62 protein-coding genes, 2 pseudogenes and 2 riboswitches (2 of these 66 cut by a window edge) are annotated in these 57,003 nt (G+C 44.0%); of the genes and pseudogenes, 49 read left to right on the top strand and 15 right to left on the bottom strand.

Features of this window, described 5'->3' with window-relative positions; translation table 11 throughout:
• From QP775_RS21350 to QP775_RS21320, 7 genes are all read left to right on the top strand, one after another.
• Window positions 1-345 carry the 3' portion of a hypothetical protein gene (locus tag QP775_RS21350; RefSeq protein ID WP_285108876.1) on the top strand. It extends 6 nt beyond the left edge of the window, so the window shows 345 of its 351 coding nt (coding positions 7-351); its start codon lies off the left edge, out of view; the stop codon is at window positions 343-345.
• Window positions 346-842: 497 nt separating this feature from the next.
• Window positions 843-1,115 carry a DUF1294 domain-containing protein gene (locus tag QP775_RS21345; protein ID WP_275444747.1) on the top strand — a complete coding sequence of 91 codons (273 nt, stop codon included), beginning with the start codon at window positions 843-845 and terminating at the stop codon, window positions 1,113-1,115.
• 72 nt (window positions 1,116-1,187) lie between these two features.
• The gene (locus QP775_RS21340; protein ID WP_239331386.1) at window positions 1,188-1,625 is read left to right on the top strand and encodes a universal stress protein; all 438 of its coding nucleotides are present in this window, start codon (window positions 1,188-1,190) and stop codon (window positions 1,623-1,625) included.
• Between the two features lie 235 nt (window positions 1,626-1,860).
• A riboswitch (purine riboswitch) is annotated at window positions 1,861-1,961 on the top strand.
• Window positions 1,962-2,252: 291 nt separating this feature from the next.
• Entirely contained in the window at window positions 2,253-2,771 is a 519-nt protein-coding gene (purE, locus tag QP775_RS21335) for a 5-(carboxyamino)imidazole ribonucleotide mutase (RefSeq protein WP_285108875.1), read from the top strand.
• The gene (purK, locus tag QP775_RS21330; RefSeq protein WP_239331392.1) at window positions 2,771-3,994 is read left to right on the top strand and encodes a 5-(carboxyamino)imidazole ribonucleotide synthase; all 1,224 of its coding nucleotides are present in this window, start codon (window positions 2,771-2,773) and stop codon (window positions 3,992-3,994) included. Before purE ends, purK begins: the two co-directional genes overlap by 1 nt.
• A gap of 2 nt (window positions 3,995-3,996) precedes the next feature.
• Complete coding sequence (gene purB / locus QP775_RS21325; RefSeq protein WP_239331394.1) at window positions 3,997-5,292, top strand: adenylosuccinate lyase; 1,296 nt, start codon at window positions 3,997-3,999, stop codon at window positions 5,290-5,292.
• Between the two features lie 204 nt (window positions 5,293-5,496).
• Window positions 5,497-6,378 (top strand): phosphoribosylaminoimidazolesuccinocarboxamide synthase, encoded by an 882-nt coding sequence (locus QP775_RS21320; RefSeq protein ID WP_285108873.1) that lies wholly within the window; start codon window positions 5,497-5,499, stop codon window positions 6,376-6,378.
• A 100-nt stretch (window positions 6,379-6,478) separates the two neighbouring features.
• Here QP775_RS21320 and QP775_RS21315 read toward each other — a convergent pair whose 3' ends face one another.
• From QP775_RS21315 to QP775_RS21305, 3 genes are all read right to left on the bottom strand, one after another.
• On the bottom strand, window positions 6,479-6,673 hold the full coding sequence (locus QP775_RS21315; RefSeq protein ID WP_285108872.1) for a hypothetical protein: 195 nt from the start codon (window positions 6,671-6,673) through the stop codon (window positions 6,479-6,481).
• A gap of 97 nt (window positions 6,674-6,770) precedes the next feature.
• Entirely contained in the window at window positions 6,771-6,941 is a 171-nt protein-coding gene (locus QP775_RS21310; RefSeq protein ID WP_285108871.1) for a hypothetical protein, read from the bottom strand.
• A gap of 26 nt (window positions 6,942-6,967) precedes the next feature.
• On the bottom strand, window positions 6,968-7,951 hold the full coding sequence (locus QP775_RS21305; protein ID WP_285108870.1) for a hypothetical protein: 984 nt from the start codon (window positions 7,949-7,951) through the stop codon (window positions 6,968-6,970).
• Window positions 7,952-8,264: 313 nt separating this feature from the next.
• Here QP775_RS21305 and QP775_RS21300 point away from each other — a divergent pair, with 313 nt between their 5' ends.
• The 16 genes from QP775_RS21300 (at window position 8,265) to QP775_RS21225 (ending at window position 25,486) form a co-directional block, all read left to right on the top strand.
• On the top strand, window positions 8,265-8,639 hold the full coding sequence (locus tag QP775_RS21300; RefSeq protein ID WP_239331402.1) for a GntR family transcriptional regulator: 375 nt from the start codon (window positions 8,265-8,267) through the stop codon (window positions 8,637-8,639).
• Entirely contained in the window at window positions 8,632-9,525 is an 894-nt protein-coding gene (locus QP775_RS21295; RefSeq protein ID WP_285108869.1) for an ABC transporter ATP-binding protein, read from the top strand. The genes QP775_RS21300 and QP775_RS21295 overlap by 8 nt, the downstream gene beginning before the upstream one ends.
• The gene (locus QP775_RS21290; RefSeq protein WP_285108868.1) at window positions 9,525-10,211 is read left to right on the top strand and encodes a hypothetical protein; all 687 of its coding nucleotides are present in this window, start codon (window positions 9,525-9,527) and stop codon (window positions 10,209-10,211) included. The genes QP775_RS21295 and QP775_RS21290 overlap by 1 nt, the downstream gene beginning before the upstream one ends.
• A gap of 259 nt (window positions 10,212-10,470) precedes the next feature.
• A riboswitch (purine riboswitch) is annotated at window positions 10,471-10,571 on the top strand.
• Between the two features lie 241 nt (window positions 10,572-10,812).
• On the top strand, window positions 10,813-11,058 hold the full coding sequence (gene purS / locus QP775_RS21285) for a phosphoribosylformylglycinamidine synthase subunit PurS (RefSeq protein ID WP_028544362.1): 246 nt from the start codon (window positions 10,813-10,815) through the stop codon (window positions 11,056-11,058).
• A gap of 4 nt (window positions 11,059-11,062) precedes the next feature.
• Complete coding sequence (gene purQ / locus QP775_RS21280) at window positions 11,063-11,752, top strand: phosphoribosylformylglycinamidine synthase subunit PurQ (RefSeq protein WP_239331406.1); 690 nt, start codon at window positions 11,063-11,065, stop codon at window positions 11,750-11,752.
• Window positions 11,753-11,792: 40 nt separating this feature from the next.
• Window positions 11,793-14,024, top strand: coding sequence for a phosphoribosylformylglycinamidine synthase subunit PurL (gene purL / locus QP775_RS21275; RefSeq protein ID WP_285108891.1), 2,232 nt, complete (start codon window positions 11,793-11,795; stop codon window positions 14,022-14,024).
• A 14-nt stretch (window positions 14,025-14,038) separates the two neighbouring features.
• A complete protein-coding gene (purF, locus tag QP775_RS21270) occupies window positions 14,039-15,535 on the top strand; it encodes an amidophosphoribosyltransferase (protein ID WP_483312040.1) in 1,497 nt (498 codons plus the stop codon).
• Between the two features lie 91 nt (window positions 15,536-15,626).
• Window positions 15,627-16,673 carry a phosphoribosylformylglycinamidine cyclo-ligase gene (purM, locus tag QP775_RS21265; RefSeq protein ID WP_285108867.1) on the top strand — a complete coding sequence of 349 codons (1,047 nt, stop codon included), beginning with the start codon at window positions 15,627-15,629 and terminating at the stop codon, window positions 16,671-16,673.
• On the top strand, window positions 16,670-17,347 hold the full coding sequence (gene purN, locus QP775_RS21260; protein ID WP_285108866.1) for a phosphoribosylglycinamide formyltransferase: 678 nt from the start codon (window positions 16,670-16,672) through the stop codon (window positions 17,345-17,347). Before purM ends, purN begins: the two co-directional genes overlap by 4 nt.
• 126 nt (window positions 17,348-17,473) lie before the next feature.
• On the top strand, window positions 17,474-19,021 hold the full coding sequence (purH, locus tag QP775_RS21255; protein ID WP_285108865.1) for a bifunctional phosphoribosylaminoimidazolecarboxamide formyltransferase/IMP cyclohydrolase: 1,548 nt from the start codon (window positions 17,474-17,476) through the stop codon (window positions 19,019-19,021).
• 72 nt (window positions 19,022-19,093) lie between these two features.
• Complete coding sequence (gene purD / locus QP775_RS21250) at window positions 19,094-20,374, top strand: phosphoribosylamine--glycine ligase (RefSeq protein ID WP_239331414.1); 1,281 nt, start codon at window positions 19,094-19,096, stop codon at window positions 20,372-20,374.
• A 157-nt stretch (window positions 20,375-20,531) separates the two neighbouring features.
• Window positions 20,532-20,927, top strand: a complete 396-nt coding sequence (locus QP775_RS21245; protein WP_285108864.1) for a hypothetical protein — start codon at window positions 20,532-20,534, stop codon at window positions 20,925-20,927.
• A 464-nt stretch (window positions 20,928-21,391) separates the two neighbouring features.
• A complete protein-coding gene (locus QP775_RS21240; protein ID WP_239331418.1) occupies window positions 21,392-22,234 on the top strand; it encodes an alpha/beta hydrolase family protein in 843 nt (280 codons plus the stop codon).
• Window positions 22,235-22,488: 254 nt separating this feature from the next.
• Complete coding sequence (locus tag QP775_RS21235) at window positions 22,489-23,589, top strand: DUF3048 domain-containing protein (RefSeq protein WP_285108863.1); 1,101 nt, start codon at window positions 22,489-22,491, stop codon at window positions 23,587-23,589.
• Window positions 23,590-23,781: 192 nt separating this feature from the next.
• Window positions 23,782-24,393, top strand: coding sequence for a DUF47 domain-containing protein (locus QP775_RS21230; RefSeq protein ID WP_239331422.1), 612 nt, complete (start codon window positions 23,782-23,784; stop codon window positions 24,391-24,393).
• A gap of 91 nt (window positions 24,394-24,484) precedes the next feature.
• Window positions 24,485-25,486, top strand: a complete 1,002-nt coding sequence (locus QP775_RS21225; protein ID WP_239331898.1) for an inorganic phosphate transporter — start codon at window positions 24,485-24,487, stop codon at window positions 25,484-25,486.
• Between the two features lie 108 nt (window positions 25,487-25,594).
• Here the strand turns inward: QP775_RS21225 and QP775_RS21220 are convergent, their stop codons facing one another.
• A complete protein-coding gene (locus QP775_RS21220) occupies window positions 25,595-26,236 on the bottom strand; it encodes a hypothetical protein (protein WP_285108862.1) in 642 nt (213 codons plus the stop codon).
• Between the two features lie 232 nt (window positions 26,237-26,468).
• Here QP775_RS21220 and QP775_RS21215 point away from each other — a divergent pair, with 232 nt between their 5' ends.
• The 4 genes from QP775_RS21215 to rlmD all read left to right on the top strand — a co-directional run bounded on the left by QP775_RS21215 (window position 26,469) and on the right by rlmD (window position 31,028).
• Window positions 26,469-26,759 carry a YerC/YecD family TrpR-related protein gene (locus QP775_RS21215; protein ID WP_028544376.1) on the top strand — a complete coding sequence of 97 codons (291 nt, stop codon included), beginning with the start codon at window positions 26,469-26,471 and terminating at the stop codon, window positions 26,757-26,759.
• 1 nt (window position 26,760) lies between these two features.
• Window positions 26,761-27,639, top strand: coding sequence for a sirohydrochlorin chelatase (locus QP775_RS21210; protein WP_285108861.1), 879 nt, complete (start codon window positions 26,761-26,763; stop codon window positions 27,637-27,639).
• A 281-nt stretch (window positions 27,640-27,920) separates the two neighbouring features.
• On the top strand, window positions 27,921-28,832 hold the full coding sequence (locus tag QP775_RS21205; protein WP_239331900.1) for a diacylglycerol kinase: 912 nt from the start codon (window positions 27,921-27,923) through the stop codon (window positions 28,830-28,832).
• Between the two features lie 687 nt (window positions 28,833-29,519).
• Window positions 29,520-31,028: a 23S rRNA (uracil(1939)-C(5))-methyltransferase RlmD gene (gene rlmD, locus QP775_RS21200; RefSeq protein ID WP_285108860.1), complete on the top strand. Its 1,509-nt coding sequence runs from the start codon at window positions 29,520-29,522 to the stop codon at window positions 31,026-31,028.
• A gap of 239 nt (window positions 31,029-31,267) precedes the next feature.
• On the opposite strand, the gene QP775_RS21195 is transcribed toward rlmD, so the two are convergent.
• Window positions 31,268-32,014 (bottom strand): MerR family transcriptional regulator, encoded by a 747-nt coding sequence (locus tag QP775_RS21195; protein WP_239331430.1) that lies wholly within the window; start codon window positions 32,012-32,014, stop codon window positions 31,268-31,270.
• A gap of 86 nt (window positions 32,015-32,100) precedes the next feature.
• On the opposite strand from QP775_RS21195, the gene QP775_RS21190 reads away from it, so the two are divergent.
• Window positions 32,101-32,805: a CPBP family intramembrane glutamic endopeptidase gene (locus QP775_RS21190; RefSeq protein WP_285108859.1), complete on the top strand. Its 705-nt coding sequence runs from the start codon at window positions 32,101-32,103 to the stop codon at window positions 32,803-32,805.
• Window positions 32,806-33,227: 422 nt separating this feature from the next.
• On the opposite strand, the gene QP775_RS21185 is transcribed toward QP775_RS21190, so the two are convergent.
• The 4 genes from QP775_RS21185 to QP775_RS25900 form a co-directional block, all read right to left on the bottom strand.
• Window positions 33,228-33,356 (bottom strand): hypothetical protein, encoded by a 129-nt coding sequence (locus tag QP775_RS21185; RefSeq protein ID WP_285108858.1) that lies wholly within the window; start codon window positions 33,354-33,356, stop codon window positions 33,228-33,230.
• A complete protein-coding gene (locus tag QP775_RS21180) occupies window positions 33,357-33,506 on the bottom strand; it encodes a hypothetical protein (protein ID WP_285108857.1) in 150 nt (49 codons plus the stop codon).
• 406 nt (window positions 33,507-33,912) lie between these two features.
• Window positions 33,913-34,662, bottom strand: coding sequence for a WecB/TagA/CpsF family glycosyltransferase (locus QP775_RS21175; RefSeq protein WP_285108856.1), 750 nt, complete (start codon window positions 34,660-34,662; stop codon window positions 33,913-33,915).
• A 382-nt stretch (window positions 34,663-35,044) separates the two neighbouring features.
• A complete protein-coding gene (locus QP775_RS25900; protein ID WP_483312038.1) occupies window positions 35,045-35,251 on the bottom strand; it encodes a hypothetical protein in 207 nt (68 codons plus the stop codon).
• Between the two features lie 536 nt (window positions 35,252-35,787).
• Between QP775_RS25900 and QP775_RS21165 the strand changes: the two genes are divergently transcribed.
• Window positions 35,788-36,777: a PDDEXK family nuclease gene (locus QP775_RS21165; RefSeq protein WP_285108855.1), complete on the top strand. Its 990-nt coding sequence runs from the start codon at window positions 35,788-35,790 to the stop codon at window positions 36,775-36,777.
• A 543-nt stretch (window positions 36,778-37,320) separates the two neighbouring features.
• Window positions 37,321-37,755, top strand: a complete 435-nt coding sequence (locus QP775_RS21160; protein ID WP_285108854.1) for a hypothetical protein — start codon at window positions 37,321-37,323, stop codon at window positions 37,753-37,755.
• Window positions 37,756-37,841: 86 nt separating this feature from the next.
• Here the strand turns inward: QP775_RS21160 and QP775_RS21155 are convergent, their stop codons facing one another.
• Window positions 37,842-37,967: a hypothetical protein gene (locus tag QP775_RS21155; RefSeq protein WP_285108853.1), complete on the bottom strand. Its 126-nt coding sequence runs from the start codon at window positions 37,965-37,967 to the stop codon at window positions 37,842-37,844.
• A gap of 213 nt (window positions 37,968-38,180) precedes the next feature.
• Between QP775_RS21155 and QP775_RS21150 the strand changes: the two genes are divergently transcribed.
• A complete protein-coding gene (locus QP775_RS21150) occupies window positions 38,181-38,327 on the top strand; it encodes a hypothetical protein (protein WP_285108852.1) in 147 nt (48 codons plus the stop codon).
• Between the two features lie 174 nt (window positions 38,328-38,501).
• On the opposite strand, the pseudogene QP775_RS21145 reads toward QP775_RS21150, so the two are convergent.
• Both QP775_RS21145 and QP775_RS21140 read right to left on the bottom strand, forming a co-directional pair.
• Window positions 38,502-38,588 (bottom strand): annotated as a pseudogene (locus QP775_RS21145) (thiol-activated cytolysin family protein); the annotation flags it as partial.
• A 236-nt stretch (window positions 38,589-38,824) separates the two neighbouring features.
• Window positions 38,825-39,298, bottom strand: coding sequence for an NTF2 fold immunity protein (locus tag QP775_RS21140; protein WP_285108851.1), 474 nt, complete (start codon window positions 39,296-39,298; stop codon window positions 38,825-38,827).
• A 678-nt stretch (window positions 39,299-39,976) separates the two neighbouring features.
• Between QP775_RS21140 and QP775_RS21135 the strand changes: the two genes are divergently transcribed.
• From QP775_RS21135 to QP775_RS21085, 11 genes and pseudogenes are all read left to right on the top strand, one after another.
• Window positions 39,977-40,546, top strand: a complete 570-nt coding sequence (locus QP775_RS21135; RefSeq protein ID WP_285108850.1) for an SF0329 family protein — start codon at window positions 39,977-39,979, stop codon at window positions 40,544-40,546.
• A 446-nt stretch (window positions 40,547-40,992) separates the two neighbouring features.
• Window positions 40,993-42,993, top strand: coding sequence for a CAP domain-containing protein (locus tag QP775_RS21130; protein ID WP_285108849.1), 2,001 nt, complete (start codon window positions 40,993-40,995; stop codon window positions 42,991-42,993).
• A 243-nt stretch (window positions 42,994-43,236) separates the two neighbouring features.
• On the top strand, window positions 43,237-43,923 hold the full coding sequence (locus QP775_RS21125) for a hypothetical protein (RefSeq protein ID WP_285108848.1): 687 nt from the start codon (window positions 43,237-43,239) through the stop codon (window positions 43,921-43,923).
• 28 nt (window positions 43,924-43,951) lie between these two features.
• Window positions 43,952-44,179, top strand: a complete 228-nt coding sequence (locus QP775_RS25795; protein ID WP_350338992.1) for a recombinase zinc beta ribbon domain-containing protein — start codon at window positions 43,952-43,954, stop codon at window positions 44,177-44,179.
• Between the two features lie 188 nt (window positions 44,180-44,367).
• Window positions 44,368-45,156, top strand: a complete 789-nt coding sequence (locus tag QP775_RS21120; RefSeq protein WP_285108847.1) for a sensor domain-containing protein — start codon at window positions 44,368-44,370, stop codon at window positions 45,154-45,156.
• A 397-nt stretch (window positions 45,157-45,553) separates the two neighbouring features.
• Entirely contained in the window at window positions 45,554-46,072 is a 519-nt protein-coding gene (locus QP775_RS21115; protein ID WP_285108846.1) for an HNH endonuclease, read from the top strand.
• 78 nt (window positions 46,073-46,150) lie between these two features.
• Window positions 46,151-47,215 carry a hypothetical protein gene (locus QP775_RS21110; RefSeq protein ID WP_285108845.1) on the top strand — a complete coding sequence of 355 codons (1,065 nt, stop codon included), beginning with the start codon at window positions 46,151-46,153 and terminating at the stop codon, window positions 47,213-47,215.
• A 4-nt stretch (window positions 47,216-47,219) separates the two neighbouring features.
• Window positions 47,220-47,502: pseudogene (locus tag QP775_RS21105) on the top strand (SF0329 family protein); the annotation flags it as partial.
• A gap of 108 nt (window positions 47,503-47,610) precedes the next feature.
• A complete protein-coding gene (locus QP775_RS21100; RefSeq protein WP_285108844.1) occupies window positions 47,611-48,312 on the top strand; it encodes a CPCC family cysteine-rich protein in 702 nt (233 codons plus the stop codon).
• 284 nt (window positions 48,313-48,596) lie between these two features.
• Complete coding sequence (locus QP775_RS21090) at window positions 48,597-49,925, top strand: DUF4261 domain-containing protein (protein ID WP_350338991.1); 1,329 nt, start codon at window positions 48,597-48,599, stop codon at window positions 49,923-49,925.
• Window positions 49,926-49,982: 57 nt separating this feature from the next.
• Window positions 49,983-50,129, top strand: coding sequence for a hypothetical protein (locus QP775_RS21085; protein WP_285108843.1), 147 nt, complete (start codon window positions 49,983-49,985; stop codon window positions 50,127-50,129).
• Between the two features lie 311 nt (window positions 50,130-50,440).
• Here the strand turns inward: QP775_RS21085 and QP775_RS21080 are convergent, their stop codons facing one another.
• Window positions 50,441-50,749, bottom strand: coding sequence for a DUF4180 domain-containing protein (locus QP775_RS21080; RefSeq protein ID WP_285108842.1), 309 nt, complete (start codon window positions 50,747-50,749; stop codon window positions 50,441-50,443).
• A 304-nt stretch (window positions 50,750-51,053) separates the two neighbouring features.
• Between QP775_RS21080 and QP775_RS21075 the strand changes: the two genes are divergently transcribed.
• On the top strand, window positions 51,054-51,851 hold the full coding sequence (locus QP775_RS21075; RefSeq protein WP_285108841.1) for a sugar phosphate isomerase/epimerase family protein: 798 nt from the start codon (window positions 51,054-51,056) through the stop codon (window positions 51,849-51,851).
• A 51-nt stretch (window positions 51,852-51,902) separates the two neighbouring features.
• On the opposite strand, the gene QP775_RS21070 is transcribed toward QP775_RS21075, so the two are convergent.
• On the bottom strand, window positions 51,903-52,841 hold the full coding sequence (locus QP775_RS21070; RefSeq protein WP_285108840.1) for a helix-turn-helix transcriptional regulator: 939 nt from the start codon (window positions 52,839-52,841) through the stop codon (window positions 51,903-51,905).
• Window positions 52,842-52,929: 88 nt separating this feature from the next.
• Here QP775_RS21070 and QP775_RS21065 point away from each other — a divergent pair, with 88 nt between their 5' ends.
• The 6 genes from QP775_RS21065 to QP775_RS21040 all read left to right on the top strand — a co-directional run bounded on the left by QP775_RS21065 (window position 52,930) and on the right by QP775_RS21040 (window position 56,662).
• Window positions 52,930-53,379: a VOC family protein gene (locus QP775_RS21065; RefSeq protein WP_285108839.1), complete on the top strand. Its 450-nt coding sequence runs from the start codon at window positions 52,930-52,932 to the stop codon at window positions 53,377-53,379.
• A gap of 198 nt (window positions 53,380-53,577) precedes the next feature.
• Window positions 53,578-53,784, top strand: coding sequence for a hypothetical protein (locus QP775_RS21060; RefSeq protein ID WP_285108838.1), 207 nt, complete (start codon window positions 53,578-53,580; stop codon window positions 53,782-53,784).
• A 289-nt stretch (window positions 53,785-54,073) separates the two neighbouring features.
• Complete coding sequence (locus QP775_RS21055; protein ID WP_285108837.1) at window positions 54,074-54,655, top strand: DUF4256 domain-containing protein; 582 nt, start codon at window positions 54,074-54,076, stop codon at window positions 54,653-54,655.
• Window positions 54,655-55,419, top strand: coding sequence for a helix-turn-helix domain-containing protein (locus QP775_RS21050; RefSeq protein WP_285108836.1), 765 nt, complete (start codon window positions 54,655-54,657; stop codon window positions 55,417-55,419). The genes QP775_RS21055 and QP775_RS21050 overlap by 1 nt, the downstream gene beginning before the upstream one ends.
• A 29-nt stretch (window positions 55,420-55,448) precedes the next feature.
• Entirely contained in the window at window positions 55,449-56,147 is a 699-nt protein-coding gene (locus tag QP775_RS21045) for a transglutaminase-like domain-containing protein (protein WP_285108835.1), read from the top strand.
• Window positions 56,148-56,482: 335 nt separating this feature from the next.
• Window positions 56,483-56,662, top strand: coding sequence for a hypothetical protein (locus QP775_RS21040; RefSeq protein WP_285108834.1), 180 nt, complete (start codon window positions 56,483-56,485; stop codon window positions 56,660-56,662).
• Window positions 56,663-56,887: 225 nt separating this feature from the next.
• On the opposite strand, the gene QP775_RS21035 is transcribed toward QP775_RS21040, so the two are convergent.
• A protein-coding gene (locus QP775_RS21035; protein ID WP_285108833.1) for an alpha/beta fold hydrolase crosses the window boundary here: on the bottom strand, window positions 56,888-57,003 show its 3' portion. The gene runs 748 nt beyond the window's last position; the window shows 116 of its 864 coding nt (coding positions 749-864); its start codon lies off the right edge, out of view; its stop codon occupies window positions 56,888-56,890.

The following is a 57,003-nucleotide window of genomic DNA, read 5'->3' as shown; positions in this document are numbered from 1 at the left end:
AAGGTAAAATTAATTGTTTTAATTATTCCGACATTAATAATAATATCAATAATTTTATTAATGATATTAAATAAAGATGACTTCAATTCGATAAGGGGAATTATCAATTTGCACTTTTCAAAGGATAATATTGTGGAATTTACAGGTCCCCCAAACTCAATTTATTATATCAGCAGATCCAAAGAAAACGATGAACCTATTATTCAATTAATGAAGCAAAAGGGATTTTTACAAACGGATCATCAAGGAGCATCATATTTTTTTGAGGATGGAAAAGTTAAAAAAATTATTACAAAAAAAATCTATGCAAAGAATTATTTAATTTGGAAAATAGATTCCAATTAGCTAAAATTGATCTGTGACCTGCAAGAGGGCACTTTTTTCGGGGTGTCCATCTTACGGGTCACAGTTCAACTCCTTATCTCACCAATTATTCACACAATCAAGAAGTGCATTTAATGATAAAATAAAATCACATATTTTCACCGTCTTGGACTTTGTTGGTACACGAATTCTTCCTGAAGAGATTACTCTAATTGTTGTACTCCAAACAAGAAGTTCATCTTCTTAGATGGAACGAGTTTTTGTCGAAGAACGATTCAGTTTCCAGGCACTGCTTGATAAAGTGATCCAAGCAAGACATGCTTAGTTCTAAACAAGATCTACAATCGTAGATCTTGTTTTCTTTTGAACTTAGTTGTAAAAGAACCTCTTTGTCTTGGTAGTAGAGCCACTCTTTATCCTTGTCACTTGATCTTTCAACCAACCCTTATTTTTCTGTCGAATTAAGTGTAAGTAATCCAGTATAATAGAAGTAGGTCAGGAGAGGGGGAGGAAGGTTGTTGATCCTTATCATATTCGTATATGCGTTTGTGTTAAATGTTATTGGCTATCAATTGATGGTCATAGACAAGCAAAAGGCGGTCAAGCATCGTAGACGCATCCCCGAGCGTAAGCTATTCCTGACAGGGTGGCTAGGTGGAGCGCTCGGTATTTTGTTGGCAATGTATAAGAAGCGTCATAAGACGCAGCATGTGTCGTTTACGGCGGGAGTACCGTTTATCCTTTTCGTTAACGTGATCGTGTACAGTTTCATCATTATCAAATTCGGGTAAGTACAAGTAAATCGCATGTACAATATTTATTCAGTTAAGATGTAATTATAGACGGAGAAGCGAGGGATTATTATGGCATTTACTAATGTATTGGTAGCTTATGATGGATCGGAACCTTCCCGCAGTGCACTAAAGCATGCACTTAGCATGGCAGAGGCTAGTGGAGAGGTACGTGTGCATGTTGTTCACATTTTCCAGTTGCCGCAATATTTCCTTGGAGATGCATTCTCAACAGCTTCCCCCCAAGTGAATCAAGAAGTATATGAGTATGCGCAGCAGATTGAACAGCATGCAAGAGAGCAGGTTAGCTTCTTAGGTGACCGCGCTGCGGTGGAACTGCTGCAAGGCCCTCCTGGTCAGGCCGTGATTAAGTATGCGGAACAACACAAATGCGACTTGATTATTTTAGGCAGCAGGGGCTTGAGTGGTTTACGCGAGTTTGTGCTCGGCAGTGTCAGCCATTATGTCGTCCAGACTGCTAAGATACCTGTATTGGTGATGAAGTCGTAGCGTGTACGTGCAGGAAGTGATTTCTACACTATAACTGATTGGCGTATTACGTAATTTAAAAGATGAACCAGTTCGTTGATCTGCCCATTAGGCAATGCGAACTGGTTTTTTTGTGGGAATAGACACGAATGCTGAGTCTAATATACGAACAATATTTTATATTATATATTTATCGTTCGCCTATTGGGTTGACACTCCATATATGACCTTGTTAAACTGAATGTATATAAGACGATAATCGAATGATATATCATTTCGTATATTTCCGTGAATATGGGCGGAAGTCTCTACCCGAGGACCGTAAATCTTTGGACTACGCAAATGACGATACTCCCTGCTTCCATTCCTATAGGATGGCTGTCTTGAAGTCGAGCATATGTGCTGCTGTTGCGGCGTATCGACTGGATGAATGGCCGAGCCATGGCAGGCAGTCGTATTGTGCTGTTCAATTGTCCCGGAAGGCCGAGTAGAGATGAGCTCATTTCACTCAGCTTTTTTTATTTGTCCATACTATGTAGTAGAGCTTGGTCAGCGTTTGTATTTGAAACGGTTAAAGTCGTTAATTAATTTTGAAAATAAAGATGTGTACTATAACATGGATCATGTCGAAAGTGGGTTGAGGACGAAATGGGAAGCATGGAGAATAGCGGCACTGAACAGGTTGTACTAAAAGTTGGCGTCATCATGGGCAGCACATCGGATTGGGATACGATGAAGCGTGCGTGTGATATTCTGGATGAATTGGGCATCCATTATGAAGCGCGTGTTGTATCTGCGCATCGAACACCAGATGAGATGTTCCGTTATGCGGAGACAGCAGAGGCTCGAGGCATTCGAGTTATTATTGCTGGCGCAGGCGGTGCTGCACACTTGCCCGGGATGGTGGCTGCGAAGACCATACTGCCAGTTATCGGTGTCCCTGTGAAGTCTTCAAACTTGAACGGCATGGATTCCTTATTATCTATCGTACAGATGCCTGCAGGAGTTCCGGTAGCTACTGTTGCCATTGGCCATGCTGGAGCGACGAATGCTGGACTCTTAGCAGCACAGATGCTGGGCATGCATGATGAGGCCTTACGGACCCGCTTGGCAGCTCGTCGGGAGCAGATTCGCGAACAGGTCGCAGAGACGGGGGCGCTACAATGATGGCCCCGCCGAGAATTACAGAAAGTTCAAATGCAAAGGAAGCTCTAGCTGTAAATCAAGGTGGAGGAACATCAGCACGCATACTGCCAGGCGCAACAATAGGGGTACTGGGTGGAGGTCAGCTAGGCCGAATGTTGGCGCTGGACGGTCTGCGTATGGGGTATCGTTTTGTTACTTTAGACCCGTCGCCAGATGCGCCTTGCGCTGAAGCAGCACGTCACATTCAAGCAGACTACGGGGATATAGAGGCAGCTGGACGTTTGGCATCCATGTCGGATGTGATCACCTATGAATTTGAGAATGTCTCGCTTGAAGTCGTGGAGAAGCTTGAACAAGGAGCTTACCTGCCACAGGGCGGGCATCTATTGCATATGACGCAGCATCGCTTGCGTGAGAAAGATGCGTTGTCTAAGGCTGGAATTCCGGTAGCGCCCTATGCAAAGATTGAATCACTCGCAGAACTGGAGCAGCAAGTAGCGGCTTTTGGCGGTCAAGGCGTACTCAAGACGGCAACTGGAGGTTATGATGGCAAAGGCCAGCGTATGATTCGGCGGCAAGGGGATGCGGCACAAGCATTTAAGGAGCTTTCCATCCTCGGTGCTGAATTGGTGCTTGAGGCGTTTATTCCGTTTAAGCTGGAGTTGTCTGTAATTGCAGCCCGTAATCCGGATGGAGACATTGCTACATTCCCAGTAGCGGAAAATAGACATGCAGATCATATTCTGCATCTGTCCATCGTACCGGCTCGTGTACCTGAAGCTGTACAGCAGGAAGCAGAACGTCTAGCGCGTCAGATCGCACAAGCGCTTGATGTGGTGGGATTGATCGCAGTCGAGATGTTTATGACGGCTGATCATCAGCTGATCGTCAATGAACTTGCACCTCGTCCACATAATTCGGGGCATTATACGATGGATGCCTGTATGACTTCACAATTTGAGCAGCACCTCCGGGCGATATGCAATTTACCGCTTGGGGATACAACACTTCGTACGCCCGTTGTTATGGCAAATCTGCTCGGTGAACATCGTAAAGACATGTTACAATGGCTAGTGGAGGATGATGCAGTGTCAGAGAAGCTTCAAGTAACACCGAAGCTGCACTGGTACGGCAAGTCCGAGGCTTTGCCCAAGCGTAAGATGGGGCATATCAACCTGTTGGCGTCTGATGTGGAATCTGCGCTGCAATGGGTAAAGCAGACGAATATTTGGAGGAATCAATAACGATGATTGAACGTTACTCACGCCCGGAAATGCGGGCCATATGGACGGAAGAGAACAAATTCAAAGCTTGGCTTGAAGTAGAACTGTGTGCTTGTGAAGCATGGGTAGAACTGGGCGTTATTCCGAAGGAAGACGTGCAGCAGCTCCGCGCAAATGCGACATTTGACATGGATCGTATCTATGAGATAGAGGCGGAAACTCGTCATGACGTTATCGCTTTTACACGTGCAGTATCTGAATCTGTGGGACCTGAACGCAAATGGGTGCACTATGGCCTCACGTCTACTGATGTCGTAGATACGGCGCTTGGTTATCAGCTGAAGCAGGCGAATGAAATTCTAGAAAGCGACATCTTGAACTTTATCGAAATCTTGAAGAACAAGGCGCTTGAATATAAAGATACGCCGATGATGGGACGGACACATGGTGTGCATGCAGAACCTACTACATTCGGTCTCAAAATGGCACTCTGGTACGCCGAAATGCAGCGTAACCTGGAACGCTTCCGCCATGCGGCGGATGGTGTGCAGTACGGCAAAATATCTGGGGCGGTTGGTACGTATGCCAACATTGATCCGTTTGTGGAGAAGTTTGTGTGCGAAAAGCTTGGCACTAAAGCTGCTCCTATTTCGACGCAGACTTTGCAGCGTGACCGCCATGCCGAATATATGGCGACGCTCGGCTTGATCGCGACTTCGCTCGACAAGTTCGCCACGGAGATCCGTGGCCTGCAGAAGAGCGAATTCCGCGAGGTAGAGGAGGCCTTTGCGAAAGGCCAAAAGGGTTCTTCCGCAATGCCTCACAAGCGTAATCCAATCGGCTGTGAGAATATCTCTGGTCTTGCTCGTGTCATTCGTGGACATGTCATTTCGGCCTACGAGAACGTAACGCTTTGGCATGAGCGCGACATCTCGCACAGTTCTGTGGAGCGTGTTATTTTGCCGGATGCAACGATGCTCTTGAACTACATGCTGAACCGTTTCATGAACATTGTGAAGAATTTGACGGTGTTCCCTGAGAACATGAAACGCAACATGCAGCGTACCTATGGCGTGCCGTTCTCCGGTCGTGTGATGACCAAACTGATCGACAAGGGCTGGGCTCGTGAGCAAGCATACGACACAGTGCAGCCTCGTGCGATGCAAGCATGGGAAGAGCAGCGCAGCTTCCGCAGCATCATTGAGGAGACACCTGAGATTACAGCGGTACTGACAGCCGAGGAGATTGAAGATGCCTTTAATCCGCAATGGCATTTAAAACATGTGGACACGATCTTTGCACAGGTAGGTTTGCTGTAATAGTACAACGCAGTGAACTAACATAGCTAAATTTGATGTAACTCAACTATATAGATGAACAGCAATTCGCTTAGTCGTGCTTAACGACGTAGATAGCTCAACTTAGTGAGATTAGTACAGCTAACTATAATGTGCTGGGACTTGATTCGAACGTATGCAAGAATAAGGATGCAGGCTAACATCATGCTTGGGGAGGCAGTTATCGTGACAACCGCAGCTATACCGACCGCAGTGAATCTAGTGAACGCTCCGCTGGTGTACAAGGGCAAAGTACGCGAGCTTTATGACTTGGGGCAGCATTTTCTAATCGTGGTTACGGACCGAATTTCGGCATTTGACTATGTGCTGGACCCGGCTGTTCCGGAGAAAGGAAATGTGTTAAACCAATTAAGTGCGTATTGGTTTGATCAGACCAAGGAACTGATTGGCAGCCATGTTGTGCATACAGATGTGGACAAGCTGGGCGATGTTATTATAGACAAAGAGGCACTCCGTAATCGGATAATGGTCACTAAGAAAGCGGAACGCATCGATATTGAATGTGTGGTGCGGGGTTATATTACAGGCGGTGGCTGGCGTCAATATACGAAGACTCAAGCTGTTAATGGCATTGAGCTGCCTGCTGGGCTGCGCAAGAATCAACGCTTTCCAGAGCCTTTGTTTACACCTGCAGCCAAAAATGATGTGGGACACGACGAGGATATTCCATTTGATCGTATGCAAGAGATCGTGGGAGCAGAGCTCGCGGCGACGCTGCGCGATAAAAGTCTGATGCTGTACGAGTACGCCAGAGCATATTGTGAGCAGCGCGGCATTATTCTTGCGGATTGCAAATTCGAGTTCGGCATTGTTGATGGTGAGGTTATCCTGATCGATGAGATTTTTACGCCAGACTGCTCTCGGTTCTGGGCCAAGGAAAATTATGTGCTCGACACAGAGATCGACAGCATGGACAAGGAACCTGTGCGGACGTATCTGGCTCATTCGGACTGGGACCAGAACAGCATGCCTGCTCCATTGCCTCAAGAGGTAGTCGAGGAGACGACACGACGCTACGTCGATATTTGGACGAGACTAACCCAATAAATTCAAAGAACTCCCGGACCGCTAGTTGGCCGGGAGTTCTGCTATGAGGCGGGGAATTGGCCTGCCACTGAACGATTTTGGTGTGGCAGGAGGGGCTCCGCTATGACGAATCGCTGCTGGCATCTGTATTGACAGTGCAGGGGCAGTTATCCTTCTCAATCGGATAGAACTGCAGGGGTGCCTGTCTTCGCCCTACGATGCCAGAATAAGCGCGTGGGTGCTCTTGCTTGCGGGGGAATCCAGCTGCCATCAGCAGCCTTTCTAACTCGGGTCGCTTATCAGCATTATTGTCCATAATAATCACCTGTTACTCTTTATTAAACAAAGTATTCAAGTCTAAACCTGGATGGAACTAAAAAAGGAGCGGCCTTCTAACAGGCTGCTCCTTCTGCTTAATATCGTATCACAAAGGGCTTTCTACGAGTTCCCACTATTGACGAATACATGCCGTACGCGGGTTTCTTGCTGCCTTTCTGCACATGAATGCCTGCTTGCTCCAGTCTGGCGATCGCATCTTTCTTCGCTTGCTCGAAGTCAGAATCGTTGGTGTCACCTATCTTCATGCACATTCCCTCGCTTTGCATTGATCTCAATTCCCATTATATACAGAGTCCAGACACTTTTGAAGTTTATTTTCAAAATCTTCCGTGATTTGATCCAGCAAACGGTTGCGGTTAGCGTCATGGAGAATCTCCGCATCGAGCGCAATGACATAAAGATAAGGCTTGTCTTGTATACGTAGTCTGGCAGCTATATATTGGCGGTTGGATTTCTCATTTCTACCGGTATGGGTGAAGGAATAAGAGTAGTTCTCCAGCAGAATGGCACGGAGCAGACCAGTCCTCTTCATGGACTCCAGCTTTTTGACTTTGTCTGGATCAAGAAATAAGGTGAAGCTGGCTTCAAACAACTTCTCAAGCAGGTCAAAACTGATTAACAAAAATGCATAAATAATAGCGTCTTTCTCATTCAGGTCCTGTTCCCGCTTTAAAGATAAGCTCCGGTTATGGGTGGTAACAAAGTCGACGAACGGCATAAAATCTCCGCGTTCAGCTGCACTCCGTGCGGTAACGAAGTCACGATAGAGCTGAATACTGAACCGATAATAAGATTGATGAACCGCATTAAGGTCCACATTTTCCATAATAGCTCCATCCATCAGATTCAGCTTGATCACACTATCGCCTTTCTGATGCTGCAGCGTAAATTCATAAAGTTGAACGGCAAGGACATAGGGGTTATTTTGCACGAAACTGCGGAACAGAAGGAGCAGGATATCTCGCATCCGGTATGCGCCTAGCTGTTGGTTCGCCATCACGAGCATCTGCATTTCGCTGTGCAGTGTCGCTTCCAGTTCCTTCTTTTCTTCATTCTTCCTGGCTAATATGTCGAGGACATACGAGGCTACACCAGCGAGGATCAATATCGTCCAAATAATCGGAAATTCTGCTTTATCGGTGTAGGGTTCAATATAAGTATGAAAGAAAGAGGAGGCGAGGTCCGAATTCTCAACCCATAAATCGAACATAAAAACAAATGCCATGACGACCAAAAACCAATAAAACTTTTTCAAGGGCAAACACCTCATATTCGGGCAGCGTATGTAAGGCTGGATTGGGCAAACAAAGGGTATGCACGAGGTTATAAAGAGCATATGCAAGAGTTGTCTAATACAACGAGTCATTTAGGAATGCATATAGTTCCATCATACTCCATGTGAAAAAGTTTAGGAACATGTAATTATGAAACGGAAGCAATGATGTTGTTTCGTTAGCACTGCTGAACGGATGTTGGCACGCAGAAAAGGGCGCAATAAGTGTTGACAATAAATTGAAACACAAGTATAGTTAGTTACACGAGTAATTAACTAGTTTGGTGGTGGTGAAATGGGATATCTGATCGATGACAGTCGCCCGATTTTTATGCAGATTGCAGAACGGATTGAGGATGACGTCATTGAAGGAAGATTGCCCGAAGAAAGTCAAGTGCCTTCAAAGATTCAGATTGCTGCTTTTTATCAAATTAATCCGGCGACAGCCGCGAAAGGGGTATCCCTGTTGGTGGATGAAGGGATTTTGTACAAAAAGCGCGGAATTGGCATATTTGTAGTCACAGGAGCTCAGGCTCTATTGATGGAGAAGCGAAGAGAACAATTTTTTGAGCAATATGTGGTTGCGATGATTCAGGAGGCAGAAAAGCTTGGTATTACAGCGGAACATTTGACGGAAATGATCAAGAGGGGGGCGAAGCGTGTTGAGTAAAACAATCGAAGTGAATGGATTAACAAAGACCTACGGCAGCGTGAACGCCGTAGATCATGTCAGCTTTACGATTGAGGAGGATAAGATTTATGGCCTTCTTGGGAGGAATGGCGCAGGTAAGACCACGATTATGCATATGATCACAGCGCAGCTTTTTCCGACCAGCGGCGAGTTAAAAGTGTTCGGTGGAAATCCTTATGAGAATGAGTCTATTCTCCGGCAGATCTGCTTTATTAAAGAGAGCCAGAGATACCCTGATATTTTCCGCGTTGAAGATGTGCTTGAGATAGCGGCTTCCATCTTTCCGAATTGGGACCGTGAATATGCACATGCATTGATTGCTGATTTTAAATTGCCTTTGAAGCGTATGGTCAAGAAGTTGTCCAGAGGGATGACATCAGCTGTAGGAATCGTAGTAGGTCTGGCAAGCCGAGCGCCCCTTACGATATTTGATGAGCCTTATTTGGGACTAGATGCAGTATCACGCAGTTTGTTCTATGACAGACTGATTGAGGATTACAGTGAACACCCGCGGACAATCATCCTTTCTACTCATTTAATAGATGAAGTAAGTCAATTGTTAGAGCATGTGCTGGTTATCGATGAAGGACGCCTGATCATGGACGAAGATGCTGATGATTTGAGAGGAAGGGCATTTACGGCAATGGGAACAACGGCTAAGGTTGAGGCTTTTGTAGCAGGTAAGGAAGTGATTAGCCGGACTCCTTTTGGTGGCATGACTTCAGCTACTGTAATTGGAAGTTTATCTACTGGCGATAGAAAGCAAGCAGAAGCACAGGGGCTAGAGTTAACCGCAGTATCTCTGCAGCAATTAATCGTTCACCTGACGAAGAGCGGTTCAGACCGCAAGGGGGTAGAGGCATAATGAATCGTATTGCAGCTGTAGTGAAGATGCACAGCAGGGATAAGTGGTCTTGGTTCGTGCTCCCTTGGCTTATTCTGTTTTTAAGCTTTTTCGTTAATTTTATTATCGCTTTTTCCATCAATAATGATGAGGGCTTCACGAGTGGCGGTTTGGCTTCGATCTTTATTTATTTGTTTGTAATAGGAGTTGTAACTATAGCACAGACGTTTGTGTTTGCAGTCAGTTTAAGTATCAGGCGCAAGGATTATTTTCTAGGGACGGCCATATCGATAGCTATTGTAAGCGCCGTCTCTACTGTCATTCTGCTTCTGCTTGGTGCGTTGGAACATGGAACAGCAGGCTGGGGATTCAACCTTCACTTTTTTCATTTAGCCTATCTAAACGATGGTACATTCATGCAGCAATTATGGATCTATTTTAGTTTCTTCCTGCATTTGTTTTATTGCGGTTTTGTCATTTCAAGTCTGCATCGACGTTACGGTCGTAATGGGTTGTATGTATTTTTTATAGCTTCATTTCTTGTTGGAGCTGCGGGATCCTATCTCTTGACCTACTATAGACTTTGGTTAGACATATTCAGCTGGATTGGACAGTATACCGTCTTCCAGCATTCCTTGTGGATATTTGTCTTGACTGTTTTGTATGCGGGAATATCGTATTTGCTGCTGCGTAGAGCAACTGTATAAATAGTGTTATCACATACCGTCCGATGACTTCGGGCGGTATTTATGTATTCAGAATGGTTTGCGGCTTATGTGGTTGGTTGACGAGAGACGATGAATTGCGGGCACAGTAAAGGAAATAGCGAAGCTGCTTCGTTTTTGAATGTTAATAATGAGTTTCTATAAATAAAAACGAACTATAATATTTAATTAACAATTAATGTTCGTGTTTTACGGTTGACATGGGCGTTTGAACACTGATACACTATACTCAAATCTAAATATAACGTATGATGATAACTCTCGTATAATTCCGGGGATATGGCCCGAAGTTTCTACCCAAAGACCTTAAATTTTTGGACTACGAGAGAAAGCGTCCAGCAAACGTATGTATATCAGACCAGTCGCTTATGTGCGATCAGGTGCAGTTTTTCTGCGTTGCTCGCGTTTTCTTTCCGGTCTAGACGGTCCTAGGGCAGTGCTCCAAGCGCTTTCTCTCGGACCGTTTCTATGTCTCTAGGTTTTGTTTTAAGAAATGCCTCATAACACAATGTCAGCAAGCACGCCCTGCGAATAGATCGCAAGGCACCTACCTTATCACTCATTCTTGGGAGGAAACGATTCCATGTTCAAAGCAAAAGTTTATGTCACGACGAAGGCAAATGTACTCGATCCGCAAGGAGCTGCTGTTCAACAGGCACTGCACACGATGGGATACGGAGCAGTGGAAGAAGTGCGTATCGGTAAATATATGGAACTGACGCTGAACACGAATGATCGCGCGGAAGCAGAGGCGGAGCTCGAGAAGATGTGCAAACAGCTGCTCGCCAACACGGTCGTTGAAGACTATCGTTATGAGTTGGAGGACTAAGCCCATGAAGGTAGCGGTACTCGTATTTCCGGGTTCCAATTGTGATTGGGACTGTGTACATGCGGCAGAAGAGACATTAGAAGGTGCAACCGTAGAGCGTGTCTGGCATACGACAGAAGACTTGACGGGGTATGATTTGATCATGGTTCCAGGCGGTTTCTCTTATGGGGATTATTTGAGAAGCGGGGCGATTGCTCGCTTCGCGCCTGTTATGAGCGCGGTCGCTAAGGCGGCGGAAGATGGCGTGTTCGTACTGGGTATATGCAATGGCTTCCAGATTCTTACCGAGGCGGGCTTGCTGCCAGGGGCGCTGCGCCGCAATACGGGCTTAAAGTTCAGATGCCACTATTCGAACTTGCATGTGACGAACAACAGCACAGCATTTACGAGCAACTATGAAGCGAATGAAGTGATCCATATTCCAATCGCGCATGGTGAAGGCAATTATTACTGTGACGACGAGACGCTGGCGCAATTGAAACGCAATAATCAGATCGTGTTTACGTATGAAACGAACCCTAACGGTTCGATTGAAGATATAGCAGGTATTGTGAATACACGCGGCAACGTGCTTGGCATGATGCCGCATCCAGAGCGTGCGGTTAGCGATCTGCTCGGCTCGAAAGACGGCGTGCGTATGTTTGCATCAATTATGAAAGCCTGGAGGGAACGTCATGCAACCAACGTTAACTAAGAGCGAGACGACATCATCACTGGAGCAAGGTAAAGCCAACATGCTGAAGGAACCAACACCGCAGCAAATAGCTGATGGTCGTATCTATGCAACCATGGGCGTGACTGATGCAGAGTATGCGCATATTTGTGAATTGTTGGGCCGCAAGCCGAATTATACAGAAATCGGTGTGTTCAGTGTCATGTGGTCTGAGCACTGTGCCTATAAGAATTCCAAGCCTCTTTTAAAACGTTTTCCGGTAACAGGTGATCGTGTATTGGTTGGACCAGGCGAAGGCGCGGGTATTGTGGACATCGGTGATGGTCAAGCGGTCTGCTTTAAGATCGAGAGCCATAACCATCCATCCGCAATTGAGCCCTTTCAGGGTGCAGCAACGGGCGTAGGCGGCATTATTCGCGATATTTTCTCCATGGGCGCACGTCCGGTAGCACTATTAAACTCACTTCGCTTTGGTCAATTGACTGATGAGCGCGTGCGATATTTGTTCGAGCATGTTGTATCAGGGATTGCTGGTTATGGCAACTGCATCGGGATCCCGACGGTTGGCGGCGAAGTCATGTTTGATTCAAGCTATGAGGGAAATCCACTAGTTAACGCCATGTGCGTTGGACTGATTGACCATAAAGATATTCAGCGCGGGGTAGCAAGCGGTATTGGCAATCCTGTCTATTATGTAGGGCCGCCAACTGGACGCGACGGCATTCATGGAGCGACGTTTGCCTCCGAGGAACTTACGGAAGAGTCGGAAGCCAAGCGTCCAGCGGTTCAAGTCGGTGATCCGTTTATGGAGAAGTTGGTCATGGAGTCTTGCCTGGAGCTTATCCAGTCCGGAATTGTGATTGGTATTCAGGATATGGGAGCGGCAGGTTTAACCTGCTCCAGTGCGGAGATGGCAAGCAAGGCCGGCAACGGACTTGAACTGCATCTGGATGAAGTGCCGCAGCGCGAGCGCGGCATGACACCGTACGAGATGATGCTGTCTGAATCACAGGAGCGGATGCTGTTCGTCATTGAAGAGCATAATGAAGCGATTGCAATGGAGATCTTTGATCGGTGGGGCGTCATTTGCCGCAAGGTAGGGCGTGTGACAGATGACGGAAGGCTCCGCCTGACGTATGGTGGTGAAGAAGTAGCTGACATGCCAGTACGTGGTCTGGTCGATGAATGTCCGGTGTATGAGAAGCCGTCCCAAGTACCTGCGTATTATACCGCTAACGAGGGGATAGATACGAGTTCTTATCCGGAAGTTGCCGATGTAAACGAAGCATTGCTGAAGGTGCTCGGCTCACCAACGGTTGCGAGCAAAGAATGGGTATACCGTCAGTATGACAGCATGGTACGTGCAAGTACGGCAGTAGCACCAGGCTCTGACGCTGCAGTCGTGATGGTACGTGGCACACGCAAAGCACTTGCTATGACGACGGATTGCAACGGGCGTTATGCTTATCTGGATCCGTTCATGGGCGGTCGTATTGCCGTTGCGGAGGCAGCACGCAATATTGTGTGTTCAGGTGCTGAACCACTTGCGATTACAGACAACTTGAACTTCGGCAATCCGGAAAAGCCGGAGAACTTCTGGCAGATGGAGCAGGCCGTAGATGGTATGGCAGAAGCGTGCCGTCATTTATCAACTCCGGTTATCGGAGGCAACGTCAGTTTATATAATGAAAATGCAAAGGGAGCTATCTACCCGACGCCTGTTGTCGGCATGGTTGGTCTCGTTCACGATGTGGACCATATTACGCAGCAAGGCTTCAAGCAGGAAGGCGACATCGTCTTGCTGCTGGGTACGACCCAAGCAGAGCTTGGTGGCAGCGAGTTCCAAACGGTTATTCATGGGGTGACGGAGGGCCGTCCTCCAGTCGTGAATTTAGATACAGAATTAAAGCTGCAGCACGCAGTGCTTCGTGTCATACAAGCGGGTCAAGTACAATCGGCTCATGACCTTGCAGAAGGCGGCATAGCTGTAGCATTGACGGAGTCTGCTATTAGCGGCAGCATTGGTGTAACGGCGGATTGGCAGATCGAAGGATTGCGTAAAGATGTGGCCTTGTTTAGTGAATCTCAATCCCGCATACTGCTGTCAGTACGTCCACAGCATGTGGAGGCGGTTCTTGAGAGTTGTGCCCAATATGATGTGCCTGTTCAGCGCTTAGGCGTCGTTGGCGGAGACCGAATTCAACTGCGGGTGAACGGTGAGGCTGCCATCGATGTGGCACGGATCGAAGCGGAACGGGTGTGGAAGGATGCGATTCCATGTCTGATGCAATAAAGCAGCATAAGCATATGAAGGAACGTGAAGAGGCGGCTCTAGTATACGACTTTACGCGTATGGACGAGAATGGAACCTACTTTAACGAGGGTATTGGCAAGGATGGTCCTTTTGATCGTCTGCGCGAGGAGTGTGGGGTATTCGGCGTATTTGGTTACGCCGATGCCGCTTCTCTTACTTATTATGGCCTCCATACGTTACAGCACCGTGGCGAGGAGAGTGCAGGAATCTGTACCTCAGACGCCAGTGAGTTCAGCTATCACCGCGGCATGGGACTGGTAAAGGAAGTATTCGACAAAGACCGTCTCGCGAGCCTGAAGGGTGATCGTGCTATCGGTCATGTACGATATTCCACATCCGGTGACAGTCGCTTGACGAATGCGCAGCCGCTCGTCTTTAAGACGCGTGATGGTGATTTGTCCGTCGCTACGAACGGAAACATCGTAAATGCACCTGTCATTCGCCGCGAACTGGAGAAAAAGGGCTCGATCTTCCAGACGACGAGTGATACGGAAGTCATCGCGCATCTAATTGCTCGTTCTGAGGCTGACCTGGTTACCGCTGCTAAAGATGCGCTGCGTCAACTCGAAGGTGGCTTCGCGTTCCTAATTATGACGAATGATCGGCTGCTAGTTGCATCAGATCCACATGGCTTGCGTCCGCTTGCAATGGGCCGAATCGGAGATGCATATGTCTTCTCATCTGAATCGTGCGCACTTGATGCGGTTGGTGCGGAATTTATTCGTGCAGTCGAGCCGGGAGAATTGCTCGTATTCGACGCGATGGGCTACCGTTCAGAGCGCTTCGCTCCTGTGGAGCGTCGTGCCCTTTGCGCGATGGAGTTCATTTACTTTGCACGTCCCGACAGCCAAATGCATGACGTGAATCTTCATACTGCACGCAAGCGTATGGGGATGGAGCTTTCCAAAGAAACATTCGTAGAAGCGGACATTGTATCCGGCGTGCCTGATTCCAGCATTTCCGCAGCGATCGGCTATGCGGAGCAGTCCGGCATCCCTTATGAGATGGGGATGATTAAGAGCAAATACTCGGGTCGGACCTTTATTCAGCCGAGCCAGGAGCTGCGTGAGCAAGGTGTTAAGATGAAGCTCAGCGCAGTTCGCAGCGTAGTGGAAGGAAAGCGAGTCGTTCTGATTGACGACTCAATCGTACGCGGCACGACGTCACGCCGCATCGTAAAGATGCTGCGTGATGCTGGGGCACTGGAGGTTCATCTTCGTATTGCGTCGCCGCCATTCAAGCATCCTTGCTTCTATGGAATTGATACGCCAGACAGCAGCGATCTGATCGCTTCGAACCATTCAGTAGAAGAGATATGCAGCATCATAGGCGCTGATTCACTTGCATTTTTGTCGCACGAGGGCACGGTGAACGCTATAGGCGGCGCATTTGCTAAAGAGAAGAACGGCGGGCTGTGCATGGCTTGCTTTGACCATGATTATCCGACGGAGCTAGCCACTACAGCAAAAGCTTCGAGCTGCAGCTGCTAGGAATAGGAAGCTAGGATTTGGAATACAGAGTTCTACTATAGGAAGTACACAATGGATATTACTATTATTTATGCACAAGGGAGAGGAACCCATGTCTGAAGCTTACAAACAAGCGGGTGTCGATATCGCTGCTGGCAATGAAGCTGTTGAACGTATGAAAAAGCACGTACGACGCACTTTTCGTCCTGAGGTTATGACCGATCTGGGAGGATTCGGTGCCCTGTTCCAAATGAATCACAAGAAATACGAGGAGCCTGTACTCGTATCGGGAACAGATGGTGTCGGCACGAAGCTGATGCTTGCCTTTGCGATGGATAAGCACGATACAATTGGTATTGATGCGGTGGCGATGTGCGTAAATGATATCGTTGTCCAAGGGGCTGAGCCCTTGTTCTTCCTCGATTACCTGGCATGTGGAAAAGTAAATCCAGAGCGTATTGAGCACATTGTCAGCGGCATCGCAGAAGGCTGTACACAAGCAGGATGTTCGCTTATTGGCGGCGAGACAGCAGAGATGCCGGGCATGTATCAAACGGAGGAGTACGATATTGCGGGCTTCAGCGTTGGGGTAGTTGATAAGAGTAAGCTCATTAGCGGGGCGGATATTCAAGCGGGTGATGTAGTGCTCGGCTTGCCGTCAAGCGGTGTGCACAGCAATGGCTTCTCGCTTGTACGCAAGCTGCTGTTGGATAAAGCAGGCTACAGCCTGCAGACATCAGTACCGGAGTTGGGGACGGACCTGACGCTTGGTGAAGTTTTATTGACGCCTACCCGCATTTATGTCAAGCCGATGCTCAGCTTGATGGAGCAAGTACGAGTAAAGGGTGCTGCACATATTACGGGCGGTGGCTTCCTGGAGAATATTCCTCGTGTTCTGCCGGAAGGTACAGCGGTTCAAATTGATTACGGCTCCTGGCCGATACTGCCTATTTTTAGTCACATGGAGCAAATTGGCGGATTAACAGCGGAAGAGCTGTTTACAACATTTAATATGGGAATCGGCATGGTCATTGTTGTTGCTGAAGCAGATGCAGAGGCCGCAATAGCTTCCCTAAACGCAAGTGGCGAGACGGTATATCGGATTGGCACCGTACAGGAAGGCGAGCGGCGCGTGCTTATTCCGGGAGCGGGGCTATGATGCAGCGCTCCTTAAGCGCCTCGACGAGCGCTGAACAGGAAGCTCCTTCAATTGAAGGAGCTTCAACTTCGGATAAGCGGCTTCCCCGGATTGCGATCTTTGCCTCAGGTTCCGGTTCGAACTTTCAAGCGATTGTGGATGCGGCTCAAACCGATCCGGAACACTTCGGAGCGGTAGTTGCTTTACTTGTCTGTGATAAGCCGGGAGCTTATGTCTTGGAACGGGCTAAGGCGGCAGGAATTCAGTCAGCTGTCTATACGCCAAAGCAATATGAAAATCGAGAATTATACGAACAGGACTTACTTCAGCGGCTTCAAGCGGAAGGGATCGAATGGATCGTGCTGGCAGGTTATATGCGAATCATTACGCATGTACTGCTGGAAGCCTATCCGGGAAAAATGATGAACATCCATCCGTCGCTGCTGCCTTCGTTCCCGGGACTTCATGCTGTTAAGCAAGCACTTGACTATGGGGTGCGTGTAACAGGGGTTACGGTACATTTGGTAGACGCAGGAATGGATACAGGGCCAATTTTAGCGCAGCATGTTGTACAGGTAGAAGCAGGCGACACGGAAGAATCATTGTCTGATCGTATCCATGCGATTGAGCATGGGCTGTATCCGGCGGTTATCTGCGATGTGCTGGCAGGAAGATTAGCGCCAATTCGAGTCTAGTAGCAGAAAGAGCAGTATAAGCAGCATGACAAATAAATGATAAAACCTATAGATCTTGAATAATAGAGTACAGAACAACGATGTGCAGCATAGCTGATCCTAATTACACTCAAGGGAGAGAACATGATGTCGATGAAGAGAGCATTAATCAGCGTATCGGACAAGACTGGAATTGTAGAGTTAGCAGAGGCATTGGCAAAAGCAGGCGTTGAACTGATTTCAACAGGGGGAACAAAGACGCTGCTGGAGCAAGCCGGCGTGCCTGTAATCGGGATTTCAGACGTGACTGGCTTCCCCGAAATTATGGACGGCCGTGTCAAGACGCTGCACCCTGCGGTTCATAGCGGATTGCTGGCGGTACGTGACAATGCGGAACATCAAGCGCAAATGCAAGAACTGGGCTTGTCTTACATTGACCTCGTCGTTGTTAATTTGTATCCGTTTAAGCAAACGATTATTAAACCAGACGTTACGTATGAGGATGCGATTGAAAATATCGATATCGGCGGGCCTACGATGCTGCGTTCGGCTGCGAAGAATCATGCTTTTGTGACAGTAGTAGTTGATGCTGCTGACTATGGTCGTATCATTGAGGAAGTACAGGCAACAGGAGATACAACACTGGAGACACGCAGACAGCTGGCTGCAAAGGTATTCCGTCATACAGCAGCTTATGATGCAGTCATTGCTGGTTATCTCAATGAACAGGTAGGCGAGACATTCCCTGAACAATTAACGGTCACTTATGAAAAGGTTCAATCGCTGCGCTATGGTGAGAATCCGCACCAGCAGGCAGCATTCTACCGTGCACCGCTTGCTTCTCAAGGCAGCTTGCCAACGGCTGAACAACTCCACGGCAAAGAGTTATCCTATAATAATATTAACGATGCTAATGCGGCGCTGGCGATTGTGAGCGAGTTTGAAGGACCGGCGGTTGCGGCGGTAAAGCATATGAATCCATGCGGTGTTGGGATCGGGGAAAGCATATATGAAGCCTACCGCAAAGCGTATGCGTCTGATCCGACGTCGATCTTCGGCGGCATCGTAGCTGCAAATCGACCTATTGATGCGGACACGGCACGGTTATTAAGCGAGATTTTCCTGGAGATCGTGATAGCTCCTGAATTTACGACAGAGGCACTTGAGATTCTGTCACAAAAGAAAAACATTCGTTTACTGCGTACAGGTATCGAACCTTCTTCTTCGAAAAAGAATGCCGCTTGGCAGCTAACTTCAATTGATGGCGGATTGCTTATTCAGGAGACGGATTTGCATCGTCTAGAGGCTGATCAACTGCAAACGGTGACAAAGCGTGAGCCTTCGGCAGAAGAGTTGGAGCAGCTGCGTCTGGGTTGGAACGTTGTGAAACATGTGAAATCCAACGCGATTGTACTCGTTAAGGACGGCATGACGGTAGGTGTTGGGGCAGGCCAAATGAATCGTGTTGGAGCTGCACGGATCGCGATTGAACAAGCAGGTGAGCATGCACATGGAGCCGTGCTGGCGTCGGATGCTTTCTTCCCGATGGGAGATACGTTGAAGATTGCGGCAGAAGCGGGGATCGTTGCAGTTATTCAGCCTGGCGGTTCCATCCGAGACGAAGAGTCCGTGCAAGTGGCAAACGAACACGATATGGCGATGGTGCTCACAGGCATTCGTCATTTTAAACATTAATATACGTTAGTTACGCTCGCTGCTCGATTACAATGGCAAGGGATAATTAACTTCAAGGTGGAGGCGACAAAAATGAAAGTAATGGTCATTGGCGGCGGAGGCCGTGAACATGCTCTAGTATGGTCACTTCGCCAAAGCAGCAAAGTGTCGGAGGTTGTGTGCGCTCCGGGAAATGCGGGTATCGCCGAACTGGCGACGTGCGTGCCGCTTGCGGTGAATGAATTTGAAGCTATTGCAAACTATGCGAAAGAGCATGAAATAGATCTCATCGTGGTGGGGCCGGATGATCCGCTTGCGGATGGGATTGTAGATGTGCTGCAAAGTTACGGATTAAAAGTATTTGGTCCAAACAAGGCTGCAGCGGAGATTGAAGGCAGTAAAGTGTTTATGAAGCATCTCTTGCGAAAATACAATATCCCAACAGCGGCCTACGAGACTTTTGATGATGTTGAGCTTGCTCTTCGTTATGTACGCAGCCAGCCGCTGCCAACGGTTATTAAAGCCGATGGGCTTGCAGCAGGCAAAGGCGTCATCATCGCTCATACGTTGGCGGAAGCAGAAGCTGCGCTGCAAGAGACGATGGTGGATAAGAAATTTGGCAAGTCTGGCAACCGAATCGTCATTGAAGAGTTTATGCGAGGACAAGAGATATCGATTCTGGCATTTGTTGATGGAGAGACAGTACGTGCTTGTGTGCCAGCACAGGATCATAAGCCGATTTTCGATGGGGATCAAGGTCCGAACACTGGCGGCATGGGAACCTATAGCCCAGTTCCGCATATCGATGCGTCTGTCGTAGAAGAGGCGCTGAAGACAATTATCGAGCCTACAGCCAAGGCGATGGTGGAAGAAGGCAGGACATTTAAAGGTTTGTTGTTTGCAGGCCTTATGATTACGCCTGAAGGACAGCCGAAGGTCGTGGAGTTTAATGCACGTTTTGGCGATCCAGAGACGCAGGTTGTATTGCCTCGCTTGAAGACAGACATTGTTGAGGTATTTGAAGCGGTAGTGAATGGAACGCTGCATGAGATTCAACTGGAGTGGAGCGATGATGCGGCCGTATGTGTAATCGTTGCGTCTGGAGGCTACCCAGGCACTTACCGTAAAGGTGATGTAATTACGGGACTAGCGAATGCGGAACAGAAGGCTTTAGTGTTCCATGCAGGCACGGCGAGTAACGAAGCGGGCGACATTGTCACAAGTGGAGGCCGTGTGCTAGGTATTGTAGGGCGCGGCAGTGATGTGAAAGCTGCACAAGCTGCCGCTTATGAAGCGGTGAAGCTGATCTCGTTTGACGGCATGTATTACCGGACGGATATTGCCGGCAAAGCCTTAACTGGCGCGTTGGTTTAAATAGTTAAGAACGATATTAAAGACTTGCTTCATCTCCTAAGGGAGAAGAGGCAAGTCTTTTTTTATGGAAGTCAGCTTAGCTTGCCCCATTTAGAACAATTATTTATCAAACTTCTCAACCTAAGGAATAACCAGACGACAACTCTCTCATACTATGTTGAAACTACATCAGGACGGCATAACCGCAGCAGGAAAGACACCTGATGAACAGAGGGTGAGACAAATGATGCTGTGGCGCCGTGCAGGATTGGAGGGCCTGTTAATGTACGAACAACAATCATCTTATCCGTCGGATGAGTTGACTAAGCAATACTTGAATCAGGAACATGCACGAGGGGTGGATGAAGTGAATGCATGGGAGAGTATAAATGGTACTGACCATAACAGCCCGGCAGCAGAAATTGATGCGGTGTCTGGCTCGCTTCAAGACTCCGATGACAATGAGTGTGTAGGCGATGCTTGTCCAGTTGAACGTGGCGCCAAGGCGACGAATCAGATGATCAATGAATCCTATGGATTTCATGCGGACGATTTGGATTATGAGTTGAAATAGCCACGCAACCTCGTTACAATGACCAGCAACAGAGCAACAGGAATACCATGGATATATTACAGGCAAAGGCCGCGGCATCTGATGCTGTGGCCCTTTTCTTGTCGGTGGGGAAAGCAGAGACTTGATAATAGATTAGGTTATTTTACGATCAGCGAACGAACTTAACAGAAGAACGCAGAGAAGCACAGAGAAGCACAGAGGAGCATAGAAGAAAGCAAAAGAGCAATTTACATGTACGGCATGAAATAGGTTGAACATCATTAAAGCCAACATTCTTAGTAGAAAATACATGGCGCAGCGTTGGATGATATGAACAATTTGATTAATGAGAATGGGCTAAAGAATGGTTGACATTACAGGAATACGATGATAAAATCCAAATTAATATAAATACAAGTAAATTAATCGGAATTATAAGATATATAACATATAAGGAAATACTGAACGGAAGTGGGGGAATAATGATGGAACGATTTGTAGAAATAAAGTGGCAGCAGGAACGTATCGCAGCTTCGATACATTATCCTGTAGAGCGTACACCTTTTGAATCCCGATCTGAGGAGAAATCATGCAAAAGGGTACCGCTGACAGTTATATGCCATGGCTTCGTGGGAAGCCGAATCGGAGTTGACCGTTTATTCGTAAACGCCGCGAGGCGTCTGACAGCAGAAGGTCATATTGTGCTGCGATTTGACTATGCGGGCTGTGGCGAGAGCTCTGGCGAGTACGGGCAACTTGGCATCGACGCTATGATCGAGCAGACTCAGGCCGTTCTAGATTATGCCCTCTCTTGTGGAGATGTAGATCCTCAACGGGTAACGCTGATCGGACACAGCTTGGGTGGAGCAGTTGCATTGTTAACGGCAGTAAGAGATCAACGCATTAAACGGCTGGTGTTGTGGTCGCCAGTGGCTTATCCATTTAACGACATCATCAACATTGTTGGACGCAATCGTTATGACGAATCTGTAAAAAGCGGTAAGACCGAGTATTTGGGTTATCATTTTACACCTGATTACTTCGATTCCCTCGGCAAACACCAACCTTTCCAGGAGGCCGTAAAGTTCCAAGGCGATGTATTACTGATTCACGGTACGTCAGACGATGTCATTCCAGCAGATTATTCGTTCTTGTACCAGAAGTTGTTCTGGATGCGCAGTGATGGCCAATGTGACAAAGAGATCGTGTTCCAAGCGGATCACACATACTCTCATGGCAGCCATCGTGAAGCGGTATATGATCGCACGATTGAATGGCTTCAACATTGGGAACGCCGCCAGCAGCAATGGGCACATTGGAGCATTTAACTAGATCCAGGCAGACACATAAGAGGCTAATATTTCTATATAGTTCATACGAAGCGAAGCACATGCGGACCTGAAAAGGGCGGTAATGGCTTCGTTTTTTGTTATTTTCTCAAAGTACTTTCGACGGGCAAGTTATTTACAGATCAGAAGAAGTATATCTTATCAATAGAGGTATCCGGATGATTGGACATTTGATAAATAATAATGGATAATAATGTTAAAATAACTGAATCGAGCAGGAGGTAATCCCATCGATGCATGAACCATCCTTCCATCGTGGTCAATGTTGTCTACTTGTGTTATTGCTGTCCCTTAGCCTCATAACCGCCGCCTGCACGCAAGCTACTACTGTCAATTATCAAGAAAAGTCAGACAAGCCCACTCAAGAGGAAATGATCATACCCGAGCAGGAAACCAGTGACCCGTTACAGGTGCTGGCTCCGTTTACAGGATTAGCGGCTCAAGAACAAGCGATTCAACAACGCCCGATTGCCGTAATGGTGAATAATTACAAGGCTGCGCGCCCACAGTCAGGCTTATCTTACGCGGATGTGCTAATCGAAGTGTTGGCTGAGGGTGGTATTTCACGTTTAGTTGCGATCTATCAGAGTCAGAATCAATATGCAGGCAGCATTGGCCCTGTCAGGAGCATTCGTCCTTATTTGATTGAACTTGGGGAGAGCTACAAAGCAGTGCTTGTTCATGCGGGGGGCAGCCCTGATGGTTATCGTATACTCCAACAGCAGCACAAGCCCTACTTGGACGAAATTTCAAATGCAGGTTCCTATTTTTGGCGGGACAAGAGCAGGAGAGCACCTCATAATTTATACACGAGCCTCACTAGATTGGAGCAGGGGATTGCGAAGAAGAAGTACAAGCTGACAGAAGCTATTCCTGTGATGTCCTTTTCTGTAGAGGGAATGTCTGAACATACTGCTCTAGCGTACACAACCGAAGCGGCAAGTAAGATTACGATTGCTTTGTTAAAAAATTCAGAGCTGGTGGAGTATCAATATGACGCTAATCGTGGAAACTATATCCGATATGTGGCAGGCAAGCAGCACGTCGATAAAGAGAACCAAGAGGCATTGCGTGCAGTAAATGTCCTTGCGGTTGAAGCAAAGCATCAGGTATTGGACAAAGCAGGCAGACTGAGCGTTGATGTGGTCACTGGAGGCAAAGCGATCTGGTTTCGTAATGGACGGGCGGCATTTGGAAATTGGGTGCGTCAAGCGGGTGGACCTATCCAGTTTCAGGTGGAGGGGAAAGTTATCCCTCTGCATCCAGGCATAACCCATATTATGATTGTGCCAAGTTTAGAAGCGAAGGAATCACATGTAAAATGGAGCGAATAGGATAATATTGTTATAAAAAATCGAAATTTGTCGAAAAAATAAGAAAATGTCAGATATGTTTATGAGAATTGCCGCGAAATGTTACATTTTACGTTTACGATTTATTTACAAACGACGTCTTTTTTATGATAAGATATGTAAGGCTTGAAAAGTTTACAGCACACGCAATTAGGTTGCAAAGGAGATTTCAGAATGTTCAAGAAGAAGGACGTGTTTTTTGAAACGCTGCAAAACATGGCGGATACGCTCGTCACGGCGGCTGAAACGTTTGCAAAAGGTGTCGAAGATCTGAGTAATGTTTCCGAGTTCGTGAAGGAAATGAAAGATTTGGAACACAAATGTGACGGCTTCACGCACACCATCATTACAGAATTGAACAAGACCTTTATTACGCCGATTGAACGAGAAGACATCATGTCGCTTACGACGGCGTTGGACGATGTATTGGACGGTATGGAAGCAAGTGCCTCCCGTTTTGAAATGTACCAAATGTTTGAACGTGATGAAATTGTAGTCCAATTTGCGGATGTGCTGAAACGAAGCACGTACGAGATTCAAAAGGCGATTCGTCTGCTGTCGCAGAAGAAACTGCTTGCTATTCGTGAATACAGCATCAAGTTAAATGATCTGGAGAACGAAGGGGACGCACTGCTCCGTTCTGGAGTGAAAGCGTTGTTTGCGAACATTAAAGACCCGATTGATCTCATTAAACGTAAGGAAATCTATGAACGTCTAGAGCAGACTACGGATAGCTGCGAAGATGTTGCTGATATGCTTGAAACGATCGTGATGCGTAATTCCTAAAGTTGTCATCGGCTGAAGACAGCTCAAGGATTGAAGGGGGTTAAGGGAATTGCGCAGACGTTCCTAGCAAGCTTCTGTGCAAGATATTCGTATGGATACGTCATTATTAGTTATCGGGATCGTTATTTTCCTGGCACTTGCGTTTGACTTTATTAATGGATTCCATGATACGGCAAATGCAATCGCTACATCAGTGTCGACAAGAGCTTTAAAGCCGCGAACAGCTATTATTATGGCTTCCGTGATGAACTTTGTTGGTGCACTTACATTTACGGGAGTTGCGAAGACGATCGGGGGCAGCGTAGCGGACCCTACGACGTTAACTAACGGCCTGGAAATTGTAGCGGCGACTTTGATTGCGGCGATTATTTGGAACCTCGCTACATGGTGGTTCGGCATTCCTTCTTCCTCTTCACATGCGCTAATTGGCGCATTGGCAGGTGGTGTATTTGCTGGAGCCGGGATGGAAGGACTTAATGTAGGCGGCTTCAAAAGCATCGTATTAGCGCTTATCTTTTCGCCTATTATTGCTTTTGTAGGCGGTTATATTTTGATGACCATCCTCAAATGGATATTTGCAAACAAGAGCCCGCACTCTGTCAACAAGGGCTTCCGTACTTGTCAGGTTATTACAGCTGCTTTCCAGTCGTTCTCCCACGGGACAAACGACGCGCAGAAAGCCATGGGTATCATTACTTTTGCGCTTGTTACAGCTGGGTTCCAGACAGAAATGGAAGTGCAGACATGGGTTAAGATCGCAGCGGCAACAGCGATGGCACTGGGTACATCTATTGGCGGTTGGAAAATCATTAAAACAATGGGCACGAAGATCTTTAAGATCGAGCCAATCAATGGATTTGCTGCAGACTTGACGTCGGCTACCGTTATTTTGTCGGCTACGTTAACTCATTTGCCTACAAGTACAACGCATGCCATTACGTCAGCTATCCTCGGTGTTGGATCAGCAAAGCGTTTCTCTGCTGTAAAATGGGGAGTAGCAGGACGTATCGTGATTGCTTGGTTTATTACGATTCCAATCTGTGCGGTATTGGCTGCTGTAATATTTAAGATTATCGATTTTATTTTCTATTAAGATACACTCATACTTGCCCGTTGTGCGAGTAATGAGAAAGAGCCGTTCCTCGGAGGATCGGCTCTTTTTGGTGTTTGGGGCTTGGAGTTTGGAGTTGAGATTAAGTGCTTAACGGGTTGGGCGTAAAGGACGCGAGGGTCGGTTCTTGGTTCTACCGGTTCGTCTTGGAGCTTGCTTGCGACGTCTAGGAGAGCGCCCAGTGCTGGACGGACGTCTCCGTCTGCGGCGGCGTGACGGCTTATAGAAGTATTCGTCGTCTTCGTTGTCTTTGTTCTTGGACTTGCCGAAGACACCGACAAGCATTTTGGCCATTGGCGCAAACTGCTGCACACTTTGCATCACTTTTTGCACTTTGCCCATGGTGGAAACAATGCCTTCAACACCACCCATACGGTCAAAGATGCCTTTTAAGTCGCCGATGTTAAATCCGCTTTTGGACGTCGCGGCGGCAGCGGATGCGACGGGAGTTACAGGCGCTTGATACGGTACGACTGCATTGGAACCAGGGTTCTGAGGGGTTAACCCAGAGGTGGTAACCGCTTGTTCCTCACTGCTGCGGTAGGAAACTTTGTATCCGGCCCCCTTGACGGGGGAGGCAGGAGGATATGCCGTGGAGCTATGTGGATGCGGCAGCGGAGACCCGGGGCGGGAGGAATGAATCTGGGCAGAGCTCCCGCTATGATGGTTCTGCTGCTGCGCATTCGGTATGTGTAAGCTCGGCACGGACATGAGCTCTTTAGGTGTGTTCATCGAATCACCCTTCATATATGCAAATTAGGGGTTGGCAAATGCCCCTGTTTGCTATACTGTATGTCGTAGGCGAACAACTCGTGTGGACTTTCGCCCGTGGGCGAACGCCTAATCGAATTGTAAGCGCTATCGGGTACGGCAGTTCGTTAACGCGAAACTACTGTACTGCTTGAAAAGGTTGGATAAAGGAAGTACAATGAGTGTACATGAGAACCTGTAGGAGTGGATCAGTTTGCAACTGAAAAAGTTAAACGATAAATCGATTGATCAATTATTTGAATCTATTTTAACGTTGGAATCATTGGAAGAAGCTTATATATTCTTTGATGATCTTTGTACGGTTAATGAGATACAGTCTTTATCTCAGCGTCTGGAAGTAGCACGGATGCTTGGTAAGGGCTGTACATATAACCAAATCGAAGCAGAGACGGGAGCAAGCACGGCGACAATCTCCCGTGTAAAGCGCTGCCTGAATTACGGCAACGATGGATACAAGATGGCGCTGGAGCGTCTTGGACGTTAGGATGAAGGGGCTATTGATTATTAGCCATGGCTCAAGGGACGAAGCTTGGGTAACATTAGTGGATGAAGCGATTGATAAGGCAGTATGGCCGGAGGGCCTGCCGGTCGCTTCTTCTTTTTTGGAATGCGTTCCGAACAGGAGCATACAGGATGGGATTGATGAGCTGGAGTCACAAGGCGTCGAGCAGATTGGAGTCGTCCCTTTATTTGTGTCATCGGGAAGTACCCACGTGGATGAGATCGCGTGGGCACTTGGCGTGAAGGAAGAGCCTTTGTGCGATTCTGACCTGGAGCGGTTCAGGGTGCACGCAGACATTGTATATGGTGCGCCCCTTGACGAGGATGATTCCGTATATGCAATGGTAGCTGCGCGGCTGCGTGCATTGGATGTGGACGGGAAGCGTGACGCTGTTATGCTGATTGCACACGGCAGTCCACATGAGCCGTTTCAGACGCGCTGGCGGGATGGGCTAACACGGATGGCTCATGAATTGAAGGCGCGTAACTGGTGTGTAGTCGCTGGACATGCTTTGCTCTGCTGCGATGATGTTGGTGGTCGCGTTCAGGAGATGCAATCACTGCTGTCTGCGGGCAGAGAGCACACTGCTGGTGGTCGAGTGGCGGTTGTTCCCATTTTTTTAAGCCAAGGATACTTTACTACGAAAGTTATTCCTGAGCGGCTATCGGCTGTTATGCCTAAGTCTGCGCCTGTGCGACAGGACTTTTTGTCCTCCGCGTTAGAAATCGAATCTCAGAATGGGAACGCTGAATTGGAAGCAGATGAGTGTGCGCTGTTGTATGACGGGCAGACGCTGCTCCCTCATCCTGCACTGACGGCTTGGTTGGAGCAGGAGGCTAGGCGAGTACTATCAAGCTCATAAATTAGCCCATTTTGTCCTGTTTGTAAGCAGTTAAATTGTAATAAGTGGATATCGATAGCTCGAGAGAAGTGAGCAAGGCGGATCCTTTTTTAATATGAGGGTTTGAAATTGCGGCCTGAACGGTTAAACTTAATAAGATGGACTAGCCATACATCGAGAGAGATTGACGAAATGCTTGATGGATGGCTTTTATTACGGAACCGTCTCTGCTTTATTGACGATTCCGCAGGTTGTGGGATGGCGTACTTATGAATAGATTGTAAATGGGTGAAGGATACATGATAAAAAGAGCGAGGCTGATTTATAATCCGACCTCCGGACGTGAGGAAGGCAAGAAGAAGCTGGCAGATATTTTGCAAAGGCTGGATGCCGCTGGTATCGAGACGACGACGCATGCAACCGAGGGCGAAGGTGATGCCAGTCGGAGCGCGGCAGATGCGATTGATCGGGAATATGATCTTATTATCGCAGCTGGAGGCGATGGTACAATAAATGAGGTCATTAACGGTATGGCCATTAAGGAACATCGGCCGCCGCTTGGCATCATCCCACTGGGGACGACCAATGACTTTGCGCGTGCGCTTGGTATCCCGCGGAATTGGGAGGACGCATGTGACCTTATCATTCGTCAGGAGACCCGTGCTGTTGATGTTGGGCGTGCTAACGATACGCACTTCATTAATATTGCTGGCGGTGGCTCTTTAACGGAACTGACCTATGAGGTGCCGAGCAGGCTTAAGACGATGATCGGGCAGTTGGCTTATTATATGAAGGGGCTGGAGAAGATGATCTTTCAGCTTCGCCCGACCGAACTGAAGCTGAAGATTGACGGCCATGGAGAGTTTCATGACGAATTTATGCTGTTCTTGATTACCAATACGAACTCGGTTGGCGGCTTCGAGAAGCTGGCACCAGGAGCGTCGATAGACGACGGTTTGTTTGACGTTATTATGCTGAAGAAATGTAATATTGCAGAGCTGATTCGTCTCGCGAGCATGGCTCTGCGCGGTGAGCACGTGAATGATCCGCACGTCATTCATATTCAGTCGAAGCGTATTGAAGTGACGTCTTCTGACTATGTCCAGTTGAACCTGGACGGCGAGTACGGCGGCACGCTGCCGGCTGTGTTTGAGATGCTGCCGCGTCATTTGCATATTTATGCCGATCTATCAGGGGAGTCGACGTATCGCTAAGTTCATTTTCTCAGATATGACGTCGTGTATTTAACGATGTGATGAATTCGATGTGCTAGTGAGCTGTTAGAGTTGAGGACATGGCAAGCAGCTATATCGTACAGGCGCGTGAGCGGGGGCTACGCGTCTTCTTTTATGCATCGGACGAGAGTGTTATGGGTAGTGCTGCTGTATTTCGATAGAGATAGCTGAATAAGGCGGTCGGTTTCGCTGTGAAATAGGGTCTTGTTATATAGGCAGGCCAACAGGACGAAACGGGCCGTTTTCTTGATGTTAAAGGGCGAGGATTACATTTTACCTGAATGAATCTGTGGATAGAAATGATGGATACAGCGTTAAAATGCAGTTATGCACAGTATAAATCCAGATTTGTCGTCTATTAATGTAAACGGACGGATACTGCACTACGATTGCGCACAGGTTATAAACATCATACACAGGGCAATACATGACAGTGAGGATTACGGCTTTTGAATAGATAGGATTCAAGGGTGCGTGGATAGGATACAAGAGTGAAAACACGATTGAAATCTAAACAGAACATAGGCACGTATGCAAGTAATTCAGATAAAGTACAGCTGGATTTGTAGGTAAAGTGGCAAGGTTTAAAAGATATAGCTGTACGGGCTGATACCAACTATTGATGTATGCCGGATTATTAGGAAGATATACAGATGGAGGAAAAAAATGAGTAAACAGGATAACAAACGAAGCAAGAACAGTAATCGCAGAGGGTCGGGAAAAGGACGCACGAATGCAGTGGCTGCTGTATCAACCGCACCTGTACAGAAAAACGATGAGGTTGTACTGGATATTATCGGCTTGACCCATGAGGCAGAAGGCGTAGGTCGGGTAGAAGGATTTACATTGTTTGTGCAAAATGCGCTTCCAGGCGAAAAAGTACGCGCTCTGGTGCTGAAGGTGAAGAAGCAATACGGCTTCGCCAAGGTGTTGGAACGTGTGGTGGATAGTCCTTATCGTGTGGAGACGGAACACCCTGCTCATTATTATGGCGGCTGCCAGCTTCAGCATCTGGCATATGACGAGCAATTGCGCTGGAAGCGTCAGCACGTTGTAGATGTGCTGGAGCGCATCGGTAAATTTGGAGTGGAGCAGGCTGATGGCGGGGCAGTTGGAGCAACAAATTCAGTAGCTGGTGAAACACAAGTCAAAGTGCTGCCGACTATTGGGATGGACAACCCTTGGCGTTACCGCAATAAGAGTCAAATGCCAATCGGCCAGAACGAACGGACTGGCGGTCTGATTGGCGGGTACTACGCGAAGGCTAGTCATCGGATTATGGATACGGATGTAAGCTTGATCCAGCACGAAGTGCACGATGAAGCGATGCGTGTTGTCAAGGAGCTTGCGCGTAAACATGGCATTCAGCCTTATAACGAGGAGTCACATACTGGCTTACTGCGCCACGTAGTAATGCGGATCGGCTTCCGGACGAATGAACTGATGATCACACTGGTGACCAACGGGAAGCGTATTCCGCAGCAAGAAGAATTCGTAGAAGATCTGGTTAAAGCTTTGCCGCAATTGAAAAGTGTATGCCAGAATATTAACAACAAGCAAACGAATGTTATTTTGGGCGATAAGACCCGTTTGTTATGGGGATCTGAATATATTACCGATTATATCGGAGATATCAAGTTTGAAATATCGGCGCGCTCGTTCTATCAAGTCAATCCAGTGCAGACGGAAGTATTGTACGAGAAAGCGGTCGAGTACGCTGCCCTGACGGGCGAAGAGACGGTAATCGATGCGTATTGCGGCATCGGCACGATTTCGTTGTTCCTCGCGCAGCGCGCGAAGCGAGTACTTGGCGTAGAGATCGTCGCGGAGGCGATCGACGATGCTCGCCGCAATGCCGAGATTAACGGCATCCAGAACGCGGAGTTCGCCGTAGGTGCGGCGGAGGAAGTCATGCCGCGCTGGCAGGAGCAGGGCGAGACGGCTGACGTTATCGTCGTCGACCCGCCGCGCAAGGGCTGCGACCAGGCGCTGCTGGATACGATGCTGGAGATGCGCCCAGAGCGCATCGTCTACGTGTCGTGCAATCCGTCGACGCTGGCGCGGGACTTGCGTATCCTTGCGGATGGCGGGTACCAGGTGGTTGAGGCGCAGCCGGTGGATATGTTCCCACATACGGCGCATGTGGAATGCTGTGTGTCGCTCGTGAGAACATAGTGATTTAGAGCCACATTAACCTAATGTTTTTCTGTAAAGCTCAAGCAGTCACTTGCTTGGGCTTTTTTTATAAGTACCCGAGTTCATCGAAGATACTTGATACTGTAGGCACTAGAAATGCCATTGTTGTTTGCTCTTTCATTCCAGGATTTCGCAGAAGCCGGTTTGCTGAGGATATATGCAACAATGATCATTGGTGGATGAAGGAATCACTCAGATCTATAGTGTTAAGAAACCAATCATTCATTTTCTTTATTCAGCAATTGCTCTGCATAGATAATACAACGTTCTGCAAATTCCAGTGATTGATCTGTTATAGGATACAGTCCAGTTGTCTCTGACGGCATTTTTCTTACTTCCCAAAACTTATTCATTAACTCTTCATTTCCATCAAATGTATCATTGGAAACTGCAATCAACTCACAACCAATCTGATAGCCAGCTTCAGATTCAGGTAATATGCTATGCTGCTGACACCATTCAATTCTCCGTAATAGTGAAATATATTGTTGGGTGATTCGGTCGCTTTTACTAAGACTAGGAAGCACTTGTTCTAAAAAATCCTTCTCGTCATCTTGAAAATATTCAGTCCATTTTTTCGAATTATGTTTGGCTGTCTGTACTAAATGTGAAATTCGTTTCCACGATATTTCTCCCTCAAGATCAAACATGTTGATGAGCGAGGTCGTATTGGAGATGCTAGTTTGGAGCGAAGAAAGTTGTTCTTGAAGATGATTATAGTGAGCTTTTAGTATTTCTCGGTAGGATAGCTTATCCAATAAATTCTGAATCTCTTCGAGTGGAAGCATGAGAGATTTTAGAAGTGTGATCTTTTCCAAAGTAAACAAGTTTTCTTCGGAATAGCAACGGCGTCCGCTTTCGTCCTTAAAGCTAGGTGTAAGGAGCCCAATTTGATCATAATAGCGAAGTGTTCTTACAGAAACATTGCTTTGTTTGGATACTTGTCCTGTTGTCCAATGACTCATGATATTCCTCCAAAAAAAATGCTTGCAGGTGACGTAGCGTCACCCAATATATTTGAATTATATCACAGAGACAAAGGGGTAAGGGAATGACTGATCACTTAACGCATTGGAAACAAAGGGATAATTGGACATGGAAAGAGTTTGTAGCTTTACTGTTGCTAGAGTTTGTATTTGTTATCGGATTTATTAAATTTGTAGTAAAACCCGTATATACGCAATGGCTTGGAGATGAGCTGTATTCAGGAACATTGACAGGGCTTACAATAGCAATAGTATTAATGCTGGGCGTGTATTTCATAGGGCTACGTCCTAAAAAGCTTTCTTGGAGTGAAGTGGGTTTAAGATCCTTTCCTGCGAAGGATTGGTGGCGAATTCTGTTATGGACGTTCTTGATGATTATAGGCAGCACCGTCGTAATGATCCTTACCAGCTATATCGGCAATACATTTGAAAATTCTAAGACGGAATCAATTCAGCAGAATGTTACGGTCTTCAGTGTATTCATTGCGTTTGCATCAGCAGTGATCATCTCGCCTATATACGAAGAGATATTCTATCGCGGTTTTATCTATCGCTGGCTGCGAACCCGATTAGGCATTGGTTGGGCAATGTTTTTGAGTGCGAGTATCTTTACGATAGTCCATATTCCTACCTATAACGCGATGCCTGCGAATTTTCTTGGGGGGATCATATTTGCATGGGCGTATGAACGAACAAATTCTGTTTGGCCTGCAGTATGGGTACATAGCTTAACAAATGGACTTTTTTTATTATTGACTCTGGTAATGTAACGGGAGAAAGAAAAAGAGTTACCTAATTCGTAAACAAGCACTTCGAGGCAATGACGACAAATGAGACGGGACTCATCACATGGCTAGTAGAGCTTAGGATTAGAAGAGATGAATGATAAGTGGGGCTGCCATTTGGTAGCCCTATTTGCTCGGTTTTGTATTTACCATTTACTATATCTATATGATTGAAAGGCATTAGAAGAAAATTTGGCTTTCCTCACAAACGCCACAAAACTGAGCTAGTATATGGTTATGGTGAGTGACGTTTTATATATTCCGAAATGGACAATGGTTTGAGGACGCGAGGTTATGTACGGGGAACCGCATCACAAATAGTAGTAAAGCGCAGAGTTAAATTGAAAATTAGTAAAATGGGATAACCCCCCACAATATATGGGGGCGCCAGTTGATACTGCATTAAATTAAAATTTCGGATTGCGGCAAATACCACGGTAATAATCGACCCAACCGTTCGCTTGAAACAGTTCCTTTAATTCATTAACTTGCAATTTATGGTGAGCAGACCAAACAGCCGTCATGCCCCATCCCATTTAGTAACCGACCTCAATACCGGCATCAACGCACCGTTGGTATTTCTCCATCGAAATTGCCTCCACAGAGTTTTTATAGTTGATAATGTCGCTCTCAAGCCAAATCGGTCCACAACTTCGTTCTTGAATCGGTTCAGGCAGTGAAAGCATCGTTTTTGGTAAGCCTCCTGGTTATTGAAAACTAACCAACGTCGATTTGTTCCACCCGAGGACTTCGGCAGCTTCGGCAATTCCACATAAGCTCAATTCATTATATATGGTTAAGCTGGTTAAATAGGTTATTCCAAGCGGGAAGAAGCAGCATCCGAATGTCTTTGATTGGAATGATGCTTTGTAATAGGTATTTTAATTATGTGATGTAAAGAATTTAGATGAAGTTTCGTTAAGTACTTAGGTGAATACAGCCACATCATCTTAATTGATTCTACCGTCAGCACTCAACACATGTGGAGTGTTGCTCACTGTTAGTGCGGAAGGTCAATTAAATCGCAGATGTAATGGCGGAAATAGTAAAGAGGGGCGATAACAACCTCTTTTTTCATGCTATCCTGAATTACTACTTCTTAATGATTGCCTGATAAAAAAATTTAGGAAGCGCGGATTGGCGCCGCCACCGTGATTTTTGTCCCTTAGCAACAGGAACAGTTAGTAACCGATGAAGCCATTCTAAATTTAATGTCTTCCAAATAGGTGGTGTAGGCTTTACCTTACCTGCGATTACGTCAAGGCTCCCCCCAACGCCAAAAACAACCTTTACACCCTCAAGATTATGTTTGTTCTTATAAATCCACTTATCAGTGTAGGGTGCTCCCATTGCAATTATTAGTACATTGGGTTTGGACTGCTGAATTTCATTAAGTATATGTTTTTCTTTGTCTTCGGAGAAGAAACCATTATGTCGACCTGCAACGACTACATTTGGATAGTAACTGCGTATCTCGGTTACAGCTTTAAGGCTTGTCTCTTCATCTGTACCAAGAAAATAGAAACTCCAACCATGTTCGTTCCCTCTTTCCAATAGTTGAAGAAGCAAATCATAACCAGTGACACGTTCTGAAATAGGGTCACCTCTTCTTTTGGAGGCAATTACAATACCAATTCCATCCGGCGTAATTAAATCCGCCTCTTTTATTATTGATTGAAGCAATTTATCCGTTTGGTGGGCTATTGTAATCTCAGGGTTCACCGTGATTAAATGAAACAATTTCGGTTGTACTTTTTGGATATGTTCGCCTAGTAGATGTACCGTTTCATTAAGAGTTAATTTGGAAAAGGGAACTCCTAATATATTTATTGAGCCTGTCATATACTCACCTTTCAGCGTACAGAATATAGTGCAATTTTACCACAGATGGTGCGACCTTTTGAAATTTATTCCACTGAAAACGTCAATTTACAACAAACGAGTATAAAAAATAGACGTGTCAAACAGCCATAAACGCTGTAATAGACTACATTTCTCACAGGCTAGGCAGTGTGTGGGAGGAACAAACCTTGCTCTGAAGCGAAATATGAACGTTTGAGCGAGGTATAAGATGTATCATGATGTTATCCTGCTTCTTGAAGATATGAATCATCAATCATCGAAGACGCAGTAAGACCATCAAGCATAAAACCTGATATGTCACCCTCAATGTAGTTGAGAAAGGGGTTAAGTATATCAGTTGTTCTCTCCTTGACTTCCGTTGTTATCTTCTGCTTGTCGTTCCACCCAATTTAAGCTCCACAAAACGGGTTGTAATGAGGCAAAGACAGCGAATAAATTGGATCGTGAGTTTGAACAAATGGAAAGCAAACGCTTCGTCGTCAGCGATCTGACCTATGTGAAGGTAGGGCACCGATGGCACTACGTTTGTGTCCTCATCGATCTGTTCAATCGAGAGATTATTGGTCATAGTGCAGGCCCGACGATGGACACTGCTCTGATCTCCCATCTATCCACCTGATTTAACAGTTCCCAATCTATTAACTTTTGACCAATTCATTCGCCAGTTCATGGATGCATCGCGCAAATCGTTTCGATATTTCATTCTAGGTAAGGATTGTATTTGTTCATCGTGAGCCAATGTTGCATAGTTAGAAGCGGCTTGAGCGATAATGTCACGGATTTGACTCGTATTATCCAGATATTGTAATCCATATTGATAGCGACTAAACAATTCTATTTTGGGTCTCGGAGGGTTTGGGGCGATTTTGACGAATTGTATAGTTGAGAAAGAATTAGGTTTTCGAAACTTATACTCTTCTTAGGTTCAAAATTAAAATCAATAATTTAAAAGCATTCAACTGTTGATTTTTAAGGTCAACTGCGAGAAGTTATACTTAAAAAGTATGCCTTAAACTTTCAATATTGAATATTTGGTAGAGCAATGAACGATTGTGATGTTAAGTGTTAACACAAAGAGTAATAAATTCGGGGAGGGGGCTGAAAATGTACAACATAACGAATAAAAAGGCATCAAAGGTAGAAGCTGTTACGTTTGCACAACTTGAAATGCAAGAGAATGATATAGAGGAACTTCTTAGAAATAGTATCGATATGCTTTGTGATGATGAGGAATCAATGCTTATAGTTGGACGTCAAGTGAAGAATGAAAGTCATGGGAGAAGTGATCTTACAGCTGTTGATAATAACGGGAATATTGTGTTGATAGAAATTAAAAGGGATCGAAAAGATATTGAAAATCGTAAAGAGGCTTTTGAATTTCAGGCTATCCGATATGCTGCAAGTTACGCGACAATCGTAGATGCCGATGATCTTGTTAAGAAAGTTTATGCACCCTATATTGAGAAATACAGAAGTGAATTCGAACTGGGTGAGCTAACCTCATATGAGCTTGGGCTTAGGAAACTGAACGAATTTTTAAAAGTTAATGGTGCTGAAACTAATTTTAATAAGAAACAAAAGATTATTCTTGTCGCCTCTGACTATGATGATCAAACATTGTCCGCAGTTGCTTGGCTAAATAACAATAGTGTTGATATGAGTTGTTTTAAGCTCACACCTTATAAAATTAATAATGAAGTGTTTTTAAATGCTGAAAAATTGTTGCCACTAACCAACTATGATGACTACTATGTCAATTTAATGGAGAAAACTCCATCTAGAATAAAGCAAAATAAAGACATTAAACGCAGGTCATTACCTAAAATTGATGAAATGCTTCTTTGGGGCGTTGTCAAAGCAGGAGATACGATTGTAGCAAAAGGGAGAAACGATGAAGCTACCCTACTTACTAATGGAAATGTATTAGTTAATGGCAAGGAAAAGTCATTGTTAGCATGGTTAAAGGAAATATTTGGATGGTCCAATATTGCGACATATGATTTTTCTGTATTAAAAGAGAGTGGAAGAACTCTTTATCAAATTCGTGAAGACTACATGAATAAGCAAGTTGCTGAAATGGTGAAAGAATTGTGATTAACGAGTAAGTCTAGCCATCAAGATAATGGTTAACAAAGCTGTCAGGGTGTATTCATTAGTGATTCAATGGGAGCTATTTAAGTTGGATTTTATGGGGTAGATTATTGGGAAGCGGAGATGCATATACTAAAGCTTACTTAATAAATAAGAGAGCATAAGTTTATCCTTTTTTTCAAGATCCTGTATCATATAAAGTAATGACTGAACCGACTAGAGCAGATTGGGCTTCAACAACATCAATTGGTTGGACTTCAACTGACCGCGCTAACTTTATTAAGAAATACAGCGAGTTGTATCCTAAAAATGGGTACGACTGGTCTGGATCAGTGACAGAAATACATCATATAAGACCACGAGGATTTGGAAGTGACAATAGTTTTAATAATCTAATCCCTTTACCTATTAACTTTCATAGGTATGTTGTGAATAGCTGGTTTAGTGGTTATTACCTCATCTGGAGGGAATAACAGTATATGTAGAAAAATTTTAGGGTCACTTCGAGAAAGATTAAATCAGAATAACGGTGAGTTGCGAATCCAATTGTTCGAAGGAGACGTAGACAACTATTCATGTGATTTTCGCCCACCAGCTACAGAGAGTCAGATTCAAACGTTACTCGAATACTATCCCCAACTTCCTAGTGGTATTTTAGAGTTCTTAAAGATAACAAATGGTTGTAGCTTGTTTGAACATGCTGTCTATGGTGGTTGTGATTTGTTACTTGGCGTTGACGAAGTTATATACTTAAACAGAAATAATGACTCAAGAATAGAAATAGCTAGTATTTGTTATGATCATATAATTGTTGATATCAGTGAGTTCATATCTGGTAATGAACATTATATGTACATTATGATAGTTGTCGTGATTTTAAGTATGCTAGAAAACTGTACTGTAATTATGAAGAAAGGCTCGATAGATTTATTGTTTCCAATGGACAAAAATACTGGGATTGGTGGGCCGAGAAGTTTATAGAGTCATGATAGTGCTAATTAATAGTTCAAGAAAGGCACATGAATGAACTGTCCCCCAATTGACACCTTAATGGGGAGACAGTTCATTTATTGTACTTCCTCATTACTCTTCATCGTCAGCCCTTGAGCCACTTTAATCCCATATGATGTGCGAGTTGTCGTTTTAGGCTTGGACGTGACGATATTCGGTTCCTCTATAGCTTGGTCAACCATTCCTTAATTCATATAATTGAAATATCAAGACGCTATTCTATGTATATGGGATGGCGTCTTCTTTTATATAGAGTATAAGCTCTAATAGAAGAACCTTCTGACTTAAACTCTGTTTAAGGGGAAACTTCCTTTACAACTACTACTGGTGCGTTATAATACAATTATCAGACAGCATGATCGGCTTATCAAAAGATAGATATTGGAGGTATGGTCATGGTCAATCACAAAAGAAAAATGATTTCCACAGCCCTCAGCACAGCTCTAGTCGTGACTATGTTGCTTACAGCCAGCACAGCCTATGCCCAAGGTGCTCAGCCGGCGAAGTCAGCAGGAGACAAAAAGGTTGAAGTTATTAAATAGTGATTATTAATGAAAAAACATACTATCTACGAAGGCAGCATGGAGTCTTACAATTGTGAAGCGGTCCAGTAAAGGTTGTTCATTTGAATGGCAAATAACAAAAAGAGAAACGGCTGATGTCCTTTGTAAAAAAGGGCTTTAGCCGTTTCTGTTCATAACGTATTAAATGTAATGCGCATTATTTTTTAAGAAAACACTTGTATATGAAATTGGATATGCTGGATTCTTTAGGCTAAATTCCGCAAAATATTTAATGATATTAATTTTCACCTATTTAACAACAAGAGGCTCGAATCTGAGTGGAATTGATAGCTTGTCTGACATTACTTGTGAAAAGCAGGGTTTCAAGGATGTAGTAAGATTTCAGCTTTTCTGCATACTTGTGATCACATATGTGGCAGCATTGTACGTTGCTAATAAGAAGTAAAGGATGAGTAGAAGGGTTCGAGAGGCTGTTAAAGATTCTTGAACCCTGCAACTAATATCGATCAGGTGATTCAGAGGATGCAAGTGCTCCACTTTTCATTGCCATAACGCTTATTTTTATAATTATCAATCTTCCATGTGTCGGCTTTTCTCAATAATACAAACAGATATTCATCATTAAAGTTAGTTTCTGTTTTGATATAAACTTCTGCACGATTTTTATTTTTAAGTTCAACATTTGTTTCAATAGAGTGCGCTATTCCATTGAACTTCACCGGAAAACCAAAGCTCTGTCTGTTTTTTCCTCCATATACCCTCTTTTTATCGGTACAGTATTCAACAAAAATAGGGCCGATCAGCCCCGAAAATTGTTCGTGCCAATCTGTTCGTTGTACATAATGATATTCATCACCTGTATATTTTTCTCTTAATTCAGCCTCTTCTTGTTCATGCTGTTTATAGATGTGATCTTCAATGTTGTTCCATTTTGATCCGTATTGTTGGACGATATGAATTAAATGCTTGTGCAACTCTTGTTGTTCCATGGGATAACACCTCTTCAAACATAAATTTAGTTATTACTTGTCCGATAAGTTATTTCGTACCCTTCGTATCAGTCTTAACAAGACTTATGGCCTCTTCCATAGTTTCTCATACATAAAATACTAACCTCAATTTATGACTTATACAATCATTCTTTGATTCAAGTGTAATTGGTTGCACTAGGTTAGACAGAAAAGAAAGGGCTTGTAGAATATAACTATCATACTCAGGAGCGTGTCTCTACATTGGCTAAACAATCACGGCACACGATCTCTGCGCAGAGGTAATTCAATAGGCGCTGTCAGATTATTAAGCTGTGTTATAATTGAAGTAAATGTCGATACTGGTGTTATGTGTCTCATGCATGAACAGAAGCTGAACATGTATATATTTGCTGGTAATCATGGTAGGGTAAGACCTAATGACTTGGAAATGCCTTTGTGTCACAGCGCTTCTCGGACGTGAAGCGAGGCAAAAAGTTTGGAAAAAAGAGACTGTTCAGACAGGGAATGTTGTTGTAACCTAGAGCTACCCACCTTTTTTGTTGGCATGGTTGGTTGTACTTCCATGATACCCAACAAGCGAGGTGGTTTTTTTGTCAAGATGAACAATTATTCTTACAGACTCAAGGGAGTAGGTCTATTTATCAGGTGCAAAAAATATAGAACAAGGAGTCGTACATGAGCTGGAGCAAATTGAAACAAAATCTGGAGAGTTTTCTATGTCCTGCGTTACATGGAAGGGTCGAATATCGTGCAACGGGTTACTGTTATTCACCTGATAAAGCAGGTATTTGTTATATTTCGGTAGATAAAAAGAACGTATTTAATATGAGTGATAAAACTAGCTTAATCAAATGGTATCAAACGGAGCTGGAAATTAAGAATGATTCAAATATCCAAATTCCGATCAGCAATGAAGAAATTGAAGCAATTAGAAAAGATACCAAGGGAACAGTGCCGGAGGATCGGCTAAAAGTCATTGCAAGAAATAGGAAAATTACAGAGTATGCAAAAGAGCTTTTGTTGGCACAATCCTCATTAAGTAAATCAAATTTTACCGTTGTGGCTAATCATTTTTTAACTACTTCTATAGAGGAAAGCATAGAGAGCGATGATATCTTATTGAATATTCTGGCTTTGGTGGACAGACGAGTTGGAAAAAAGCGAATTTTAAATATGGCTGAGAAGATGAAGTTAAAGCATCCCATTGTGCAGTTTTTTTATGAACTACGGCGTAGTACGTTGTGACAATAAATATGTCGTGTCAGGGTTGTTCTCACTGAACACTCGCCACATGTAGAGGTAACTCCATTGAAAGCTATATATATCCGTTTGGCTTGGTGATGCACTAGGGCAAAAAGTGGCGAACATTCGAATTGGCAAATTCACGGGGGGACAATTCAACACCTTTTTAAGCGGTCTTATAATCGTGTTGATCGCAATCAACACCTTGCTTGATTAAGCTAGCCTTTCAACCATGCATAAAAAAGCGACAACCATTATATTACAATACAATAGCATCATAGCTATAGAGTTGTTGTTAAAAATAGAAGGCAGCATATGAAGAGTCTTGGAGATCTTTCCAAGGTTCTTTATTTATACGGGTATTTTGACTTATATAAAAAGGAATTGGTATCGTTCTGTCGAACTATTACATGGTTTTATAAATTTCTACAAGGGGACGATTATGCATCATGTTTACAAACACAAATTGGAATAGCGAATTAAACCATAGGCGATTCCGCATGAACTTTGCGCACCTTGGGCTTCTTGCACTATTTCTTGCGCTAGTCTTTTACTTTATTTTTATGCCGCTTAATAAGGCAGTCGCAAGCGCTGACTCAACAGCTTACGCGCAGGATCAATTAGATGCCCTTGAGATGCTGAATGAGGTTCGCCTAAGCGTTGGCCTGCCGCCGTTAAAGCTTAATAAAGAAATAACCCAAGCAGCCATCAATCATGCAAAATATTATAATTTGCACGGTCGCGGAAAGAAGGTTACCTTAAGTGCCCATCAAGAAAAAATGGGACTGGAAGGGTTTACGGGGACTGGACCTTTTGAACGAATGAAAGCCGCAGGCTGGAATTATGGAACTTCATACCGAACGGGTGAAGTCATGCATTTTGGACAGAAGAGCAGCAAGATGGCCATGCAAGGCTGGCTGGATACCGCCTATCATCGTGACATTATTTTAGGTTCTGCCTATAACGAGATCGGTATCGCGCTTGTTGATGGAACAGCTGTTGTTAATCTAGGCGGTTCATACCAGTCCTCCGTGCAAAGTAACCGTATCTTTGTTTATCCTTATCAAGGGATGACCAATGTGCCAGTAGGATTCTACGGGAATGAAGTGCCGAATCCATTGGATCAGTTCAATGTCGAGCATTCAGGCTATATTATTTCTGCGTCAGTCTCTGGCAAGCTGGATTGGCATGAAACAAGCATCACGGACGAGAAGGGAAATAACGTTCCTTTTTATGAAGAAGTCTCGAGGGAGCGTACCCTGTTCCTTTATCCGAAGTCCATATTGCAGGGTTATCATACATATCGTGTCAATCTGGCATACCGTACCGCTAGCTCATCCGAGACGCAGCATCTATCCTGGTCCTTCAAGACCGGCAAGGGCCATCAGTTAGTGGGCATATCAGGAGCTGCGAAAGAGATTCTGATTAATGAAGGCGAAGAGGCCTCTATTCGGATTACAGGACGATATGACGATAATGTCACGGAACCCCTAACAAACCAAGTACGTTATGTCAGCAGTAATGCAGTAGGGCTAAAGCTCTTGTCCCCTGCTACCTTCAAGGGAATAAAGGCGGGTAATTATTACGTTACGGCTCATGTGGGGAATCTGTCCTCTGAACGAATTCAGGTCAAGGTTCTACCACGTTTAAAGACGAAGACTTATCCGCCACTGAATGCAAGCAAGCCTGCAAGCACGGTAACAGAAGCTGAATTCTGGACGATGTTCCTACAGCAGTATCAAATCCATATTGAGGCTTACTCACCAGCAAAAAAGAAACATGCCGCTGATGCTGCCTACCGGATTGCTGAGATGCGAAACATCCCGCTGATTGGATTGGCTAGCATTCCATCTAGAGATAAGCCGATTACGAGAGGGAAAGTTGCAGAAATTATAGCTGCGGCTGACGGCGTCCATTACGTCAATTACAATGCCATCTGGTATGTGCTTGGTATGAATTATATGAAAGGGACTATGGATTCAACGCTCAATGGCTTTGAGCCAGACCGTACAATGACTCGCGGCGAGGCTGTTCAATTGCTTACAGAACTGAAGCCCAAGCTGAGGTCATTGCGCGCAAGACCAGCCAGTCGGACACCTGTTGAATACCTGCCTCCTTTACCTGAACGAGAAGTCTACAAAAAACCTGAAGTGATCAAAGATTATACGTTCATTGCCACCTATCATCCTGATCGTACCTTAACGGTTGAAGGTAAATTCACCATTCTTGCTGGCCAACAGACGACGATGATGGTACAGACGGGTGGGAAGAAGTCAAATCAAATTGAAGATGTAACGGTATCCGTTGATCGTGAAGGCAACTTCAAAGTCACATCTGGCCCGTACACAGAAGACTCCTTAAACCTATACTTGAAGACACCTGGAACTCTGTATTGGATCTCTGTCGAAGCCAATGCGATGAATGCCAACGAATATACACCCAAGCCATAATGCTAATAGTGGTTTCGTATGCACCTTTTTAGGGTGAATATATCTCGAATGTAATAAAACGAACTCCTTGTACTTTAGAAAAGGTGCAGGGGGTTCGTTTTTTTGCCACTCGCAGCATAACGAGTCAAGATCTCGACCGTTTTTCATAATGTTTAACTCATGTTGCAGCTTCTTTTTTGTTTTATTGAAGGTACTGGAAGTTTAGTCTGGATATGAAATAAGTTTGAAGAATTGGAGGGTACAATGGAAATAGCTAATAAGTTGAATCAGACTAGAATTGCGAACGAATCAACTACAAAACAAAAAGTCTTTTCAATCGTATATGCAATTATTGTCGGAGTTATTTTGGGTTTAGCAGCAAAAATTGTGGATAGTCCTGATTTTAACCCCATATTCACTAATATAGGTGATCGTGTTGGTATATGGATATTTGTTGCAGCACTTTTATCGGTTTTCAGTTATTCTCCCAAATTAGCGGCATTAAAAATATTCGTCTTTTTTGGGTCGATGCTTACCGTTTATTATGTGTATACAACGTTTGTGCTGCATTTTTTCCCGGAAAGGGAAATTATTTTTTGGAGCATATGCGCGGCTGTATCACCTGTTTGTGCTTATATTATGTGGTATGCGCGTGGAAGCGGATTGTTTTCCATTATTGTTTCGGCCCTCCCAATCACAGCATTGCTGTTAGAAGGGTTTGAATTACGCAATGCTTACTTACCCGTTCACACTCATTACTATTTAATACCATGGCTCATGGGAATATATCTAGTAATGATAGTTGTTTTGTTACTTACAATCCCGAAAAACAAAAAGAGAGTTTTGGTTATTCTACCGATAGCTATTATTTTATCTTTCATCATGATATATTTTAATGTCTTTGCCCGTCTATTTCCTGGAATGAAAAGTATTTTGCAAAGCGTGATTTGATAGCATTACTATAGTTTTAAGCGATAGTATGTTCAGAATGGACCGCCTAATTATAGGGCGGTTGGCTGGATGCTGTGATCAAACTTGGCAATGGTACGGAGGCGCTGCATTGATGCAGCGCCTTTACTGTGCGGATTGCTCAAAAAGCTTATGGTATGTTCACTATCGTGAAGGTTACGTTTGTGGAAATTACTACAGGTATGTTAAGCATGTATGCAGCCAACATAGCGTCCAGGAAAACAAACTTCTTAATTAGTTTGAGCCTAAACTTATATAGTGATACTGAAAGGGATGTCTCTCTAGCTTTATCTTGAGCTAGATAGATCCTAGTCTAAAGGCTAGGCTCAGGCACTTCCTAAGACGGTTATGGCTGGCGAGTAAGGCCGTTATACTGGATTTATAACATAGAGCGTGAACTTATAAATCCAAAGGAAGTGTGTGAATATGAAGGCAACTGAAGCGGCTGCCGCAACGCCGGCAGGCAAAGTGAATTGGGTGCTTTTTAATCCAAAAACCTATGCAACGATCCTCTATTTTTTGCTATCTCTCCCGTTAGGGATAATCTATTTTACAATAGCGGTGACGGGTCTTGCTCTATCGATCGCTTTAACTCCACTATTTATCGGAATACCGCTGTTTTTTGGAGTAGTTAAAATTTTGAATGGGATTGTAAATTTCGAACAAGGCATGATTCGACAAATTCTAGGTTTACCGACTGCCCCTATTTCATATCCCTACAATCATCAACAGTCTGTAGCTGGGCAAAACTGGTTTATGCGAATGGTGAGAGGTTTTGACAGTGGGCTGTTCATTCGAAATCTGCTGCTCGTAATACAGAGATTTGTAACAGGCATTATCTTCTTTGTTATTATGGTAACAGTGTTGTCAGTAGGACTTGGACTTATTGCTCTTCCAGTCGTGCATATCATTTTGATGAATGAAATCCAGATTGATATTTTGGAGAATAGCTTGTTCAATTATTTTCATATCGATTGGACCTATAATCAGCAATATATGCTGTACGTAGGCGTTGGCATTGTACTATTTTGGACCGCACTTCGCGTCGTGAATGGGCTTATGCAAGTTCAGCGCAGAATCATGTATGTGGATGAGCCTTATCAAAAAATGCAGCCGCCAGTACCAATGCAAGATCCAGTTCAGTCGCAATATTATGAGCGCCCGGTGGATCAGCCCACCCAAGGGCTAATACATCCAGCCTTTAGAGAGCTTTAGAAGCTCTCTTTTTTGTTAGTGCTAACATAGCTCAGAATAAACGTATTTTGCGGATGTATTCTCAACTGTTGCGCTCCTTCGTAATTGGTGGATGCAGACACATAGGGTTAAACCTACCGTAAAATTTATCGTGCTCGACCGGGCAAGAATAGTAACCTTTATATGGAAAATCTAGAGTTGGTCATATTAAATAGTTCGAAAATGGGATGCGATAAGTATTATAACCACAATATTATTGTATTTAGAAAGCGCTTAATATTTGATATCCTATATTAGGAAGTCTGTATTGGTTTTTCGTATGCTTTTACCCTACTCAATATCATTCTATGAGGGGCAATGAGTAAGATAGCAATGCCACATATATGACGCACAATTTAGACTAAGAAGGAGCATGAATATGGAAAATCAAAATATTAAAACTTCAAAAAAGGCGATTGTGGATTATTGGTTTTCAATTGTAGATGAGTGTGGATTAAGTGTAGATGCATCCGAAGCGCATGAAAGATGTTGGAGATGTGGGTACAAACAGTCGTTAGAAAGATGTCATATTATTCCTAATTCTTTAGGTGGTGAAGATAAGGCTTCTAATCTTGTTCTACTATGTCACAGATGTCATTTGGAGAATCCCAACATTGCAAATAAGGATATTATGTGGGATTGGCTTCGTGCATATGGTACAACATTTTACGACACATTTTGGTTAAAACAAGGGATGAAAGAATATGAATTTATATACGGAAAATCTTTGGAAGAAGAGTTTACAGAGAGAAAGATAACTGATGCTAGTAAGTTAAATAAAATTGTCGGAGAACAGATGGAAAAAACAACATTTCATTTTGGACATCCTTATCTAAATTCTGCAACATTGGCGGGTGTATTTAGAATCTCATTGAGAAAGTATGACGAAGCTAATTAAATTGTTCACGGACCGAGGTAGCTAGAGCAAAATGGGCAGTAAAATAAGGGGTAGGTAAATTGAAGGGAGGTAATTTATGTGATTCTGTTTGAGACTTGTCACCAAAACGCATATAATTATGTACTTCATCATTTTTTAAAGATAGAAATATTTAATGAAGAGACAGATATTGGAGATATAATTGAAGAAATTCTCCCAAAGTATTTATACAGAGAACAATATCATAAATGTGTGAAAACAATTGAAGAACTATACTACTGGACTGGAGACACATTTTATCATCAAATGAATGCGATTCATGAATTTGTTTTGTATAGATTCATTGATTATATGGCAGATTTGCAAAAAGAATTGCCGAAGTTTAATCAAATTTATTTTGATGAAAGATGTCATTTATTAATTAAGGAAGCTAGTCTAACAGAATTTAAAGAATGTTGTGAATTGACCATAGAAGAATATGAGAGTTGCTTTTACGATGTCTTTGTTTATCCAGACTATTTGTTTACAGATACAGACTTTTTGTTTATTGATTCTTTATATAATAATCGTAAACTTAGAAATACAATCATAGAAGAAAGATTAGGTATTAACATAGACTACTATTTTGAATTGCTCCCCCTTGATATTCAAGAGCAATATAAAACAAAGCATATCACACTTACCGGTGAAGTTTCTTCGATGCTGAAATATATTGAAGAAAGAATAAAGCACGGAAATTTATACAAATTATTTTGGGAGAACGATATTCCAGTAAAAGAAGAACGCATACAGCTAATTCTAGAAAATATAATGGACGCTTACTTTTATAATCAAGAAGTAGAAATCACTAGAGAAGCTGTGCTAGGGAATGGAAGAGTTGACTTTAAGTTATATAAAAATATTAACGAAGATGAGAAGGTTCTAGTAGAAATAAAGAGAGCAAGCAGTTCTTATTTAAAAAAAGGATATGAAAAGCAATTAACGGATTATATGCTATCGACCAAATACAAGAATGCTTTTTATTTAATTGCTTGTTTTACGGATGATGAGTACGATAAAAGTATGCGATTCATTAGAGAACATGTTTATACGGATACAGTACAATTGTACATAAATATATCCATATTAGACGTTAGAAAACGTAAGCCTGCTTCGCTTTCGTAGGAAAGGAACAGTTCCAGAGGATCGACTAATCGTAGAAAAATAACAGAGTATGTAAAAGAGCTTTTGTTGGCACAACCTCATTAAGTAAATCAAATTTTGTCGTTACAGCTAATAAGTTTTTACCCACTTCTATAGAGGAAAGCATAGAGAGCGATGATATCTTATTAAATATTCTGGCTTTGGTGGACAGACGAGTTGGAAAACAGCGAATATTAAATATGACTGAGAAGATAAAGTTAAAGCATCCCATTGTGCATTATTTTTATGAACTAGGGCGTAGTACGTAATCATAAATTACGTATTCACCTATATCAGGGGAAGCTTTTTGAAAAAAGAGTTCATGATGAAAAGAGACAAGTAATCATTGATATCTAAAAAAGAAAGGTAAGTGGCAAATGAATCGGCATCATTGTCCCTGTTGCGGTTATCCCACACTAGAAGAAAGACGAGGTTGGGAGATTTGTTGTTTATGTAATTGGGAAGATGATGGACAAGATGACCCCCACGCAGATAAAGTTAGGGGCGGTCCAAATCAAGACTATTCACTTACAGAGGCTCGGGAGAACTTTAAAAAGCACTACATCATGTATAGAGATAGACAAAGGGTTTTAAAACAAACGGATAAAGAAATTCAAACAAAGAAAAGCTTAATACATGCATTTGAAAAACTTAGAATAGCAAATAATGAATCTACTCCACAAATATGGCAGGAGATCGACTCCTTCGAAAAGACACTAGATAACATGGTTCACGAGCGAGTGGAGCGATACAGCAACAACATAGAGAAAAATCAAGAGATCATAAACCTAATCAATTCGGATGACCCTGCTACAAAAGTAAAAGGCTTAATTTCCCTAGCGTTACATGCGGACGATGGAGAGTTTGTACAAGAACTGATGGTTCGATATAGTCAGCACAGAAACGAAAATATAAGAGGAATAGCCATTCTATGTTTTGGGCATATTGCAAGAATACACAGATCCGTTAATAAGGAACTGATTATTCCTCTTATCCATCATGCATTGAAAGATGAGAGTTCGTTTGTTAGAGGGCATGCTCATTCAGCCTTAGATGATATAAATATGTTTTGCAAGTAATCACGCTTCAGAGATTATCTCTGAGGCGTTTTTTATGGTGGAGTGGGTAATGCGTGATTGTCACGATAGATACGTTGAGGAGGTTTCTGCTTGATTCCGGAATTGAAAGGGCATTGGAAGAACTTAATAAGCGTGAGTGTAATGAAGGTAATGACACCGATGACTCTTGTGATAAAGGAGAGTTTTTATCAATTGTTGGTTTCCTATTAGCGAAGTAAGGAGGTTTTCCGATATAAAACTAGAAAAGTATCTAAGATGCTTTTGGAAGCATAGGAGGTAGTGTTATGGAAAGAGACCTGTTGGAACAGCTAAACCTCTGGCATGAAGAGGATGAATTTGAAAAAATAGTAGGCAGGATTGCGGAAATTCCCGAACAGGACAGAGACTATGATATAGTTAGCCATTTGGCGAGAGTATTAAACAATCTGGAACGTTACGATGAAGCATTACAGCAACTTTCGACGATCAAAACGCAAGGTGAGCATGACTCACTTTGGCATTTTCGTGTGGGTTATGCCTACTACTACCTATCGCAATATGAGGATGCAGTAACAGCATTCGAAATGGCGAATAAACTTGATCCCGATGATGAAGATACTTCGTTGTTATTGAAATGGAGTCGTCACGAGGTTGGACTAACAGACCATCAAGAGAAATCAGGGACAGTGCAGCCAAACGCAATTGCTTCGGTGAAGAATGATATTGAGGCGAATGAGATGCTTGAACAGGAAAAGGACTTTGGTTTTTCCCAGGTGTACGCTGTGGAGTTAAAATACAAGCAGCCGCCGAAGCTGGACCGAAACATGCTTTACGAGAAGATGGAACTTTACACGGGTAAGGTTGATCGCGGAGAACATCATCCGGATGCCGCGGGACTTGCTGTGTGGGAAGCGAACAGTCAGGAAGATCAGAATTTGCTGCATTTTTTCCATTTGAATTATATGGTTGAATATACTAAAGGCGAAATGCCGGCGCAAACCAGCCTGATGGATACAGAAAGCCGCCCGGTTACGGACTACGAGTCGGCCATTCAGCAGTCCTGGCATTGGCGGGAAGCCGCTCAAGTCGTGAGTGATTGCGAGCACTCGCTGCTGTTGATCGACATGATGGCATCGGGACTCGATCCCAAATCGCGGCTGCAGCTGTTCACCGGCTCGCTGCGGGCGGTGCTGGAAACGGTGCCTTGCGACGCCATCTATTTCCGGGAAAGCGATAAGCTCGTCGAACCTAACGCTTACCTGGCGGCGATTGAAGGAGGCGAACTGTTATATGGTGCTCTGAACCTTCGTTTTTATAATGTTGAAGGCACAGGCAGCGGCCGCCCTGAAGGTCTGATGGATTCATTGGGACTCGCCGCGCTTGGCATTCCGGATGTTCAGTGTCATTATTACGATCTGGAGCCTGATGAAGTAGCCGGAAATTTGCTTAATATCGCCTATTATTTATTCGACCGCGGGGACGTTATTGTCGACGGGGAAACAATTGGCTTCACTGAAGAGATGCGCTGGCGCTGCGAGCACCAATACGGGCTGGCCGCACCGCATCGGGTTGTTATCGATATAGATCCGGGAGAACCTTATTATGCCGGCAGTCAAGGCGCAGAGCAGTCGTAACCAGTAGTTACCTATCCGCGATGGTGCCTATGTTGCATAAAGTTCGTATCTTCAGTCTTGGTAGGAAATATCCAAGGAGCTTATACGAAGCTTCTGGAGGAGCCGTACATCGCTGCTGAGAAAAAGGAAGAGGAGCGGATCATGACAGCTGTGGAGCTGTGTGTGGCCTTTGGCGACGGTGGTGTTCCTGTTCACTGGCTTTGACTATCATCGATGGGACGTCAACTGGACTTTATTTTCAATTTCCGGAATCTTGTACGGCATGTTCAGCAATGTTTACCATACCCTGAATCGCAAAAATGTCTCCTCATAGTGTTTTCCTTGTTCCTAGGACGACACTATGGAGTGTGTAGTATTGATGTCAAAGGTAGCTGAATAATAGGGCATAAAATGACCATAAACAAAGGGTTTCCAGACATTGTGCTCCGCTCTCGATGTTAGGCCAGAGGACTAATGTCGGGAAACCCTTAATTGTCTTGTGTGCGGCATAGTTTATAAATTTTTGAATCATTATATTACCGGCTAATTAGGGTTTTAAGCTTGAAGAGGTCTTCTGATAAGGTTGCATAGTGTATCATAAGCGCATTTGCCTCGTGTTCCCAGCATAAGGCTATTAGATCAAGTGCATCATTCTCTGTACTTAAAGGTTCAGTTGTAGAAATCAGTTCAATATATTTTTTATTATCTATTTCTCTAACGTGATAGTTCAGGTTGTCTTTTTCCTCCATAACTTGCTTTTTAAACAACTTCAGACGGGTTTCACGGACCCAATTAATTTCATTTTGATAGGTTGAAATTATGTTTTCTGAAATCATTTCCCACATATTAAGCTCTCCCTAGCGCTTCTATTAGTTGAATGAAGATGAGTATTTAGCTAAAGTCAGTTACAGAGTTTTTTGTGACACAGTTATTTGGGAGGATGTATTAAATAAGAGATTGTTTCTTCCTCAGCGAGAAGAGGCTCTTATTGATACAACAATACAAACGTGCAAAGAACTTGAGAAACCTGTGCGGCTCTCTTTTGGAAAGGTGATTAAGTATATTATATTTTTTTGTATAATTTTGTTAGGATGAAGTCTATGACTTATATAAAAGCTATGATGGAAAAATCAGGAAAGGAAGTGGCTTATGATTACCATTTATGATTGGTTTGGCAATGAATTGCCCAATAAGGAACGTTATAAGTTAATAAAAGAAGCTGGATTTGATGGCGTGTTATTATGGTGGAGTGATGGTTTTGGTCGTGACTGCTTTGGTCGGAACGATTACCGCAACGGGCCGCAAATGGCGCGAGAAGCGGGTCTTTTTATAGAAAATATCCACACACCCGTCCAATACGAAAACAACCTCTGGCTTGACAATCTGGACGGTGAAATTACAACGGATTGCTATTTGCAATGTGTTGCAGATTGCGCCGAATTTGAGATTCCGACAATGGTGGTGCACCTGCCCAACGAAGACAATCCATGTAACACATTGGGACTGGATAGAATCAAGAGAATCACTGAAAAAGCTGAACAGCTTGGTGTCAATGTGGCAATGGAGAATTTATGGAACCTTTCCAATTTGGCATATGTGCTGGAGCAGGTGGATTCCCTGCGTATCGGATTCTGTTATGACTCTGGACATCACTACAGCCACTATCCAGACCATGATTTATTATCCATGTACGGTTCTCGGCTGATGGCACTACATTTACATGATAATAACGGAAGATATGCCCAACACGGGTTACCCTTTGACGGCACGATCGATTGGTCTACAACCATGAAAAAAATTGCGGAAACGGATTATTCAGGCGCGACTGCAATAGAGGCCATGAATTGGGATTATGAGGATATATCAGCTAATGAGTTTTTACATAAAGCGTTTGAGCGTGCAAAAAGGTTGGAAGCATTAAAACGGTGCGCACAGACAAGTAGTTAAGAGGGATGGCGGAAATAGCAAGGAGGGGCGTAGCCCCCTCCTTTTTGCTGATTATATTTTTCGATAGTGATTTAAGAGATTCTCTACTTTATCTTGGATAATGTGCTTTAATGATTCAGGCTTTACGGATACAACATAATTACCGTATCTCATAAAATAATTAGCTATAAACTCTTCTTCTCCTTGATTATAGAACCCTTTAATAACGGTTCTATTGCCATTTTCTATTTTCATAGAAGGATAATGTTCTTTATAATAAAGATCCTTTGCTTGTTCTGCAATCTCTACTTCAAAGTTAATCCCCTTCTCAGATTGATACATTTCTAATGAGCGACTGACGAGTTCGTCTATAGAAAAGTGAGATTTGATGTCCTCTTCTTCTATAAAGGTTATTCTATCGCATCTGAAAACTCTATATTTATTTGTATTTAACTCTATTCCTGCAGCATACCATTGACCAAACTTAGCGGAAATTTTGAAAAATTGAACATGGTAACTTGTTGTCTGATTATTTTTTACATATTGAATCTTACAATGGCTCTCATTAAGAATGCTTTTTAGAATGTTATCTAAATAACGACTAACATGTTGATGCTGATATACTTCAAACTGTAGGACTTTTTTCATTTTGTGAATCTGCTCTATTTGTTGTTTAGAAAGACAGTGTTCAAACTTTTCATTTAGCTTCGTAACACTTAAATGAAATGGTGTTGATTGATAAGATTGTAACGTTAACATGGCAAAGTACAGAGCATACACTTCATCAATCGTAAAATTAATGGGGGATAACAATCTATTTTTTAAGATGCCATATCGCCCATGTCTGCCATGTTCCGAAAAAATAGGCATGCCTAACTGTTCTAATGAACTAATATCACGTAGAGCGGTACTTTTAGAAATATTGTATTTATCCATTAGGTCATGTAAATTAAAGAACTCTCGACTGTTTAAGTATCTTATCATGTCATTTAATCTTTCTGATTTCTTCATATGGAAACCTCCTTATAAAGTTGTCATGTTTTGATACCTTTATATATTATGATGAGTTCAAGGTCATACATCAAAGGAGATTAATACCATGAGTACAACACTAGAAGTCGCCATTTTCTTATCTATGAACGGAAGAGCACAAGAAGCTATACATTTTTACAAACACCATTTTAGAGCAGAGGAATTGTTGCTTGTTACCTATCAAGACATGGCAAGGCGTGACAGTTCCATACAGCTTACGGATGAAAATAAAAATTATATTTCTCACTCCGTCTTATCCATCGGAAGAACAAAAGTAATGATAGCGGAAGATACAATGGATACCAGTGAAGAATATAAAGTTGGCAATAACACTTCATTATGTATTCAAAGTGCTGACTTAGCAGAAATTCAACATTTTTATAATAGCTTAATTACAGATGATAGAGTGAAAATCATTGTTCCTTTATCCAATAATGTGTTTAGTAAAGCATACGGTATTATTGAAGACCCATTCGGTATTCAAATACAATTAATGTTTGATCATAGATTACAATGATGGACAAACACTGCTAATAGGAATAAGACAGGGGGCTAATAGTAGCCCCCTCTTTTTGCTTTTATATAAGCGACATCATAATCTAGATGCTATAGTGATTACAAAAGCTATCCATTCGCACAGTACCAATAGGTCATCGGCATACACGCTTAATTGAAATACAACATTCACATTTATGCATAGGAGATTGAGTTATGAATGCGAAAGAAGTCAGACCAAATATCGAACAGATCAGAAACTCCAGAGGAAAGTTTATTAACAAGGGCTATAGATTTGGACGACCTCGAAGAGGCGGAGAAGCTTTTTGATATCCTTGAAAATCAAGCTGAAACTGACCCACAGATATTATATTATAGAGCAAAAGAATTAAAGAAATATGATAGGGCTATTTCTTACGCAATTTGATAGTTGGCAATACACAGGATTAGGCAGATCCATGAGTGAATCCTGGTTTGATATTTGTCTTGGGTTTTTAAAATAAGGAACAAAAAAGCATTGATAAAATGCTAAAAAAACGCTGAGATGGCACTCGAATCGGGGACCAACCCAACTGCATGTTTGATCGGTTCCCCTATGAGAATGGATTAGTTGGCATCATGGATTCGAATAAGGTTTTTTCTGTATTAAAGAGAACTAGTGGGAAAAGATGAAAATGAAGGTGTTAGAACGAACCTATTTGAAGGGAGAAACAAACATGACAAAGGGAAACGACATTAGCAATAAGACGGAATTGTCACCAGAACAACACGAGGGACTCCTCAAAGCTTTGAAAGCCCGTTTCGAGAAAAACATGAACCGCCATGAAGGGCAGGAATGGGCTAACGTGCAAGCAAGGCTCGAAGCAAATACGGAGAAACTGTGGTCGCTTCATGAAATGGAAAGAACCGGCGGCGAGCCCGATGTTGTTGGGTATGACCATAAGACGGGCGAATACATATTTTATGATTGTGTGGCCGAAAGTCCTAAAGGCCGCAGAAGCGTGTGCTACGACCGTGCAGCGCTGGAGTCAAGGAAAGAGCATAAACCGCAAAACAATGCGGTTGATATGGCAGCCGACATGGGCATTGAGCTTTTAACGGAGGAACAATACCGGGAACTGCAGCAGCTTGGAAATTTCGATCTGAAAACATCAAGCTGGGTGGTAACGCCTTCCAATATTAGAAATCTTGGCGGGGCCATCTTTTGCGATCGTCGCTATGACACGGTCTTTGTGTACCACAATGGAGCAGAATCCTACTATGCTGCAAGGGGCTTCCGCGGCTCGTTAAAAGTCTGATGATGATCTTGTATGGGGCGGAGCATCACTTGCTGGTGATATCCAATACTATTAATGCGGATGAACATCAGCATTCTTTTTTACAGGTGACCATCTCTTTGGAGGACGAATTTGACATTGATGTAGAGGGACAAAGCTTGAGTTGCGCCGGCATCATTATCCATTCCAATGTGGTTCATCGGCTAAAAGGAGCGGGGCACCCTTTGATGCTTCTTCTGATGGACAGCACCTCTGAGATAGCGGCAAGCTTTAAGCGATATATAGAGGGTCGGAATTATCATGTATTTCCGCCGGGGATGATGAAGGCTGTTCGCGAATTTGTGTCAAAAAAGTATCCTGGCGTTAAGGATACGGACAGCTATCTTTCTTTTCTGGGACAACTTATGAAGCTAATGGGCGTGGATCATGTAAATACAGCTATTGTTGATTCGAGAATAAGAGAGGTTATACAGCTTATAAAAGATTGCACCGACTCCGAGCACTCCGTAAGTCTATACGCCAGGCAAATGGGTTTGTCCAACAGCAGATTGTCGCATCTCTTTAAAGAGAATACAGGCATATCGCTTAGCGGATACATGCTGTTACACAAGCTGCAGAAGGCAACTTATTTTATGTTTAAAGGGCTCAGCATTACGGATGCGGCTATGGCGGCGGGATTTGACAGTCCGTCGCATTTAGCCGCCACCAGTAAGCGGCTCCTGGGAATGACGGCGAAGGATATTCGCAAAGATAGCGTCTTTTTAAAAGTTTCCTGCCTGCATTAACCGTACAATTGGTGCAGGAGGTGTTTCCAATGAGAGCATACTTGAAGGAAACGGAATTGCTGAACTATTCTCATCCCCTGATCAGGCAGGTCATTCACAGTCGCCAGTGGGATCGTATGCCCAGGAAGGAACAAATTCTTGGCATTTATAACTACGTCCGTGACGAAATCCTGTTCGGCTATAATAGGGCGGATGATATTCCGGCGTCAGAAGTATTGCAGAATGGCTACGGTCAGTGCAATACAAAGGGTGTGCTGTTTATGGCGTTGCTGAGGGCTGTGGGAGTGCCTTGCCGCATGCATGGATTTGCCATTGATAAAAAGCTGCAAAAGGGAGCGATGAAAGGGTGGTATTACCAACTGTCGCCCCGGGAGATCGTTCACAGCTGGGTTGAAGTGTTATATGAAGGCAAGTGGTTGAATATCGAAGGGTTTATACTGGATATTCCCTACTTGACCAAGCTTCAGCAAAAATTCGGACATTGTACGGGTTCATTTTGCGGTTACGGTGTTGCTACAGATCATTTTCAAAACCCGGAAATTTATTGGAATGAAAACGATACCTACGTGCAAAAAGAAGGAATCGTTCGGGATTTTGGGATTTACGACAGTCCCGATGCCTTCTTCTCCGTTCATCAACAAGGGCTCAGCCCACTCAAGAAAACAATCTATAGCTGGGTCGTTCGACATCTGATGAATCGAAATGTCAGCCGTATAAGGCAGGGGTAATTGAACGGCTTTGAGAAGGACATAGTGATCTGGATAAATACCTCGCTCCTCTTGTCATTGCATGGGACACACCTGACCAACGTGTATTTAGATTGAGCATTAGATGTATTGCGTGAATAGTAAAGAGGGGCTGAGAACCCCTCTTTTTGTCTAAATCAGTTTTATAAAGTACCTATACTTCGGAATTCGGCAATATTGAGGGACTGACTGTCGAACTTGGTTTCCATTCAACTGGACTGGAGTAGGCAGTACCTGTGCTGACGGTAAAAGAGGTTTACATCTATACGGCTTCAAGACGAAGCGCCAGGCTATGGACGGGTCTCTGCGCAAGCGGGGTGGCACTGCTGCTAGTTCTGGATACACTATTTGAAAATAATACGATTATGTCTAATAACAATTCGACGGAAATGGGCACGCTGCTGGGGCTGAGCGTAATGTTCGTGCTGATTGCTGTGGCAGTCGGGATCTTCATGCACAGTGGGATGCAGCTTGAACGCTTCAAGAGTCTGGAGTAAGGTTTTCAGCTGCCATATACGCTAAAGTTGGAGCTTCAACGCAAGCAAGTCCTCGCGATTTCTACCATACCCTGAACCGGAAACATGTCTCCTGATTGTGCATTCCATGGCGTTATTGTTAGTGACGAAACAAGAACGGGTTTCCAGACATTGAGCTCATCTCTCGTTGATCAACAGGAGGGCTAATGTTGGGAAAACCTTAATTTTATGGTTTGTGGCAGCATATCAACTTCTCTGAAGATTCAAGAATTTTAGTATCCTATCAGCTTGGTTGACAATGAGGTGGCCTGTATCCGGCAGCAGCTCGATCTCAGCTTGTTGTGCAAATGGTTTAAGTCGAT

This window comes from Paenibacillus sp. UMB4589-SE434 (assembly GCF_030226685.1).
GTDB lineage: Bacteria > Bacillota > Bacilli > Paenibacillales > Paenibacillaceae > Paenibacillus_B.
Note: the sequence above shows the minus strand (reverse complement) of the source record. Positions and strands in the feature narration are given on the sequence as shown.

Bases quoted from the DNA above. Each gene is read 5' to 3' on its own strand.
- QP775_RS21340 (WP_239331386.1), top strand. From the start codon at position 1,188: ATGGCATTTACTAATGTATTGGTAGCTTATGATGGATCGGAACCTTCC.
- purE (WP_285108875.1), top strand. From the start codon at position 2,253: ATGGGAAGCATGGAGAATAGCGGCACTGAACAGGTTGTACTAAAAGTT.
- purK (WP_239331392.1), top strand. From the start codon at position 2,771: ATGGCCCCGCCGAGAATTACAGAAAGTTCAAATGCAAAGGAAGCTCTA.
- purB (WP_239331394.1), top strand. From the start codon at position 3,997: ATGATTGAACGTTACTCACGCCCGGAAATGCGGGCCATATGGACGGAA.
- QP775_RS21315 (WP_285108872.1), bottom strand. From the start codon at position 6,673: ATGGACAATAATGCTGATAAGCGACCCGAGTTAGAAAGGCTGCTGATG.
- QP775_RS21310 (WP_285108871.1), bottom strand. From the start codon at position 6,941: ATGAAGATAGGTGACACCAACGATTCTGACTTCGAGCAAGCGAAGAAA.
- QP775_RS21300 (WP_239331402.1), top strand. From the start codon at position 8,265: ATGGGATATCTGATCGATGACAGTCGCCCGATTTTTATGCAGATTGCA.
- QP775_RS21290 (WP_285108868.1), top strand. From the start codon at position 9,525: ATGAATCGTATTGCAGCTGTAGTGAAGATGCACAGCAGGGATAAGTGG.
- purS (WP_028544362.1), top strand. From the start codon at position 10,813: ATGTTCAAAGCAAAAGTTTATGTCACGACGAAGGCAAATGTACTCGAT.
- purQ (WP_239331406.1), top strand. From the start codon at position 11,063: ATGAAGGTAGCGGTACTCGTATTTCCGGGTTCCAATTGTGATTGGGAC.
- purL (WP_285108891.1), top strand. From the start codon at position 11,793: ATGCTGAAGGAACCAACACCGCAGCAAATAGCTGATGGTCGTATCTAT.
- purF (WP_483312040.1), top strand. From the start codon at position 14,039: ATGAAGGAACGTGAAGAGGCGGCTCTAGTATACGACTTTACGCGTATG.
- purM (WP_285108867.1), top strand. From the start codon at position 15,627: ATGTCTGAAGCTTACAAACAAGCGGGTGTCGATATCGCTGCTGGCAAT.
- purN (WP_285108866.1), top strand. From the start codon at position 16,670: ATGATGCAGCGCTCCTTAAGCGCCTCGACGAGCGCTGAACAGGAAGCT.
- purH (WP_285108865.1), top strand. From the start codon at position 17,474: ATGTCGATGAAGAGAGCATTAATCAGCGTATCGGACAAGACTGGAATT.
- purD (WP_239331414.1), top strand. From the start codon at position 19,094: ATGAAAGTAATGGTCATTGGCGGCGGAGGCCGTGAACATGCTCTAGTA.
- QP775_RS21240 (WP_239331418.1), top strand. From the start codon at position 21,392: ATGGAACGATTTGTAGAAATAAAGTGGCAGCAGGAACGTATCGCAGCT.
- QP775_RS21235 (WP_285108863.1), top strand. From the start codon at position 22,489: ATGCATGAACCATCCTTCCATCGTGGTCAATGTTGTCTACTTGTGTTA.
- QP775_RS21230 (WP_239331422.1), top strand. From the start codon at position 23,782: ATGTTCAAGAAGAAGGACGTGTTTTTTGAAACGCTGCAAAACATGGCG.
- QP775_RS21225 (WP_239331898.1), top strand. From the start codon at position 24,485: ATGGATACGTCATTATTAGTTATCGGGATCGTTATTTTCCTGGCACTT.
- QP775_RS21220 (WP_285108862.1), bottom strand. From the start codon at position 26,236: ATGAACACACCTAAAGAGCTCATGTCCGTGCCGAGCTTACACATACCG.
- QP775_RS21210 (WP_285108861.1), top strand. From the start codon at position 26,761: ATGAAGGGGCTATTGATTATTAGCCATGGCTCAAGGGACGAAGCTTGG.
- rlmD (WP_285108860.1), top strand. From the start codon at position 29,520: ATGAGTAAACAGGATAACAAACGAAGCAAGAACAGTAATCGCAGAGGG.
- QP775_RS21195 (WP_239331430.1), bottom strand. From the start codon at position 32,014: ATGAGTCATTGGACAACAGGACAAGTATCCAAACAAAGCAATGTTTCT.
- QP775_RS21190 (WP_285108859.1), top strand. From the start codon at position 32,101: ATGACTGATCACTTAACGCATTGGAAACAAAGGGATAATTGGACATGG.
- QP775_RS21185 (WP_285108858.1), bottom strand. From the start codon at position 33,356: ATGGGATGGGGCATGACGGCTGTTTGGTCTGCTCACCATAAATTGCAA.
- QP775_RS21180 (WP_285108857.1), bottom strand. From the start codon at position 33,506: ATGCTTTCACTGCCTGAACCGATTCAAGAACGAAGTTGTGGACCGATT.
- QP775_RS21175 (WP_285108856.1), bottom strand. From the start codon at position 34,662: ATGACAGGCTCAATAAATATATTAGGAGTTCCCTTTTCCAAATTAACT.
- QP775_RS25900 (WP_483312038.1), bottom strand. From the start codon at position 35,251: ATGACCAATAATCTCTCGATTGAACAGATCGATGAGGACACAAACGTA.
- QP775_RS21165 (WP_285108855.1), top strand. From the start codon at position 35,788: ATGTACAACATAACGAATAAAAAGGCATCAAAGGTAGAAGCTGTTACG.
- QP775_RS21155 (WP_285108853.1), bottom strand. From the start codon at position 37,967: ATGGTTGACCAAGCTATAGAGGAACCGAATATCGTCACGTCCAAGCCT.
- QP775_RS21150 (WP_285108852.1), top strand. From the start codon at position 38,181: ATGGTCAATCACAAAAGAAAAATGATTTCCACAGCCCTCAGCACAGCT.
- QP775_RS21140 (WP_285108851.1), bottom strand. From the start codon at position 39,298: ATGGAACAACAAGAGTTGCACAAGCATTTAATTCATATCGTCCAACAA.
- QP775_RS21135 (WP_285108850.1), top strand. From the start codon at position 39,977: ATGAGCTGGAGCAAATTGAAACAAAATCTGGAGAGTTTTCTATGTCCT.
- QP775_RS21130 (WP_285108849.1), top strand. From the start codon at position 40,993: ATGTTTACAAACACAAATTGGAATAGCGAATTAAACCATAGGCGATTC.
- QP775_RS21125 (WP_285108848.1), top strand. From the start codon at position 43,237: ATGGAAATAGCTAATAAGTTGAATCAGACTAGAATTGCGAACGAATCA.
- QP775_RS25795 (WP_350338992.1), top strand. From the start codon at position 43,952: ATGTTCAGAATGGACCGCCTAATTATAGGGCGGTTGGCTGGATGCTGT.
- QP775_RS21120 (WP_285108847.1), top strand. From the start codon at position 44,368: ATGAAGGCAACTGAAGCGGCTGCCGCAACGCCGGCAGGCAAAGTGAAT.
- QP775_RS21115 (WP_285108846.1), top strand. From the start codon at position 45,554: ATGGAAAATCAAAATATTAAAACTTCAAAAAAGGCGATTGTGGATTAT.
- QP775_RS21100 (WP_285108844.1), top strand. From the start codon at position 47,611: ATGAATCGGCATCATTGTCCCTGTTGCGGTTATCCCACACTAGAAGAA.
- QP775_RS21090 (WP_350338991.1), top strand. From the start codon at position 48,597: ATGGAAAGAGACCTGTTGGAACAGCTAAACCTCTGGCATGAAGAGGAT.
- QP775_RS21080 (WP_285108842.1), bottom strand. From the start codon at position 50,749: ATGTGGGAAATGATTTCAGAAAACATAATTTCAACCTATCAAAATGAA.
- QP775_RS21075 (WP_285108841.1), top strand. From the start codon at position 51,054: ATGATTACCATTTATGATTGGTTTGGCAATGAATTGCCCAATAAGGAA.
- QP775_RS21070 (WP_285108840.1), bottom strand. From the start codon at position 52,841: ATGAAGAAATCAGAAAGATTAAATGACATGATAAGATACTTAAACAGT.
- QP775_RS21065 (WP_285108839.1), top strand. From the start codon at position 52,930: ATGAGTACAACACTAGAAGTCGCCATTTTCTTATCTATGAACGGAAGA.
- QP775_RS21060 (WP_285108838.1), top strand. From the start codon at position 53,578: ATGCGAAAGAAGTCAGACCAAATATCGAACAGATCAGAAACTCCAGAG.
- QP775_RS21055 (WP_285108837.1), top strand. From the start codon at position 54,074: ATGACAAAGGGAAACGACATTAGCAATAAGACGGAATTGTCACCAGAA.
- QP775_RS21050 (WP_285108836.1), top strand. From the start codon at position 54,655: ATGATGATCTTGTATGGGGCGGAGCATCACTTGCTGGTGATATCCAAT.
- QP775_RS21045 (WP_285108835.1), top strand. From the start codon at position 55,449: ATGAGAGCATACTTGAAGGAAACGGAATTGCTGAACTATTCTCATCCC.